This window comes from Ruegeria sp. C8 (assembly GCF_056537565.1).
The window spans coordinates 1-56,738 of record NZ_JBQFRV010000024.1 but is presented as its reverse complement, the minus strand read 5'-3'; the positions used below and the strand labels follow the sequence as shown (position 1 = coordinate 56,738).

General features: G+C 55.9%; 57 protein-coding genes (1 of these 57 running past the window's edge). 35 read left to right on the top strand and 22 right to left on the bottom strand.

The genetic code is table 11. The features are described from left to right. From ACR0KL_RS21450 to ACR0KL_RS21435, 4 genes are all read right to left on the bottom strand, one after another. Positions 1-671 carry the 5' portion of an AI-2E family transporter gene (locus ACR0KL_RS21450; RefSeq protein ID WP_480777485.1) on the bottom strand. 409 nt of this gene lie to the left of the window's left edge, so the window shows 671 of its 1,080 coding nt (coding positions 1-671); the start codon lies at positions 669-671; its stop codon lies off the left edge, out of view. 180 nt (positions 672-851) lie between these two features. Beyond that, a complete protein-coding gene (locus ACR0KL_RS21445) occupies positions 852-1,121 on the bottom strand; it encodes a potassium channel family protein (RefSeq protein ID WP_475220604.1) in 270 nt (89 codons plus the stop codon). 141 nt (positions 1,122-1,262) lie between these two features. After that, positions 1,263-2,876 (bottom strand): mechanosensitive ion channel family protein, encoded by a 1,614-nt coding sequence (locus tag ACR0KL_RS21440; protein WP_480777484.1) that lies wholly within the window; start codon positions 2,874-2,876, stop codon positions 1,263-1,265. Next, positions 2,873-4,198 carry a mechanosensitive ion channel family protein gene (locus tag ACR0KL_RS21435; protein WP_480555581.1) on the bottom strand — a complete coding sequence of 442 codons (1,326 nt, stop codon included), beginning with the start codon at positions 4,196-4,198 and terminating at the stop codon, positions 2,873-2,875. Before ACR0KL_RS21435 ends, ACR0KL_RS21440 begins: the two co-directional genes overlap by 4 nt. Positions 4,199-4,458: 260 nt before the next feature. Here ACR0KL_RS21435 and ACR0KL_RS21430 point away from each other — a divergent pair, with 260 nt between their 5' ends. Next, positions 4,459-5,082, top strand: coding sequence for a DUF1254 domain-containing protein (locus ACR0KL_RS21430; RefSeq protein ID WP_480777483.1), 624 nt, complete (start codon positions 4,459-4,461; stop codon positions 5,080-5,082). 183 nt (positions 5,083-5,265) lie between these two features. On the opposite strand, the gene ACR0KL_RS21425 is transcribed toward ACR0KL_RS21430, so the two are convergent. Further along, positions 5,266-6,177: a LysR family transcriptional regulator gene (locus ACR0KL_RS21425; protein ID WP_170680866.1), complete on the bottom strand. Its 912-nt coding sequence runs from the start codon at positions 6,175-6,177 to the stop codon at positions 5,266-5,268. 113 nt (positions 6,178-6,290) lie between these two features. Between ACR0KL_RS21425 and ACR0KL_RS21420 the strand changes: the two genes are divergently transcribed. Both ACR0KL_RS21420 and ACR0KL_RS21415 read left to right on the top strand, forming a co-directional pair. Next, positions 6,291-7,226, top strand: a complete 936-nt coding sequence (locus ACR0KL_RS21420) for a VOC family protein (RefSeq protein WP_170680868.1) — start codon at positions 6,291-6,293, stop codon at positions 7,224-7,226. A gap of 14 nt (positions 7,227-7,240) precedes the next feature. Then, positions 7,241-7,861: an alpha/beta hydrolase gene (locus ACR0KL_RS21415; protein WP_480777482.1), complete on the top strand. Its 621-nt coding sequence runs from the start codon at positions 7,241-7,243 to the stop codon at positions 7,859-7,861. Here ACR0KL_RS21415 and ACR0KL_RS21410 read toward each other — a convergent pair. Next, positions 7,823-8,797 carry a LysR family transcriptional regulator gene (locus ACR0KL_RS21410; protein WP_170680872.1) on the bottom strand — a complete coding sequence of 325 codons (975 nt, stop codon included), beginning with the start codon at positions 8,795-8,797 and terminating at the stop codon, positions 7,823-7,825. The genes ACR0KL_RS21415 and ACR0KL_RS21410 overlap by 39 nt on opposite strands. Positions 8,798-8,910: 113 nt before the next feature. Here ACR0KL_RS21410 and ACR0KL_RS21405 point away from each other — a divergent pair, with 113 nt between their 5' ends. From ACR0KL_RS21405 to ACR0KL_RS21365, 9 genes are all read left to right on the top strand, one after another. Further along, positions 8,911-9,672, top strand: a complete 762-nt coding sequence (locus ACR0KL_RS21405) for a pirin family protein (RefSeq protein ID WP_170377175.1) — start codon at positions 8,911-8,913, stop codon at positions 9,670-9,672. Next, positions 9,669-9,923, top strand: a complete 255-nt coding sequence (locus tag ACR0KL_RS21400; RefSeq protein WP_068333920.1) for a DUF1427 family protein — start codon at positions 9,669-9,671, stop codon at positions 9,921-9,923. The genes ACR0KL_RS21405 and ACR0KL_RS21400 overlap by 4 nt, the downstream gene beginning before the upstream one ends. Positions 9,924-9,953: 30 nt before the next feature. Beyond that, positions 9,954-10,658 (top strand): hydrolase, encoded by a 705-nt coding sequence (locus ACR0KL_RS21395; RefSeq protein ID WP_170680874.1) that lies wholly within the window; start codon positions 9,954-9,956, stop codon positions 10,656-10,658. Between the two features lie 132 nt (positions 10,659-10,790). Further along, entirely contained in the window at positions 10,791-12,524 is a 1,734-nt protein-coding gene (locus ACR0KL_RS21390; RefSeq protein ID WP_480777481.1) for an amidohydrolase, read from the top strand. Positions 12,525-12,548: 24 nt separating this feature from the next. Next, positions 12,549-12,857: a GNAT family N-acetyltransferase gene (locus ACR0KL_RS21385; protein WP_170473324.1), complete on the top strand. Its 309-nt coding sequence runs from the start codon at positions 12,549-12,551 to the stop codon at positions 12,855-12,857. Continuing rightward, complete coding sequence (locus ACR0KL_RS21380) at positions 12,841-14,451, top strand: MFS transporter (protein WP_170680878.1); 1,611 nt, start codon at positions 12,841-12,843, stop codon at positions 14,449-14,451. The genes ACR0KL_RS21385 and ACR0KL_RS21380 overlap by 17 nt, the downstream gene beginning before the upstream one ends. A 14-nt stretch (positions 14,452-14,465) precedes the next feature. After that, positions 14,466-15,350 (top strand): efflux RND transporter periplasmic adaptor subunit, encoded by an 885-nt coding sequence (locus ACR0KL_RS21375; RefSeq protein ID WP_480555577.1) that lies wholly within the window; start codon positions 14,466-14,468, stop codon positions 15,348-15,350. A gap of 55 nt (positions 15,351-15,405) precedes the next feature. Continuing rightward, positions 15,406-15,858: a (2Fe-2S)-binding protein gene (locus tag ACR0KL_RS21370; protein WP_170556318.1), complete on the top strand. Its 453-nt coding sequence runs from the start codon at positions 15,406-15,408 to the stop codon at positions 15,856-15,858. A 1-nt stretch (position 15,859) separates the two neighbouring features. Continuing rightward, positions 15,860-18,040 carry a xanthine dehydrogenase family protein molybdopterin-binding subunit gene (locus ACR0KL_RS21365; protein ID WP_480777480.1) on the top strand — a complete coding sequence of 727 codons (2,181 nt, stop codon included), beginning with the start codon at positions 15,860-15,862 and terminating at the stop codon, positions 18,038-18,040. Between the two features lie 7 nt (positions 18,041-18,047). On the opposite strand, the gene ACR0KL_RS21360 is transcribed toward ACR0KL_RS21365, so the two are convergent. From ACR0KL_RS21360 to ACR0KL_RS21315, 10 genes are read right to left on the bottom strand one after another with little or no spacing between them, the layout of a single operon-like run. Continuing rightward, on the bottom strand, positions 18,048-18,869 hold the full coding sequence (locus tag ACR0KL_RS21360) for a 3-oxoadipate:acetyl-CoA acetyltransferase (RefSeq protein WP_170680883.1): 822 nt from the start codon (positions 18,867-18,869) through the stop codon (positions 18,048-18,050). Between the two features lies 1 nt (position 18,870). Then, positions 18,871-19,755 (bottom strand): intradiol ring-cleavage dioxygenase, encoded by an 885-nt coding sequence (locus ACR0KL_RS21355; RefSeq protein WP_170556315.1) that lies wholly within the window; start codon positions 19,753-19,755, stop codon positions 18,871-18,873. A gap of 39 nt (positions 19,756-19,794) precedes the next feature. Then, positions 19,795-21,552, bottom strand: a complete 1,758-nt coding sequence (locus ACR0KL_RS21350) for an FAD-dependent oxidoreductase (protein ID WP_170680884.1) — start codon at positions 21,550-21,552, stop codon at positions 19,795-19,797. Positions 21,553-21,580: 28 nt separating this feature from the next. Next, a complete protein-coding gene (locus tag ACR0KL_RS21345) occupies positions 21,581-22,162 on the bottom strand; it encodes a VOC family protein (RefSeq protein WP_480777479.1) in 582 nt (193 codons plus the stop codon). Positions 22,163-22,165: 3 nt separating this feature from the next. After that, the gene (locus tag ACR0KL_RS21340) at positions 22,166-23,233 is read right to left on the bottom strand and encodes a branched-chain amino acid ABC transporter permease (RefSeq protein ID WP_480555573.1); all 1,068 of its coding nucleotides are present in this window, start codon (positions 23,231-23,233) and stop codon (positions 22,166-22,168) included. Next, positions 23,233-24,096: a branched-chain amino acid ABC transporter permease gene (locus ACR0KL_RS21335; RefSeq protein WP_170680886.1), complete on the bottom strand. Its 864-nt coding sequence runs from the start codon at positions 24,094-24,096 to the stop codon at positions 23,233-23,235. Before ACR0KL_RS21335 ends, ACR0KL_RS21340 begins: the two co-directional genes overlap by 1 nt. Next, the gene (locus ACR0KL_RS21330; RefSeq protein ID WP_170680887.1) at positions 24,093-24,803 is read right to left on the bottom strand and encodes a branched-chain amino acid ABC transporter ATP-binding protein; all 711 of its coding nucleotides are present in this window, start codon (positions 24,801-24,803) and stop codon (positions 24,093-24,095) included. The genes ACR0KL_RS21335 and ACR0KL_RS21330 overlap by 4 nt, the downstream gene beginning before the upstream one ends. Then, entirely contained in the window at positions 24,803-25,522 is a 720-nt protein-coding gene (locus tag ACR0KL_RS21325; RefSeq protein WP_170680888.1) for an ABC transporter ATP-binding protein, read from the bottom strand. Before ACR0KL_RS21325 ends, ACR0KL_RS21330 begins: the two co-directional genes overlap by 1 nt. 49 nt (positions 25,523-25,571) lie before the next feature. Continuing rightward, a complete protein-coding gene (locus ACR0KL_RS21320; RefSeq protein ID WP_480777478.1) occupies positions 25,572-26,846 on the bottom strand; it encodes an ABC transporter substrate-binding protein in 1,275 nt (424 codons plus the stop codon). 25 nt (positions 26,847-26,871) lie between these two features. Then, entirely contained in the window at positions 26,872-27,933 is a 1,062-nt protein-coding gene (locus ACR0KL_RS21315) for a maleylacetate reductase (protein ID WP_170680890.1), read from the bottom strand. A 105-nt stretch (positions 27,934-28,038) separates the two neighbouring features. Between ACR0KL_RS21315 and ACR0KL_RS21310 the strand changes: the two genes are divergently transcribed. Then, positions 28,039-28,968 carry a LysR family transcriptional regulator gene (locus ACR0KL_RS21310; protein WP_170680891.1) on the top strand — a complete coding sequence of 310 codons (930 nt, stop codon included), beginning with the start codon at positions 28,039-28,041 and terminating at the stop codon, positions 28,966-28,968. A gap of 1,498 nt (positions 28,969-30,466) precedes the next feature. On the opposite strand, the gene ACR0KL_RS21305 is transcribed toward ACR0KL_RS21310, so the two are convergent. Continuing rightward, complete coding sequence (locus tag ACR0KL_RS21305; protein WP_170680892.1) at positions 30,467-31,318, bottom strand: helix-turn-helix domain-containing protein; 852 nt, start codon at positions 31,316-31,318, stop codon at positions 30,467-30,469. A gap of 64 nt (positions 31,319-31,382) precedes the next feature. Here ACR0KL_RS21305 and ACR0KL_RS21300 point away from each other — a divergent pair, with 64 nt between their 5' ends. Next, on the top strand, positions 31,383-32,984 hold the full coding sequence (locus ACR0KL_RS21300; protein ID WP_480777477.1) for an ABC transporter substrate-binding protein: 1,602 nt from the start codon (positions 31,383-31,385) through the stop codon (positions 32,982-32,984). A gap of 83 nt (positions 32,985-33,067) precedes the next feature. Then, positions 33,068-34,543, top strand: coding sequence for a M81 family metallopeptidase (locus ACR0KL_RS21295; RefSeq protein WP_480777476.1), 1,476 nt, complete (start codon positions 33,068-33,070; stop codon positions 34,541-34,543). A 364-nt stretch (positions 34,544-34,907) separates the two neighbouring features. On the opposite strand, the gene ACR0KL_RS21290 is transcribed toward ACR0KL_RS21295, so the two are convergent. Beyond that, on the bottom strand, positions 34,908-35,582 hold the full coding sequence (locus ACR0KL_RS21290; protein WP_170680896.1) for a GntR family transcriptional regulator: 675 nt from the start codon (positions 35,580-35,582) through the stop codon (positions 34,908-34,910). Between the two features lie 124 nt (positions 35,583-35,706). Between ACR0KL_RS21290 and ACR0KL_RS21285 the strand changes: the two genes are divergently transcribed. The 11 genes from ACR0KL_RS21285 to ACR0KL_RS21235 all read left to right on the top strand — a co-directional run bounded on the left by ACR0KL_RS21285 (position 35,707) and on the right by ACR0KL_RS21235 (position 44,691). After that, complete coding sequence (locus ACR0KL_RS21285) at positions 35,707-36,213, top strand: TRAP transporter small permease (protein ID WP_170680898.1); 507 nt, start codon at positions 35,707-35,709, stop codon at positions 36,211-36,213. 3 nt (positions 36,214-36,216) lie between these two features. Beyond that, the gene (locus ACR0KL_RS21280) at positions 36,217-37,503 is read left to right on the top strand and encodes a TRAP transporter large permease (RefSeq protein WP_170644261.1); all 1,287 of its coding nucleotides are present in this window, start codon (positions 36,217-36,219) and stop codon (positions 37,501-37,503) included. Between the two features lie 19 nt (positions 37,504-37,522). Continuing rightward, a complete protein-coding gene (locus ACR0KL_RS21275) occupies positions 37,523-38,533 on the top strand; it encodes a DctP family TRAP transporter solute-binding subunit (RefSeq protein ID WP_480555568.1) in 1,011 nt (336 codons plus the stop codon). 21 nt (positions 38,534-38,554) lie between these two features. Further along, positions 38,555-39,523, top strand: coding sequence for a C-terminal binding protein (locus ACR0KL_RS21270; protein ID WP_170680900.1), 969 nt, complete (start codon positions 38,555-38,557; stop codon positions 39,521-39,523). Then, positions 39,517-40,176: a bifunctional 4-hydroxy-2-oxoglutarate aldolase/2-dehydro-3-deoxy-phosphogluconate aldolase gene (locus ACR0KL_RS21265; RefSeq protein ID WP_480777475.1), complete on the top strand. Its 660-nt coding sequence runs from the start codon at positions 39,517-39,519 to the stop codon at positions 40,174-40,176. Before ACR0KL_RS21270 ends, ACR0KL_RS21265 begins: the two co-directional genes overlap by 7 nt. Further along, entirely contained in the window at positions 40,173-40,823 is a 651-nt protein-coding gene (locus tag ACR0KL_RS21260; protein ID WP_170680904.1) for an RraA family protein, read from the top strand. Before ACR0KL_RS21265 ends, ACR0KL_RS21260 begins: the two co-directional genes overlap by 4 nt. Positions 40,824-40,893: 70 nt before the next feature. Next, positions 40,894-42,084 (top strand): L-dopachrome tautomerase-related protein, encoded by a 1,191-nt coding sequence (locus tag ACR0KL_RS21255; protein WP_480777474.1) that lies wholly within the window; start codon positions 40,894-40,896, stop codon positions 42,082-42,084. Between the two features lie 62 nt (positions 42,085-42,146). Next, positions 42,147-43,064: a sugar kinase gene (locus ACR0KL_RS21250; protein ID WP_170680908.1), complete on the top strand. Its 918-nt coding sequence runs from the start codon at positions 42,147-42,149 to the stop codon at positions 43,062-43,064. A gap of 3 nt (positions 43,065-43,067) precedes the next feature. Next, positions 43,068-43,772 (top strand): SDR family oxidoreductase, encoded by a 705-nt coding sequence (locus ACR0KL_RS21245; RefSeq protein ID WP_170680910.1) that lies wholly within the window; start codon positions 43,068-43,070, stop codon positions 43,770-43,772. Between the two features lie 12 nt (positions 43,773-43,784). Beyond that, positions 43,785-44,312 (top strand): 2,4'-dihydroxyacetophenone dioxygenase family protein, encoded by a 528-nt coding sequence (locus ACR0KL_RS21240; RefSeq protein WP_170680912.1) that lies wholly within the window; start codon positions 43,785-43,787, stop codon positions 44,310-44,312. Then, on the top strand, positions 44,290-44,691 hold the full coding sequence (locus ACR0KL_RS21235) for a methylglyoxal synthase (RefSeq protein ID WP_170680914.1): 402 nt from the start codon (positions 44,290-44,292) through the stop codon (positions 44,689-44,691). Before ACR0KL_RS21240 ends, ACR0KL_RS21235 begins: the two co-directional genes overlap by 23 nt. 191 nt (positions 44,692-44,882) lie before the next feature. Here ACR0KL_RS21235 and ACR0KL_RS21230 read toward each other — a convergent pair whose 3' ends face one another. Next, positions 44,883-45,830 (bottom strand): LysR family transcriptional regulator, encoded by a 948-nt coding sequence (locus ACR0KL_RS21230; RefSeq protein ID WP_170680916.1) that lies wholly within the window; start codon positions 45,828-45,830, stop codon positions 44,883-44,885. A gap of 237 nt (positions 45,831-46,067) precedes the next feature. Between ACR0KL_RS21230 and ACR0KL_RS21225 the strand changes: the two genes are divergently transcribed. After that, the gene (locus ACR0KL_RS21225; RefSeq protein WP_170680918.1) at positions 46,068-46,808 is read left to right on the top strand and encodes an SDR family oxidoreductase; all 741 of its coding nucleotides are present in this window, start codon (positions 46,068-46,070) and stop codon (positions 46,806-46,808) included. A gap of 489 nt (positions 46,809-47,297) precedes the next feature. On the opposite strand, the gene ACR0KL_RS21220 is transcribed toward ACR0KL_RS21225, so the two are convergent. Further along, complete coding sequence (locus tag ACR0KL_RS21220; protein WP_170474859.1) at positions 47,298-47,516, bottom strand: hypothetical protein; 219 nt, start codon at positions 47,514-47,516, stop codon at positions 47,298-47,300. Positions 47,517-47,727: 211 nt separating this feature from the next. Between ACR0KL_RS21220 and ACR0KL_RS21215 the strand changes: the two genes are divergently transcribed. From ACR0KL_RS21215 to ACR0KL_RS21205, 3 genes are read left to right on the top strand one after another with little or no spacing between them, the layout of a single operon-like run. Continuing rightward, a complete protein-coding gene (locus tag ACR0KL_RS21215; RefSeq protein WP_170637777.1) occupies positions 47,728-48,228 on the top strand; it encodes a Dps family protein in 501 nt (166 codons plus the stop codon). Positions 48,229-48,279: 51 nt separating this feature from the next. After that, the gene (locus ACR0KL_RS21210) at positions 48,280-48,564 is read left to right on the top strand and encodes a sll1863 family stress response protein (protein ID WP_480777473.1); all 285 of its coding nucleotides are present in this window, start codon (positions 48,280-48,282) and stop codon (positions 48,562-48,564) included. Between the two features lie 32 nt (positions 48,565-48,596). Then, positions 48,597-49,871 (top strand): DUF2254 domain-containing protein, encoded by a 1,275-nt coding sequence (locus ACR0KL_RS21205; RefSeq protein ID WP_480555561.1) that lies wholly within the window; start codon positions 48,597-48,599, stop codon positions 49,869-49,871. 113 nt (positions 49,872-49,984) lie between these two features. Here the strand turns inward: ACR0KL_RS21205 and ACR0KL_RS21200 are convergent, their stop codons facing one another. Together ACR0KL_RS21200 and ACR0KL_RS21195 are read right to left on the bottom strand one after the other, a co-directional pair. Continuing rightward, positions 49,985-50,341 carry an IS66 family transposase gene (locus tag ACR0KL_RS21200; RefSeq protein WP_170680926.1) on the bottom strand — a complete coding sequence of 119 codons (357 nt, stop codon included), beginning with the start codon at positions 50,339-50,341 and terminating at the stop codon, positions 49,985-49,987. Between the two features lie 27 nt (positions 50,342-50,368). After that, positions 50,369-50,971: an XRE family transcriptional regulator gene (locus ACR0KL_RS21195; RefSeq protein WP_170637784.1), complete on the bottom strand. Its 603-nt coding sequence runs from the start codon at positions 50,969-50,971 to the stop codon at positions 50,369-50,371. A gap of 132 nt (positions 50,972-51,103) precedes the next feature. On the opposite strand from ACR0KL_RS21195, the gene glyA reads away from it, so the two are divergent. From glyA to ACR0KL_RS21170, 5 genes are all read left to right on the top strand, one after another. Then, the gene (glyA, locus tag ACR0KL_RS21190) at positions 51,104-52,372 is read left to right on the top strand and encodes a serine hydroxymethyltransferase (protein WP_170680928.1); all 1,269 of its coding nucleotides are present in this window, start codon (positions 51,104-51,106) and stop codon (positions 52,370-52,372) included. Between the two features lie 11 nt (positions 52,373-52,383). After that, positions 52,384-53,766 carry a dihydrolipoyl dehydrogenase gene (gene lpdA, locus ACR0KL_RS21185; RefSeq protein WP_480777472.1) on the top strand — a complete coding sequence of 461 codons (1,383 nt, stop codon included), beginning with the start codon at positions 52,384-52,386 and terminating at the stop codon, positions 53,764-53,766. A gap of 14 nt (positions 53,767-53,780) precedes the next feature. Beyond that, positions 53,781-54,725 (top strand): lipoyl synthase, encoded by a 945-nt coding sequence (lipA, locus tag ACR0KL_RS21180; RefSeq protein ID WP_170556289.1) that lies wholly within the window; start codon positions 53,781-53,783, stop codon positions 54,723-54,725. 24 nt (positions 54,726-54,749) lie between these two features. Further along, positions 54,750-56,123 (top strand): alanine/glycine:cation symporter family protein, encoded by a 1,374-nt coding sequence (locus ACR0KL_RS21175; RefSeq protein WP_170680932.1) that lies wholly within the window; start codon positions 54,750-54,752, stop codon positions 56,121-56,123. Positions 56,124-56,201: 78 nt separating this feature from the next. After that, positions 56,202-56,624 carry a universal stress protein gene (locus ACR0KL_RS21170; protein ID WP_170680934.1) on the top strand — a complete coding sequence of 141 codons (423 nt, stop codon included), beginning with the start codon at positions 56,202-56,204 and terminating at the stop codon, positions 56,622-56,624. Positions 56,625-56,738 lie beyond the last annotated feature (114 nt).

Sequence of the window (56,738 nt, the reverse complement as noted above, 5' to 3'; positions counted from 1 at the left end):
TGAATGGCGGCAACGCCAATTACACCCTTCGTCACATTTCGGATTGTTGCGCCAGCCAAAGTAACGAATTCACCACCACGCGGTGCAAATACACGGTTGGCAAAGCGCTGAAGGCCTTGAACCATACTTGGCCCGGGACTGAACAGAGCACCCATTATCAATACCGACAGGGCGAGTCCAAGAAGACCAATTCCGATCCCCAACACCTTTCCAAAAAGGGACTTGGTGATCTCAAGAATTTGGGTGCCATACTTTGCAAGCGCACCGTCCAGATTCCGCTCGAACATGCCCCAGACATCAGCAATTTTCCCGCCGACTACCGGAAGTTCCTTGATACCTTCTGGCGCTGGGGGAATTTTTATTTCGCCTTTGTCGGCTTGTTCCGCAAATTCGGACCCTAGTTCTGCAGCACCGGAAACCGCAGTTGCGACTGGCCCGAGGGTCAGAACAAGGCCCAACAAAACCAAGATCGTCGCTGCAAGCTTCTTTCGCCCTCCCAATTTGGATTGCATCCAATCAAACACCGGATAGAGCGCCACGCAAAGGATGGTTGCCCAGATGACCACGCTTGCGAGCGGGGCCACCATGACCAATGCGCTATAGAGAAATAGTCCGAGAAACAGCAGTCGTATCGCTAGATCGACAATCTTCGCGTCCTGAGTTTTTTCCATTCCATCCCCCTGGGTTTGTTTTCTGAGTATTATACTCAAAAAACGTTATATGTATATTTTTTTGAGATTGGGGTGATGACCTATCGATTTGAAGACAAAAGTGAATCCGCAACACGGTTTGAAATGCGCAGACAATCTCATGCCTGCGCACAAACTCGATTGGACGAAACCAGGTGCAGTTTATTCGTCTGTTTTCTTGTCGTCTTGGGATAAGATCGTATCAGCCACGGTGGTCGCAGCAGTCACAAAAACGCCCAGCCCTACAATGATGTAAAACATTGTGAAGATTTTCCCCACTGCGGTTTCAGGTGAAAAATCACCAAACCCTACGGTCGAAATTGTAACGACAGAAAAGTAGATTGAGTCGAGCCAACTCCAACCTTCTACAAAGTGGTAAAAGACCGAGGCCCATAAAATCATTCCGACCGTGAAGGCCAAAAGGCCTTTCACTCTGCCATCCTTAAAGGCGGTTCGTATCCCTCTGGTGATTCTGGTAAGCGCGTTCATTGGACTACCTTAGCAACTAACACATAATTACATAGCAGTTTTAGAATTTATTATGAATCGCGTATCGCCGTTTGGCTAACGACCCTATTCAACTTCATGAGCAAGCCTGCCGTTCCATTCTTCTGTCGAAACTTTGGGTTCAGGCGGATCTGCTATGTAGGACGGTGTCATGATCTGCGTTCCATTTTCATTGAACACTTCGACTATGTTCTCGCGAAGATCGGACAAGATTTTGGGTAAGCTCGATCCACGCGACGTATAAGCATTGATCTCATAATTGATCGCGTAGTCAGCCAGTTGCGTCCAAAGGACAAAGGGCTCCGGCGACTTTTTCAAGCCTTGAGTTCGAAGAGCTGCCTCCACAAGCATAGCTTTGATTTTCTTCGGAGGCTCCTCGTATCCGATCCCGACTGAGGTGTGAACCAGCAGTCCTCGCCCATCCACTTTGCGTGAGTAATTCACAACCTCGGAATTTAACAATTGCGAGTTTGGAATACTAATCATCTCGTTTTTTATCGACTTGATGAGTGTTTCCATCAGCTTAATTTCGGTGACGTCTCCTATCTTGTCGCCAACCTGAATGCGATCGCCAATGTTTGTACTGCGTCTATAGATAACAAACAGGCCCGCCATCATATTTGAAACAACAGTGTTTGACCCGAGCGAAACCATGATACCTGCGAGAATGGTCAGACCCTGAAAAGCTCGTGAATCAGACCCTGGAATGTAAGGGTAAGCGAATACGAGCGCGATCACGATGATCAATGCCCTGACCAGCATTTTCGTAGGTGCAATCCAATGGTCTTCAAAGTCCTTGATCTTGAAAGCACCATTCTCGAGGTTTTCAAAGAATAGATCGATGCCACGAATGGCCATTCTTGTAACAGCGGCAATGATGGCGAGCATGATCAGGTTTGGAATGTAGCTCATGATTGCCAAGACAACGCTGATGAGCGGCTCACTGACGTACTTCAAAAGGATTTGAGCAATACCCTGTGTTTCGGCGAAAGAAAGCAGGACCAGAGAAAGATAGTAGTAGAAGAAGAACAGAAAAAGGACCCACATCAAGATGTGAATTGAATAGACGATGATCGAGGCGATAGCCCTGCTCCTTAAAATGGACTTGGTGGCTTCCTCGACGCCTTCTGCCCTCTTCTCCAAGATTTTTCGGATGTATTTCAATAGCTTTTTACGTTTTGCAAAAAACCCATACGAAGCCAAAGCAAAGATTACCGTCCAAGCAAATGCCGCCATGGCACTGCCCACTCTGCCCTCATTGGACCGACCTTCTCGGTATTGGAGGATTGCCGCCTCGATCGCTTCGGATTGAAGCCCCGCAAGAACCTCAATTGCCATTTGTTCGTGTTCAGCATCCGCTTGCGTGGTGATCGTAACCATTTGTCCATCCGCGCGGATTAATTTTCCGAACTCGGCATCCGAAATCTGCATCTGGACCGTGTTTCGTTGAGACGCATCTGCGACCTGAGCAATTCGTTCCTCAATTTTTGCCGCCCTTTCAATGGCAGGCAACGCGCTCGATCCTCGAACCACGAACAACTCCGCGCCGTCGATTACGACAGGAGCAATGAACTCGGGATCGTCTCTTTCTCCGGGTGTAACGAGTGCATCCTCGGACTGGGCAAACGCGACATTGCACAAGAGAAGAAATGATACGAACCAAACTGAAAAAGCTCTCATGAGTTTGCTCCTTCCACAGGTATAAAGTGAACATCCCGTTGTGGGAAAGGGATCGAAATACCTTCTTCGTCAAACCGCTCTTTTGCCTGGCCCGTTAGGTCCCAATAGACTGTCCAATAGTCGTCTGATTTGGACCACGGTCGGCAAAAGATATTGACCGAGTTGTCTCCCAACTCGCCAACAAAGACTTCTGGCTCCGGCGTCTTCAGACACAGCGCATGTTGGGCGACCAAATCTTTCAGAACGTCAATTGCTTGGGCTGCGTTGTCCGAATAGGCAATCCCAAAGACCAGATCGACCCGACGTTCTTCAGATGCGCTCACGTTGGTGATCACATCCCCCCAAATCTTGCTGTTTGGCACCACGATGATCTGGTTATCGAACGTTCTGATCTTGGTCGAAACAACGGACATCTCGTCCACAAAACCTGATGAGCCCCCGACCTGAATATAGTCGCCGGTATCGAACGGCTTGAGAACCATGATCATCAGACCGCTTGCAAGATTGCCCAGAGTTTCCTGCAAAGCGAAACCGAGAATAAAAGACAAACCGCCAAGCACCGCAAACAGCGGCGTGACATTCACTCCGAAGAGAGCCAATACGATGAGTATGCCAAGCACAAAAACAACCCAGTAAACCGTTGTGGCTATGAAGCGCTTCAGCATCCTGGAAATCGTTGGAATTTTGCCCAGACCGCGTTCGGTGATCCGTCGCATCATTCTTGCGACAAACATCATGGCCCAGACAGCGAACAAAACGCCCAGGGCAGCCATCAGTACGCCAACGCCGCCATCCCAAGAAAACAGCCAAGCCCAGGCGTTCTGAAAAAGTGTTTGAAGATCGGTTGTCTTAAGAGCGCCAGCTTTCAAGGCAAGAATATAGTCGGTGTGAGGCTCTAGTTCTTCCGCCTTTGCTCCCTTCAAAGTCCAGGCTTCAAGCACCAGTCGGTAGTTGTTCAGAAAATCTGATCCAGATGCACTTAAGGAAGACAATTGGGACCGTAAGCTGGCCTCTTGCTCTCCGTTTGCTGACCGAAGCTGCAGGTTGATTTGTGCGACGTCTTCGAGTTGCGATCGCACGTAACCCTGCCAACTACCTGCGACGTCAGATAACTCTTCAGCCGTTAACGGGACGAGTAGGATTTCCAAGTCATCTGCAGGGATTGTTTTTTCAACCACCTCTTCCAACAAGTTGTTGTTTTCCAGCACAACAACTTCCTGCTCTGGTTCAGTGACTTGAGCGACAACAGGAAACCCATTCGACGACATCGCAACGCACCAAAACAATAACCAGACCAGTCCAACTCTGCGCAGTCGTTTCATCTTATCGTCCCCTACTCCTATAGCGCTTGAGGAGAGCATAGGAGGACCCATCAAATCTAGACTTATGTTTATTTTTGCATGTTTAAGTGCTGGCAACAGTTATGCTAGGTGCGCCTCGCGGTAGAAAATGGCGATCACTCCAATGATCCGACTATACTGCATTGCGAGTATAGCAAATTAGTTTCTGCAGCCCTTATTCGATAGACCAAAAAAGGGAACGGGCTTCATCAGATTTGGATACTTTTGGAAAGATCTCCTCCATGATGCGCTTGAAGTATATCGCAATTGCAAAGGCACTTGCGCTCGGCCTAGCTGCATCGACAACCGCCCAATCAAGTGAGTTCGATTTAGCAAATGCCACCACTGCCGAGCGGATGACCTATCATCGAGCTGTCGACCCAGCCGTTTGGGCAAGGCCACTGATGAATTTCAAGCTTTATCGTGATGCACTTGCCAATGCAGGGGGCGGTCCCAATGACATTGGGTATAATTCAAAAGTCCAGGATTGGCGTTTCCAGTCGGCAGTACCTAACAACATAACGCCCTACTTCCACAGCTATTGGACCATAAAAGACGGCACGATCGTTATTGAAATGCCTGCGTCCGAAGAGGGTATTGGAATCTTCGGCACAATTTTGGATACATGGCAACGCCCTCTGGACGACGTCGGTTCCAACGGTCGGGACCGCGACGCAGGAGCAAAGAACATGCTGGTGCCGCCGGGATACACCGTTCCACTGCTTCCGAACGCTCTGGTCTATGAACAGGACACAAACTTCAGCTTTGTCGTGCTTCGTCCGATCCTTTCCGGCGGCGCCACCGAAGAAAACCTTGCGAAAGTCTTGGCGCTGACCAAAAAAAATCAAGGTTTACCCTTTGTCTGAAGCAGGCGGTGAGGTGTCGACACAGTATGTCGACGTTTACGCGGTGAACTTGGAAATGACGCCTGTCATGGATGGCGGCATATACGGCCATAAGCACCCCCCCATTTCATGCTCCCGTAAACAGTGTCGTTCAATCTGACTTACCCTACGGAGGACCAGCGCCGATTTGCAGCCCAAATGGCTTTAAACTTGTGTTTCCAGGTTCGGGTGGTCTTGCACAAATTTTTCAAAGTACTCGGCAAATGTTCCGACGATCGGTGGGAGTTGTTCGTATGGGGGGTAGTACAGCGTTAACCATAAAGACGTGATAGACCAGTTTGGCATCACCTGGACGACTTGCCCGCTAGCCAATCCCTTGTCAGTAATGAAATCCGGCAGAACACATATGCCCTCTCCTGCGACCGCAAGAGCGTAGAGAAAGTCTCCATTGTTGGAGATTATATTTCCGCCTGCTTGAACTGAAACGTTGCTACCTGCATGCGAGAAATCCCAAGTTTCCGAGCGGCCTTGCGCGCTGTAAGACATCAGAAAGTCTGGATTCAGATCGCGCGGATGATCAGGCCGGGGTATGTGTTCAAACAGAGATGGCGCAGCAATCATATGCCGCGGAACTTCGCAGAGTTTGCGCCAAATTGTCGATTTGTCGGTCGGCGGACCTGACACACGTACAGCGAGGTCGCAGTTTTCCTCGATCACATCGAGCAGTGTATCGGTGAAGTTGATCTCGACTGAAATATTCGGATAGGCGAGACGAAACCCCGAGATCACTTGCGGCAGCAACGTGACGCCTAGTGATACAGGCGCGGTTAGACGCAGATGGCCCTTGTCAGGTTGATTGGCCCGTTGAAGATTTCGTGTGACCTTTTCAAACCCCTCCAATAGCGGTCTGTACTGCGCAAGGACAGTTGCTCCAACGCTGGTTAGTGAAACTTGCCTAGTCGTGCGCACCAGAAGCTGTGTGCCAAGGTCTCTCTCAAGCTGCGCTATTATGCGTGTGGCCGATGCCGGCGCGATGCCCAGTTCGCGCGCGGCCAAAGAAAAGCTTTTCAGGTCTGATACGGCGCGCAGAACGCGGATGGGCTTAAGCTCAATCATCTCAGTTTAATAATTCCGTTTTCGACAATAATAAAGCCACATAGTTGTCTATTCACTTTAATAATTGATGCGCCATCTTTGATGCAAGTTGAACACTCGCCCAGGAGCGGAACATGATCAAAGATATCAAAGGGCTGCACCACGTCACTTCGATGGCTGCAGATGCCAGCACCAACAACGCTTTCTTCACCAACACCCTTGGCATGCGCCGAGTGAAAAAGACGGTCAATTTCGATGCGCCTGAGGTGTATCACCTCTATTACGGGGACGAGGTTGGAACACCGGGCTCGGTCATGACCTATTTTCCTTTTGGTCAGATGCCAAAGGGACGCAGAGGGGCCGGTGAGGTAGGTGTGACCGAGTTTGCCATTCCTACAGGCGGTGTCGAATTCTGGAAACAACGTCTTGCATCTGAGGGCGTGATTGGGCTGGCCGATGGCACGGTCTTCGGAGAAAAGCGTCTGTCTTTTGACGGCCCCGACGGCGATAGCCTTGCATTGGTCGAGTCTGATGCGCGAGGCCGGACAGCTTGGACTCAGGGCGGTGTTCCTGATGAGGCCGCGATTCTTGGGTTCCGGGGCGCTCGGTTCTCTCTGAAGGATGTTGATGCGACGGGTGAACTGCTGACCTTCATGGGATACCAGAAAGCCGAAACGGAAGGTGACGTCACTCGCTATGTGATCGAAGGGGGCAACGCTGCGGATACGATTGATCTGCAGCAGCTACCGTCAGACACCCCGACCGCTGGTCAGGGCGCTGGGTCCGTTCATCATATCGCTTTTGCCGTCGAGGACCGCGCCGCGCAACTGCGTGTTCGGCAGGCTTTGCTGGATACAGGCTATCAGGTCACGCCGGTTATCGACCGAGACTATTTCTGGGCGATCTATTTCCGCACGCCGGGTGGTGTGCTGTTTGAAATCGCTACGAACGAGCCCGGTTTTGACCGCGATGAAGACACGGCCCATCTGGGTGAGGCGCTTAAGTTGCCTACCCGCTACGAGCCACATCGCAGCAAGATCGAAAGTCTCCTGCCCCCACTTGCATCATGATTTCAGAGGTTGAAATGTCCAAAGATCTCTATCAAGCGCTTGTGCATGCGCCACAACCCGCCCGTCCGCTTGTCTTTGCCTTTCATGGCACCGGAGGGGATGAGCATCAGCTTGTTGAACTGGCCGGCAATCTTGTCGCTGGCGCCGGGATAGTATCACCACGTGGCGATGTCTCTGAGATGGGGGCCGCGCGGTTCTTCCGCCGCACTGCCGAGGGCGTATACGACATGGAAGACCTTGCCCGTGCGACGGACAAGATGATTGCCTTCATCGAAGCCCATCGCGCATCGCATCCCGGTCATCCGGTCTATGGCTTCGGCTATTCGAACGGAGCAAACATCCTGGCGGCGGTCTTTCTCAAACGCCCGGACCTGTTCGAGCGGGTTGGCCTTTTGCATCCGATGGTCACGTGGGAGCCGAACGCGCATCCTCAGCTGGTGGGGCGGAAGGTTCTGGTGACCGCCGGACGACGCGATCCAATCACGCCATGGCCAATGACGGAACGCTTTATCAGTTGGCTCTCTGATCATGGTGCCGAGGTCACTTCGGACGTCCATGAAGGCGGACACGAGCTGCGAAACTCTGAACTGACGGCTTTAGCCTCCCACTTCAACGGGAATGTCGGCCCCGGGTGAAGGTTCACGCATTGCATTCAACGTAGACAACACGGCGGCTTCTTTGCGCGCCCAGGACATGAACTCATGAATATGCTCTTCAAGTTCCCGGCCCGGGTGGCAACATATGAAATAGCTGAACCCGGTTTCCACCACCGGGCCGAACGGGCAAACAAGCCGACCGTCCGAAAGCGCGGAATAGACCAGCAGCGACCCGCAGAGCGCGACACCCGCGCCTGCGATCGCAGCGTCCACAATCTGGCCACCCGGAGGTCTTTCGAACCGCATGGCTTTCGAAGGATCAACCGCATTCGGAAGCCCGGCGTGTTGGCTCCAAAGAACCCAACTGGGAACCGACCCGTCCAGCATCGGCGTTGTATCGTACAGAACATGCGCGGCCTTGATGTCGACAGGGGACTTTATGTCGAACGCGTCGAGCACACCTGGGCTGGCGACCACCAGCATCAACTCCCGGTGAAGCAACTCCGTATAACGGTCCTCTGGCGGTTCGCTGGTGTATCGAATTTCGATATCGGCGGTCGCGTGGGTTTTGTGGTCCGAAGGGTTTTCAGACTCAATGTGGACCTGAACGTCGGGGTGGTCCTTGGTGAACTTGTGCAGCCTTGGCAAAAGCCACTTGCTGATTAACGCATTGCTGGAACTGATGCGCAGTTTGGGCGTCTTCTTGGGTCGGACCTCATCGACGACCTGACGGATCTGCAAGAACGCTTCGCTGATCGTTGGCTGCAAGCGCTGCCCTTCCGGTGTCAGATGAATCGCACGGGTCTTTCGCACGAACAAAGCCACCCCAAGGTCGGCCTCCAGCGCCTTGATCTGCTGGCTAACCGCACCCGGCGTCACCGAGAGCTCATAGGCCGCTTCCTTGATCGAGCCGCGCCGCGCCGCGGCCTCAAAGGCGCGCAAACTTAGCAAGGAAGGCAATCGGGACAGCGGCATGGCAATTCAGAAAAACAGTTTAGCCTAACTAATGCATACCCGCAGAACTTCTGCGTTGTCGAGTTCAAACTACGCCCCACATCGAAGAACAACAGAACTTGGAACTGAGAGAAATGATCAAGATTCACGAAAAAGCATCGCGGGGACGCACGCAAAACGGATGGCTGGATAGCTATCACACGTTTTCGTTCGGCCAGTTCCAAGACCCGACGCGCATGGGGTTCGCCAATCTGCGCGTGATCAACGAAGACGGCCTGATCCCAGGTGGTGGTTTTGCGGCGCATGATCATGCGGATATGGATATCATTACACTGGTTCTGGATGGGCAACTGCGCCACGAGGATGATCAGGGCAATGTCGCCAGTATAAGCGCAGGAGAAGTGCAGGGAATGTCGGCAGGCACTGGCGTGCGTCATTCCGAATACAACGGGTCCACGTCGGAGCCCGCAAAATTCCTGCAAATCTGGCTGATCCCGGATCAGGTAGGTGGTCAACCTGCATACACACAAGCCTCGGTTCCGAACGAAGGGGATGTCCTGCTCGCTGGACCCGCCACATTGCACCCTTTGATCCCGTTGAGATCAAGGGCGCGACTGACGCTTCGTCGGTTCACCGAAGGACAAGAACTTGCGCTTTCTGCAAATGGCGAAAGTGACCGCTTCGTTCATCTGCTGGATGGCCTTGCCTATGCCGAGCACGAACGTCTGAGCGCGGGTGACGGAGTACAAGTTCCGCGATCCGAACAGGTCACTATGCAATTGCACACTGACGGGGCTGCGCTGGTTTTCGATATGCCAAGCCCCGTGGCAAGGAAAGAACCTAAAATCCTCAAAATCAGATCAATCGAACCAGAATTGCAAGGAGACCCGACGTGACTTGGCAACCATATCTCATATCGCTCGCAGCGGGCCTCGGGATTGGGGTCATCTATGGCCTGATCGCAGTCCGCAGTCCCGCCCCGCCAATCATCGCGCTTTTGGGCCTCTTGGGTATGCTCGCCGGAGAAGCTGCAGTGCAATGGATCCGAGGTCATTCCGACGCTGTGTCACAGGCCCTGCATCTGAAATCCTTCGCCGTCACGCAGGCTGAAGAGACGAGCCAACCAACCAAACCCAAAACCCTTTAGCCCCATCTAACCTCAACAAAGGAATGAAAAATGTCCAAACTTGAAGTCCTTACACCTGAGAACAGCCAGATCATCTTCATCGATCATCAGCCGCAGATGGCGTTCGGCGTGCAGTCGATTGATCGTCAGACGCTGAAGAACAACACCGTTGCCTTGGCCAAAGCCGCCAAGATCTTTGACATGCCCACTATCATCACCACGGTCGAAACGGACAGTTTTTCCGGGCACACCTATCCTGAACTTCTGGATGTAAACCCACAGGCGCCTTTGCTGGAACGCACGTCCATGAACTCCTGGGACGATCAGAAAGTCCGGGATGCACTGGCACGAGGAGCTGCGGAAGGTCGCAAGAAAATCGTTGTCTCGGGTCTTTGGACCGAGGTCTGCAATATCACCTTTGCGCTGAGCTGCATGGCCGATACGGACTACGAAATTTACATGGTTGCGGACGCGTCGGGCGGTACGTCGATTGATGCCCACAAATACGCGATGGACCGGATGGTTCAGGCCGGAGTCGTCCCGGTGACCTGGCAGCAGGTTCTGCTGGAATGGCAGCGAGATTGGGCGCGCCGCGATACCTACGATGCTGTCATGGACTTGGTGCGTGAACACTCCGGCGCCTACGGCATGGGCGTCGATTACGCATACACGATGGTCCACAAGGCGCCATCGCGCACCCTCCATACTGGACCAACGCTGGAAGCGGTGCCCGCCGGTAAAGTCGCCGCAGAATAGTCTGTCGCGCAAAGCCCGCTCGGTCCCTTCATCCCTCCCCATGAAACCGAGCGGGAGAATTTCCAAACCTCTCTCAATCTGTGCCCCAGCAGTAGGCACCGACAACTCCCGCTTTGCCAAAGGATGCGCACCATGGCCGCCCCAGACACGATACTCTTCAACGGCAAGATCACGACAATGGATCCCGACAGGCCCGAAGCAGCGGCCGTGGCAATTTCAGGGGATCAGATCACCGCCGTTGGAACGGACAAGGACATGCTTGGGCTTGCGGAACCCGAAACCGAAACCATTGATCTGGGCGGCCAGCGTGTAATTCCCGGCCTGATCGACAGCCATACGCACATCATCCGACAAGGCAACAACTTCGCCATGGAGCTGCGCTGGGACCACGTTCCGTCGCTTGCCGACGGTCTGCGCATGCTGAAGGCTCAGGCAGAGCGTACTCCTGCCGGGCAATGGATCCGCGTGGTTGGTGGTTGGTCTGTTGATCAATTCGCCGAAAAGCGGTTGCCGACGATTGATGAGATCAATGCGGTCGCGCCAGATGTGCCTGTCTACGTGTTGCACCTCTATGATCGGGCGTGGCTGAACAAAGCCGCCCTGCGTGCAATCGGCATCGACAAACACTTTTACGAGCCCTTTGTCTCAGGACGTCTGGAGCGGGACGATCAGGGCAACCCGACTGGTCTCGCGATGGCGCGCCCCAACGCGCAACCGCTTTACGCGTTGTTGGATATGGCCCCCAAGCTGGATTTCGAACAGCAGGTCACCTCGACCAAGCACTATTTCAAGGCGCTGAATGGTCTTGGATTGACCTCGGCTTTGGATTGCGCGGGTGGGTTCCTGAACTATCCAGATGACTACGGCGTCTTCACCGAGTTGAACAAACGCGGCGAGCAAACCGTGCGCATCGGCTATCAGCTTTTTGCGCAGCGTCCGATGTTTGAGCTGGACGATTTCAAACGCTGGAATGACATCGTCAAGCCAGACGAAGGAAACGACTACCTGAAATGCGTGGGCGCGGGCGAGATGCTGGTCGCGTCTGCCTATGATTTCGAAGATTTCAGCTACCCACGCCCCGATCTGCCCAAGCGGATGGAGGGGGACCTCAGGCCGGTACTCGAGTTTCTGTTCGAAAACCGCTGGCCGATCCGTTTCCATTGTACTTACGAGGAAAGCGCCCACCGGTTGCTGAGCCTTATTGAGGAGGTCGGTCGTGACAAAGGGTTGGAAGAGCTGAACTGGATTTTCGATCACGGTGAGACGATCTCAGAATCTACAATGGAGTGGGTTGCCCGTCTGGGCGGCGGTATCAGCTATCAAAACCGCATCGCCTTTCAAACCACAGCCTATCGCGACCGTTACGGCGAAGATGCCCTGCGCGAGGTCATGCCGGTCAAGAAGATGATGGCCTCGGGTGTGCCTCTGGCTGCTGGCACGGATGCGACGCGGGTGTCGTCCTATAATCCGTGGTTGGCCATTCACTGGGCCGTTTCTGGCAAAGGTCGTGGCGGAGACGTCATCTGGAGTGCAGCGAACCGCTTGGATCGGCACGACGCGCTGCGTCATTGGACCGCCGCCGGGGCTTGGTTCAGCCGGGAAGCGGGTAAGAAAGGTCAGATCAAAGCGGGGCAATGGGCGGATATCGCCGTGCTCGACCGGGATTATTTCTCGATCGCCGAGGATGAGATCACCGAAATCGAGGCCGACCTGACACTGACGGGCGGCAAGATCGTGCATGCCAAGGCTCGATTTGCGGCGCATGCGCCTGCCCCTCTGCCGGAGCTTCCCGATTGGTCACCCGTTCCAATTTTCGGTGCACCCGGCGCTTCGACGCAAAGCCAAGGCAGCCTTGCCGCTGAATAGAGGCAAGACCTCAGGAGATTTCCCATGTTGGACGATCAAAAGCTAAAAATCACTTACAGCGAAAGCGATACAAAAGCACGATACGGCGCTTCGGTGTCCGGGATCGTGAGCGAGGCGGAACTAACGCTGTCAAAAGTCACGCCCAGCCTCGTTATCGCCGACCACACGTTTGTCCCGGAAGAGTTGCGTGGTCGCGGCTTGGCGCGGACCTTGGCCGCGCAGCTTGTGGCGGACGCGCGCGAAAAAGGTCTTCGCATCGTGCCGCTTTGCCCGTTTGTGCGGTCCTATGCTGAAAGAAACCGCGAGGAGTTGGCTGATGTCATCCAGTGGTAGCATCGCGAAACCTGCACCTGCGGCATCAAACTCGGCTTGGGCCCCGTTCAAACATCGGACGTTCGCGCTTCTTTGGGTTGCGACCCTGATCTCTAACGTCGGCACGTGGATGCATGACGTTGGCGCAGGGTGGCTGATGACGACGCTCAATTCATCTCCAGCAGTTGTCTCGTTGGTGCAGGCGGCAACAACCCTGCCAGTGTTCATCTTCGCTTTATACGCTGGTACGCTGGCGGACCGGTTGGACAAACGTAAGCTGTTGATCACAGTGAACGTGGTGCTTCTGGTACTGGTTTCGGTGCTAACCGTGCTGGTTCAGCTTGAACTGGTAACACCGACGCTCCTGATCCTGTTCACGTTGGCCATCGGAACTGGCACGGCTTTCATGGCTCCGGCCTGGCAAGCGATCGTGCCAACTTTGGTGCCGCGTGACGCGTTGCAGCCAGCCATTGCCTTGAATTCAATGGGCATCAACATCAGCCGCGCGATCGGCCCTGCTTTGGCGGGCGTTTTGATTGCATCGGTCAGTTTGGCAGCCCCCTTTGCAGTCAACGCGGTCAGCTATCTCGTGATCATTGGCGCTCTGTTGTTTTGGAAGCACGACGTCGGCGTTTCGAAGACATCTCAGCCTATGTTCAACGCGATGATGACCGGCATGCGTCACGTCGCACATAACAGCCCGCTCAAGGCCACGTTGATCCGATCCTTTGCCTTCTTCATCTTTGCATCTGCCTATTGGGCTCTGCTGCCGCTGGTCGTCCGGACGATCGAAGGGGGCGGGGCGACGCTGTATGGTTTGTTGCTGACTTTGATCGGTGCCGGGGCTGTCGCGGGTGCTTTGACACTTCCGCAGTTCCGAGCGAAGCTTGATGCAAGCACGACGGCTGCAGGCGGCACCATCGGCACTGCCGTTGCCATGGCAATTCTTGCAACGGCGACAACCCCTCCGTTGGCTTATATCGCCGCATTGTTGGGTGGCTTTAGCTGGATTGCCGTTCTCACCACGTTCAATGTGTCGGCGCAGACCGCGCTGCCCAACTGGGTCAGGGCCCGAGGATTGTCTGTGAATCTGATGGTTTTCTTCGGATCCATGGCGTTTGGATCAGCATTCTGGGGTCAGGTGGCCACGGCAACATCTGTTTCGATCACCTTGCTGATCGCAGCAAGCGGATTGATCGTCGGCTTGCTTCTTACGCGCAAGTTTCAGCTTGGTCAGGGCGAAGATCTGGACCTGACGCCCTCTATGCATTGGCCGGCGCCGCAAGTTGCCCTTGAAGAGCACGGCTTGGCATCCCGCGGTCCTGTCATGGTCGAAGTTGAGTATCGCATCCGACCCGAGGACGAAGCTGCATTCCTGTCCGCGATTCAAGAATGGTCGGGCGAGCGCTGGCGCGACGGAGCCTATGACTGGCGCGTTTTCCAAAGTGCAGAAGAGCCCGAGCTATGGGTCGAAGCCTTCATGGTTTCATCTTGGGAAGAACATCTGGCTCAGCACGAGCGTGTATCACACCAGGATCAGGACCTTCAACGGGCTGTCGCAGCCTTTGATACCCGTGAAAGCGGGCCGGTCGTTCGCCATCTGATCGCACCATGATGAGAGTGTTTGTGATGCTATCGATTTTGGTCACCCAAAGGCCCATTCTTTCGGCCACAGTCTTTGCGGCTCTGTTCTGGGCCCATGCGCCTGAGCAGGCATCTGCGAGTGGAGCGGAGTTTGAAGGCCGTATCGAAGCAGTCGAGCGGTCGGACGTCTATAGCCGGGCGGAGGGCATTGTCGAAGAAGTTCTCGTTGAGCAAGGTGACTATGTAGAAGCGGGGGCGCCATTGCTGCAGCTTCGAAACGATCTGGAGAAACTGGCGGTCGATGCCGCTAGTGCAGAGTTGGCCAAAGCCGAGGCTCTCTTGCTTCAAGCCCGAGATAAGCTGGACCGCGCAGCCCAACTCTCGACGCGCGGCGCGGCAACAGAGGTCGCCTTGTTGGACGCCGAAACAAATCTGGCTTTGGCTGAGGCCGAAAGGGCCTTGGCGGAAACCGAGTTGGAGATCGCGCAAACGAACTACGACGACACGCTCATACGTGCACCGATCTCAGGACATGTTGAAGACCCGCGCGTTGGACCAGGCTCGCTGGTCGAGTTCAATTCCGGCGATCCGCCCCTGTTTCAACTCGTAAATCTGAACCGCTTGCGCGTTGTGTTCGAGCTTCCCTATGCCCAATGGGTTTCGGGGTTGAACACGACCAACACGCGCTCAGAGGAGCTATCAAACTCCGTCCGGTTCCATGTTGAAACGGAGATCGGTCAGGTTCTGTCAGATGCAAATCGGCTCACTGGATCGGCGGTCTGGTTCGATGAAAACAGCGGAAAGATACGTGTCTGGGCAGATCTGGAAAACCCCGACCAAACGTTGCGACCGGGAATGAAAGTTCGTGTCACGCCAATGGTCTACCCAGTCACCGACGCCGACCAAGACCACTCCATGGTCAGGCCGTGAAGAAATCCACCCCACAAGATCCTATCAACATCAGGCATCACAAGGACTGTTCCAAATGATCAAATTCGAATTGAACGGCCGACCCGTAGAGGTTGATAACCCCCCTGACGAAATGTTGCTGCTGGTCCTTCGAGATACGCTCAAACTCAAGGGTACGAAATACGGCTGCGGTGCTGCCATGTGTGGGGCCTGCACGGTGCATGTGGATGGTGTGGCGAGCTTCGCGTGTCAGATGTCAGTTAGCGACGTGGAGGATGCGCAAGTCACGACAATCGAAGGATTGTCCGAAGACGGTTCGCATCCTGTTCAGAGGGCCTGGATCGAAGAGCAGGTCGCACAATGCGGCTATTGCCAGTCGGGTCAGATCATGCGCGCGGCGGCACTTCTGGCGGACAATCCATCCCCGACGCGCGAAGAAATCGTCGATGAGATGAGTTCGAACTTGTGTCGATGCGGAACCTACAACCGCATTTTCAAAGCAATCGAACGCGCAGCCAAGGAGGTTTGAGATGACCATAGACATGAACCGCCGAGGGTTTCTACAAGGCGCTGCTGGACTGACATTTTTCATCGGTGCGGGTGGCATCTCATCCGTCCGGGCTGAGGCAGCAATCGGCACACTGGATGTCAATCACTGGTTGACGATCCGGGCTGATGGAAGCATCCGGATCGTCTTCCCCTCGACCGAAATGGGGCAAAGCAGCTACTCCACGCTACCGCAAATCCTTGCTGAAGAACTTGATGCAGCTTGGGAAGACGTTGAGATCGAACAGCTAAACGCTGATGATCGACGCTTTGGAAATCAGCTGTTTGGCGGTGTTCTATATACGGCTGGCAGCACCGGAACGCAGTTCTATTTTGACCCGATGCGCAAGGCGGGCGCGCAGGCGCGCGACGTTTTGCTGCAAATCGCAGCACGTGAATGGGCTGTGGACAAAGCCAGCCTTAGGACCGAACCCAGTATTGTATTGGGCCCCGATGGCCAACAGGCCGGGTATGGTGAACTGGCGGCGTTCGGTACACGGGATGTGACGGTACCAGACGCTGAGACTGTGCCGCTGAAAGACCCATCCGCGTTTCGGATCATCGGGCAAGATCTGCCGCGTCGCGACGTTCCGGCCAAAAGCACAGGTCAGGCCGAATATGCGATTGATGTGGAAGTTCCCAATATGGCCTATGCGGTTGTCCTACGCGCACCAGTCGAGGACGAGATAGCGCTTTCCATCAACGACGTTGCCGCACGCGAAGTACCGGGTGTCATAGACGTCGTGACCGTACCGGACGGTGTCGCCGTCGTCGCGGAAAGCCTGTGGTCTGCCTTGGGGGCACGGGGTTTGCTTGAGGTCGAATGGTCCACCACCTCACCCTTCCGAACCTCAAACAGCGAAGAGACTCTGGCTGAATACGCCGCCGCTGTCAGCGCTCCTGACGCGTCGGGTGCGACCTGGGCCGAGAAAGGCGACGCCCCTGCAGCCATTGGCAACGCTGACCGTCAGTATTCGCAGCTTTATCTGTCGGACTACGCATACCACGCTCAGATTGAGCCGATGGCGGCTGTCGCCGATGTCGATGCGGACGGGCAAGGTGCCGAGGTTTGGGCAGGCACGCAAACACAGTCATGGACTGCGCGCACCGTGTCCGAGGTGCTAAGTATCCCCGTCGAAAACGTTCGACTGAACATGATGACAATGGGCGGAGGATTTGGTCGACGCACGGCCTTGATGCAGAACTATGTGCGTGATGCGGTTCTGTGCTCTAAGGCCGTTGGACGCCCTGTCAAAGTGATTTGGCCGCGTGAAGACGACGTGAAGCAGGGGACCTTCCGCCCGGCTGCAGCCCAAAAGCTTGAGGCGGGTCTGACGGCGGACGGAAAACTCGACGGGTGGTATCACAAGGTCGCGACACCAACGGTGATCGGGTTTTTCAATCCCATGCGTTGGGACGCGGTAAACCCGAACGATGTGATCTCGATGCGCGGTGCCGAGAGCAAGTTCTATGGGATTGAGGATTTCCGCGCCGATCATCTGATCATGGACCGGCACGCCCGCCTTGCGCCCTATCGCGGTATTGGTGCGTCCTATACGGCCTTTGCGGCGGAGTGTTTCATGGACGAACTCGCAGAACAAGCCGGGCGGGATCCATTGGAGTTCCGGCTAGATCTTGTTTCCGAAAACCCGCGCGGGCGGCACCTGCTTGAGAAGGTGGCCGAGATGTCTGATTGGCACAATCGGGGTAGTCGAAACTTAGGACTCTCTTTTGCAGGCTACAGCTCGTCCATGGCCGCAGGTGTGGCGGAAGTTGAAGTCGACCCCGATAGCGGAGAGATCCAGATCAACAACTTCTGGGCCGCGATAGATGCGGGCCTGATCGTCACGCCGGACAACGCACTCAATCAGATCGAAGGTGGCATCGTGTTCGGCATCTCGATGGCTCTTTCCGAAAAGATCGACATCGAAAACGGCGAAGTGGTGCAGAGCAATTTCTGGGACTATGAGATCACACGCGCGTCGCAGATGCCGGATATCGAGATCTACATCGCAGAGGTCGATGCGCCGCCTGTTGGTGTTGGCGAGGTTGGCACTCCGATGGTGCCCGCGGCCATTGCCAACGCGTTCTATGCCGCTCAAGGCAAGCGCTTGCGCCACATGCCGTTTACTCCGGAACGTGTGGCGACTGCATTGGACAGCTAATTCCGGTTCATAGCCCGAGTATCTCACGCGCCTGGACGGCTGTCGCAACCGGGCGGTTGTATTGGGCACAGATCTCTGCAGTCCGCGTTACAAGCGCTGCGTTTGAGGGTGCCAACGTATTGCGATCCAGGCGTACGTTGTCTTCGAGGCCGGTTCGCGCGTGGCCACCGGAGGAAATGGCCCAGTGGTTCAGAACCTCCTGCTGCGCACCAATGCCTGCAGCGCACCACGGCGCACCAGGAAACAGTCGTTCAACGGTCTTCACGTAGAAATCGAATACGTCCCGATCTGCGGGCATCGCGTTTTTGACACCCATGACAAATTGCACATAAGGCGTGTCTTTGATTTGCCCTTTTTTGTGCATCTCGGCCGCCTTCAGGATGTGGCTCAGATCGAAGGCTTCGATCTCTGGTTTGACGTCATAAGTCGCCATTTCCGCCGCGAGCCAGTCGACAAGATCAGGTGGATTTTCGTAGACGCGCGTGGGGAAATTGTTCGACCCCACGGACAACGACGCCATATCCGGCCGCAACGGCAACATGCCGCCCCGCGTCTTGCCCGCCCCCGATCGCCCTCCAGTCGAAAACTGGATGATCATGCCAGGGCAGTGTTTCTCGAGCCCCTCTTTCAACCTTGCGAACTTTTCCGGGTCGCTCGAAGGCGTCTCGTCATCATTTCGAACATGGGCATGGCAGATGGATGCCCCCACCTCAAAAGCGGCCTGTGTGCTTTCGACTTGTTCCTCGACTGTTATGGGCACAGCCGGGTTGTTGGCCTTGGTTGGTAACGATCCGGTTATTGCAACACAGATGATGCAGGGTTCAGACATTTCACGCCTCTTTCGGTGCGAGGACAAAGTCGAATTCGACATCCCAATAGGGACCTTCAAAGCCAACTTCCGCAGATCGCGCCGGATCATCGACGCGATTGAATTCGGCGATCAGGCTTTCTTTGACGCCAAATACAGCATCCGAGTTGATATATTGGTCATCGGGATCAAAGATATGCGTGGTCAGGTCGTCGTATCCGTCTTTTGAAACGATGTAGTGTAGATGCGCCGGTCGGTACGGGTGTCGACCAAGACGCTTCAACAGATCGCCAACTGGCCCATCATCTGGGATTGGATAGTTCTTTGGCCGCACCGCACGGAACCAATAGGTCCCATCGGCTCCGGTTGTGAAGACGCCACGCAGGTTGAAATCAGGTTGAATACCTTTCTGTTGCACATCGTAAAACCCATCGTCATTGGCTTGCCAGACATCAATCTTGACGCCTTCCAACGGGTTGCCTTCCACATCCGTGACACGACCCCGTACCACCATGTCCTCGCCTTTTTGATCCAGACAGATGTTGTGCCCCATCTCGTATTCCGGGGCACCTCCCACATGGAACGGCCCCAGCACAGTGTTCTCTGAGGCCCCGGTGGGACGACGAGAGTTCACGGCATCCACCAGCATCGACACGCCGAGAACATCGGACAGAAGAATGTACTCCTGCCGCCAATCATCGCACATGTGTCCGACCTTGGTCAGGAACATGATTGCCTCGAACCATTCCTGCTGCGTTGGTTCGATTTCCTTCACGGCTTCGTGGAGTTTTCTGGTGATGACCTCCATCACATGCTTCAGCCGTTCGCTTTCTGCGTTTTTATTGCGTGCCGTGACGACCTCGGCCGAGTTTTCCTCGGTAAAGTATCCCATCTCATGCGAGTCCATTTTGGCCTCCTGACTTGTGTAAGTTTGCTCCAGATTGGCTCATCGCGAAAGGACTGTGGTCAGCGCGCGACGCAGTTCGGCTTCGGCGTCAGCAGCCATATCGGCTGAGCGCCACGCCACGTGTTGATCAGGACGGACCAACAAACAGCCCGTATCCGAAATCTCCGACGCGCGAGCCCAATCCCCGGTGTGGTCAACATAAGTCTGGCGCGGGCCGATGACGTGACAGCGAATGGGCATGCCCAGTTCTTTCGAGATGGTCTCGGCCGCCGTTACCCAAGCCTCTCCACCAATCCCGGTCAGAACGGTGAATTCTCCGCGACCGCATAAATCCAGAGTTGAATGTTTGCTCCCTGTATCATGATCAAACACCCAGACATGTGGAATACGCGCGCCGGGCCAAGTCGTGGGCTGGTAGTGCAGCTCCGCATCCTGATCAAAACCGGGATTGGGTTGACCATCCGTTTCAATCGCACAGGAGTCGTAGCGCTGGTTCATTTCAACGCCATGCGCATCGAACTCATATTTCTTAAAGGCAATCGCCTCGCGAATGGCCTGCCTTTGTGCCGCAGCTTCTGGCGTTGATCCTGTGCGAGCCTCTAGATTGCTTTGCATGACCTCTGGGTCGACGCCTTCGGCCATTCCCAGCGATTCAAAGATGGGACCGAATTCACCGATGGATTGATTGGCCCGTGTGACGATCTGCTTTGCTACTGGCGCGCGTTCTTCGCTGTAGCTGTCCAGCAGGCTCTCTCCGGCATGGCCTTTCAGGACAGCAGCCAGTTTCCAGGCGAGGTTGAAGCTGTCCTGTATCGACGTGTTCGACCCCAGCCCGTTTGACGGTGGGTGTCGGTGTGCCGCGTCACCCATTATGAACACGCGATCCTTTTGCATATGGGTCGCGTACATATTGTTGACGGTCCAGGTGTTGGCGCTGATCAGTTCGATCTCAAGCTCGGGGTCGCCAACCAATTGCCGTGCAACCTGAGTGGCCATGGCCTCGTCCACCTCGGGGGCGGGTTGGTTGATGTCATAGCCCCAAACGATGAGCCATTCGTTCCATGGGCGGACCATGCGGACTAGACCCATGCCAATGCCACCGACATTCGCACCCGGTTGCATCACCCAATAGAGGACCGATGGCCGATGCGCCACGTATCTGCTGAGATCGGCCCGGAACAGGATATTCATCGATCCGCCGACGCCCATCTGACCTTCGAAAGGCAGACCGGCATGTTCGGCAACCAGAGAATTGCCCCCGTCCGCGCCGACCAGATATTTCGACCGGATCGTGATTTCTTCGCCCGACAAACGATCTAGGCATGTGGTCGTCACTCCGTCAGCGTCTTGCTCATGACGTAAGTATTCAGTGCTCATGCGCGCTTGAGTCCCACGGCGACATGCGGTGCCGAAAAGGATCGGCTCCATGAATGTCTGCGGAAGGTCGTTCATCATGGTCGGGCTGGACAGCAGGTGCTCGGCTTTAGAAAGCGGATGATTGCCCCAGCTTTTCATCCGTCCGATTTCCTCACCGGCGAGGCTTTCGCAGAACACGTTTTCACCCATCAGATCCTGATGCGCGGCGTGCATATAGGCTTCGGCCTCGACCTCATGACCAAGGTCGCGCAGCACCTCCATCGTGCGCTGATTGGTGATATGTGCCCGCGGCGTATTGGCCAGCCAGCGATAGCGGTTGATGACCATGTTCTCGACGCCATAGCTCGACAGCAAAGCCGCCGTTGCGGAACCCGCTGGTCCGGTCCCGATGATCAGGACATCCGTTGTGATGGTGGCCATAAGCTCTCTCCCTTGTTCTTTGAATTTCTCAGGACCGCGGATCCCTGAGGCGGCCGTCATATTCGGCCTCATAGGCTTTGCCGTCCGGGTAGCTGACCAGTTCCAGCTGCATGCCCCAGGGGGCGAGGAAATAGACCCAGGTTTCGCCAGCGCTTGGCCCGTCGGTCATGGTTGTCGGGTTGCCCAGGACCTCAATGCCCTTATCCTGCAAATAGCTGACGGCACCTTCCATATCGGTGGTATAAAACGCGATATGATGCCCGCCGATATCTGAGTTTCGCGGCAGTTTCGTATCCTGATCCGGCGCGGTATATTCGAAGATCTCGAAATTTGCGCCATTGCCGCAGCGTACCAGCCGCATCGTCGGGATCTCGGCCTTGGCGTCCACGTTTAGATGGTCCGCCATCCAAGTGCTGTCACCGCCCGAGAACGGTCCCAACGGGTAGAACACATTGCAACCGATGACGTCCTGAAAGAAGGTGACGGCCTCATCGACACTCGGGACTGTAAATCCCACGTGGTCTGTGCCCGTCATTCCCGGCAGGGAACTGCCAGCAAATGCGCCCGTTCCAAATGCTGTGACTACGACCGTCAATGCGAGAGTTTTCATGGATTAATCCTCCTTGTTCGACTGCGCGCCAATCACCAGACGACGGCGCACGGGGAATATTTGAAGTCCGGTTTTCTCAGAGATCAGCCCCCAGATGCCGCGCGGTGCGAAGAGCATGACGGCGACCCCGATCAGCCCGAGCACCATGAGATACCAGGAACCGTAGTCAGCGAGCAGGCTTTGCAAGATGAAGAAGATCAGCACGCCCAGAATCGGGCCTTCGATGGTGCCGATGCCTCCGATCACGACGATGAAAATCACGTAAGCCGTCCAGTCGGTGACCGAGAACGCCGCATCCGGTGAAATCCGCAGTTTCTGAACGTAAATCAGAGCGCCCGTTAGTCCCGTTCCAGCGGCTGAGACCAGGTAGACCAGCCATTTCATCCGCACTGCATCGACGCCGACGGATTTCGCTGCTTCGACATTGTCTCGTACAGCAGCAAGCGCCAGCCCGCGCTTTGTTCTGAGCAGCCAGTAGATGCCCGCAATCGTTGCGATCACCAGCGCCAAGGCCAGCCAGTAGGTCAGGATATCGCGCGCTGCTGCTCCGCGAACGTCAAAGGTGGTCTGGATCCATTCGGTTGCCCACATCTCACGTGTTGCGGTGCGCGGCAAAGAGGTTCCAGTGCCGCCGCCGAGCACTTTCCATTGGGCCACCAGTAGGCGCATGACCTCGGCGATGACCCATGTTCCGATGGCGAAATAGGCCCCTTGCAGGCGGAAGGCGAAGAAGGCTGTGGGAATGGCGACAATCAGGGCCGCAACGCCGCCCAGCAGGATCGCCGAAACCGGGTCCATACCCCAAAGGATGACACCGCCGAACATGGCGTAGGCGCCCATGCCCACGAAGGCTTGCTGGCCGACGGACACAAGGCCGCCATACCCGGCTAGCAGGTTCCAGAACTGAGCCAGTACAAGCATGGTGAAGATGAAGAACAGGTCTTGAATCAACCCTCTGCTGGCAAATGTCGGCAGAAGGATGAACAGGATGATTAGAGCGATACAGACGGCTCCGGCACTGTAAGACGCGCGGGTCTGCGTTTGGACGCGGTACATCGAAGTATCAGTCATCAGTCCACCGCCCTTGGAAACAGGCCTCTGGGTTTGATCAGAAGCACGATGAGAAACGCCAGGTGGCCAGCCAGGATTTGCCATTCGGGGTTGATTGCTGCGCCGACAGTCTGAGCGACGCCGATGATGATGCCCCCGATCAGCGTGCCCCACAGGCTGCCGAGGCCACCAATGATCACGGCCTCAAAAGCGTAGATCAGGCGCGCTGGGCCGATATTCGGGTCAAAGTTCGCCCGCATTCCGAGATAGAGCGCTGCCAAGGTCACCACGAGCATTGCGATGGCTGTCGCAGTGGCGAAGATACGTTCTGGCCGGATACCCATCAGACCCGCTGTCACTGCATCATCCGAGGTCGCGCGGAACGCCCGGCCCAGCTCCGTGCGGTAGAAAAGCTGGTTCAGCCCAACGATGACAAGGATTGCCGAGGCAAAGGTCAGCAGCGGCAGAACGCCGAGGTTCAGCCCGCCCATTTGAACGGAAGCCGTAGCAATCTCACCCGCAGGCAAACGTTGGCTATCGGCTGAGAACCCTTCGAGCAGAGCATTCTGCAAGACGACCGACAGACCGAATGTCACAAGCAAGGGCGGCAGGATATCAGGCCCCAGCACGCGATTCAGCACATGTCTCTGCAAAGCCCAACCCACGCCGAACATGATCGGTGCGGCAATGATTGCCGCCAAAAACGGAGAGAGACCAAGCAGCGAGACCAGCAGCAGGATCAGATAGGCGGCAAAGACGATGAGATCGCCATGGGCCAGATTGACCAAACGCATGATCCCGAACACAAGGCTAAGTCCTGCAGCGAACAGCGCATAGAGACCGCCTAAAAGAACGCCCTGAATGATGGTGTCGATCCAGATCATGCGGCGGCTCCTCCGAAATAGGCGTCGTGAATGGCTTCACGGCTGAGCGTCTCGGCGGTGCCTTCCAGCGTGACGCGGCCCTCCATCATGCAATAGACGCGGTCTGCGACTTTCATCGCTTGACCAATGTCCTGCTCCACCACGATCAGGCTGGCGCCAGCCTTCTGAATGCGGGGGACGGCATCGTAGATGTCCTTGATGACCACGGGTGCCAGCCCGAGGCTGATCTCGTCACAAAGCAGAACGCGCGGGTTGCTCATGAGGGCGCGGCCAATAGCGACCATCTGCTGTTGTCCACCGGACAGGGCGGTGCCGGGATGGTTCCGGCGCTCTTTCAGGATCGGGAACAGGTCGTAGATCGTTTGCAACGACCAATGGCCTGAAACCTTGCGGCCATAGGTGCCGATCAGCAAGTTTTCCTCGACGCTTAGGGAAGGAAACAGCCGGCGCCCCTCGGGCACCATGGCCACGCCGCGCGCCATGATCTCATCTGCAGCCAAGCCCCCAATGGGTTGGCCGTCAAAGCGCACTTGATCCGACCCGTTGGTCAGAACGCCCGAGATCGAGCGCATGAGGGTCGATTTCCCGGCCCCGTTTGCCCCGATGATGGCGACGGTTTCACCTTCGTCCAGATGGATATCCACGCCAAACAGGGCTTGGAAATCTCCGTAGTGAGCGGTCAGCGCGTGGGTCTCTAACAGGCTCATCAGACTTCGATCCCCAGATAGATTTCTTTGACTTCTCTGCTGTTCATGATCTCGTCCGGATCACCGAGGCCGATGACCTTGCCGAAATCCAGAACCAGCAGCCGTTCGACGACCGATGTGAGAGCATGCAGGACATGTTCGATCCAGATGATCGTCACGCCGCTGCTGTGCAGTCCCTTAATCGTGTTGATCAGCGCTGTGCATTCTGCGTCGGTCAGCCCTCCGGCGATTTCGTCCAGCAGCAACAGCTTTGGATTGGTTGCCATCGCGCGGGCCAACTCCAACCGCTTGCGTTGCAACAGCCGCAATCCACCGGCCGTGTCATTGGCCACATCCAACAACTCCGTTTGCTCTAGAATGCGGGCGCAGTCCTGTTCGACCTCATGTTCGGATTTGCTCTGCCCATGCGTCGCGGCCACAAGCAGGTTTTCGAACACCGTCAGATGATCAAACGGCTGAGGGATCTGGAACGAGCGCCCAATACCCGACAAGCAGCGCTGCATCGGCGGCACGCGCGTCACGTCAGCCCCGTCGAAATGGATAGATCCCGCGTCAGAGGTCAGATTGCCCGTTATCAGATTGAACAGCGTCGACTTTCCGGCACCATTCGGACCAATGATCCCAAGGGCCTGCCCCTGCGCGACATCAAAACTGACATCGTCAGTGACGGTGAGCGCGCCGAAGCTTTTTGAGACGTTTTTGAGCGAAAGAATGGTCATACCGGAGTTCCTGCCCCGGACAGGGTCCGAGGCGCTGGTTTCATTGCGATCAGGAGATTTCTTCCATCACACCCGCAGTCGGAATTTCGGGTGCTGAAGAGTTGTCGACGATCACGAGGTCGTAGCTGCCATTGTCGAGCAGCCTCCACTGCCCTCCGACCAAGGGCGTTTTCGCAACGTTCTGCGCAGCGAAGGGTGGCAAGCCCGCACCATCAAAGGCGATCCGGCCAACAATGGAATCCAACTGCGTGGCAGCGATGGCCTCAGCCACTGCATCCCCGTCACCTGCGTCATCAACACGTCCCATGACGTTAGCGGCCATTTCAAACAGTGCGTGCACAAAGCCGATGGGCTGGGTCCATTGGCGGCTGGTGGCGGCCATGTAACCCTGAGCCAATTCAGCCGAGCTTGCGCCGGTCAACGACGATGAGAACGGATGCGTCGGTGACCACCACACCTCGGAACTCAGGTTGTTGCCTGCGTTGCCCAAGGCTTCGACGGCTTGCGGGAACAAGATGGCCTTGCCGATGCTCGCCGCCTTAGGGGTGAAACCTTGCTGCTTTGCCTGACTCCAGAAGGTAGTGAAGTCAGGCGGGATCGGTACGCCGGTTACAATTTCAACATTCGCCTGACGAAACGCATTGATCTGCGCCGAGAAATCGTCGGTCAGGTTCTGGTACCGTCCGGGATCTGTCAGGCTATATCCCAACTCGGATAGAACCGGCGGGAAGCCCACATTCGGGTCGCCCCAAGCATTGCCATCACCGTCATTCGGGAACAATGCACCGACCTGCTTGTTGGTCTCCAATTGGCCCCACATCGCCGTAAAGACTGAGATAACGTCCTCAAGGCCCCAGAAGAAGTGATGGGCGTAGTAGAACGGCTCCCAGCTGGCTGGATCGCCGGGATTGCCCTGTTGGCCGATGAACCACGGCTGCCATGGCGCAACAGTGGAAATACACGGCACTTCCTCAGCCTCACAGGTCGAGGCAACCGGGTTGGTCGTTTCGGGTGTTGAAGCGACCAGCATGAGGTCGATCTCATCATCCACGATCAACTCGCCCGCCACGTCTGCTGCCCGGTTCGGGTTCGACTGGCTGTCCTTGACGATGACTTCGAAATTCGCACCGGCCTCAGATGCGGCGAAATTGTCGAGAATAAACTTGTCGGCCTCAGAAAAGGCGGCCAGAGGACCTGATTGCGGGCTGACATAGCCCAGCTTGATCTTGGCGCCCTGAGCGATAGCGGGCGCAGCGAGCGTGCCGGCGGCTAGGCCGAGGCCGGTTGCAGCGCTGGATTGCAGCAATTTGCGTCGTGTGATCATGTGTCCCTCCCTTGACACGGTGAAGTCAAACGCTGGGGGCATTACCCGCCCACGCGTTTTGAAGAAGCGCCCGCAGCCCATCAGCAGTGACCGGCCGCGGGTTCCAATACGGGTTCTTGAGTGCGATTCCGGTGGCACGATCCAGATCGGCCTCAGACAGGCCAAAGTCTCTAAGAGCCATTGGTGCGCCCATGGATTTGGAAAAATCCCAAAGCGCCTGGCCGGGCTCAGAACCGCCGAGAATTTCTGACACGGGTGCCAGCAGCTCCGGCACACCCGCCGTGTTGTAGGCTATGGCATGGGGCAGAACGATCGCGTGGGTTTCCGCGTGCGGCAGATTGAAGGACCCGCCCAGCGTATGGCAAAGCTTGTGATGCAACGCCATTCCGACCAGACCAAGAACTGTGCCGCAGGCCCATGCACCACGCTGCGTTTCTTCTCTGGCTTTCAGGTCGTCGGGGCTTACGACAACGGTCGGCAGACCTTCCGCAAACGCCCTAAGGCCGTCGATCGCCAATTCCGTGGTCTGATCCGTGCGATCCTTGGCATAAAGCGCCTCGGCAGCATGAGCCATTGCGTTCAAGGCGCTGGTCACGGTCATTGCGGACGGCAATGACGCCACAAGTTCGGGATCGTACAGGATGACGCGGGGCAGAACCTTTGGGTCTGTAAGGGTGGTTTTGATGCCATCCTCAGTCTGACCCAAGATCGGGGTGGCCTCGCTGCCGGCATATGTGGTCGGGATGGCGATTTGTGGCAAAGAGGTCCGAAGGGCAATCGCCTTGCCTAAGCCAATCGTCGAACCTCCACCGATAGAGACAATGCTATCGGCCTTGACTGACAAAGCGTGTTCAACCGCTTCTTCGGTCACGCCGACCGGAGTGTGCATTGTTGCCCGAGTGAACACGCCTGCAGCACGATCCCCAACGGTTGTCGCAAGCTCCATTGCCATATCAACTTGCTGAGGCGTCGACAGGATCAGCGCTTTGTTCGATCCCAGCTCCGCCAACTCCGCGCAGATGTTGTTGCGCAAACCTGTGCCGAATCGGACTTTCTGGCCATTGATGCTGGTGGTGCTGAGAGCCATTGGGCGCGTTCCTGACGAGCGATAGATTGCGGGTCTGAGGGGAACGCTAGCAGGCAAAGACAGCCCTCTTGATCGAATTACCGACCATCAATATAACTTTGGGTTATGAAGCTTGATCCCAGACATCTCGAGATTCTCGCGGCTATTGTCGAGGCCGGAGGGTTGACCGAAGGCGCTGCTTTACTTGGGAAATCTCAACCCAGTGTCTCCAGAAGCGTCTCTCTCTTGGAGGACAGGGTGGGAGAGCCCCTATTCCTGCCGACCCGAAGACCTTTGCAACCCACTGAGCTTGGTCTTGCGCTTGCTCAGGAAGGTCAAAGAATCCTAAGCGCGGGTCGCCATGCAAGCCGCGTTGTGGACGAACACCGTCAGGGCATTGCCGGTGCAGTGCGGGTTGCGGGCACGCCGATCTTCATGGACGGTGTCATCTCGAACGTGATTGCAGAGTTTCAGGCCGATTACCCCAATATTCGGATCGACCAATCCTATGGATACCCCACTGAACTTTTGTCGCAGTTGTCCGCGGAAACTCTGGACTTGGCCATTCTTCCTATGCGCCCGGCAGACGTGTCGGATGAGTACGAGTTTCGTCAAATCCTGCCTGGTCGAAACGTCATTGCGTGCCGTGTTGGGCACCCATTGGCGCGCAAAAAAGAGGTGAAGCTGGAAGATATCACCGAGTTTTCCTGGATCGCGCCACCTGCAAACAGCCCGCTGTTTCGTGACTTGAGAAACACGCTGGACGGTATCGGTATGCGAGACCTCAAAATCAGTTTCACAGGCGGGTCCTTGAGTGCGGTTGTGAACGTTCTGACGGGTTCAGACTCCCTAACCGTTTTGCCTTTTTCGGTGGTCTTCATGATGCAAAGACAAAAAACTTTGGCAGCACTTCCGATAAAAATCGGTGATCCCGACCGGCACTTGGGATGCGTTACGCTCAGCGCTAGAAGCATGCCGGCTTCGTCGGAGCGCGTTCTTGAGTTCATAAAGCAGAAGTTCGAAATGCTTGATCGCTTGATTTGTAGCGCGGGATGATCTCTCTGACCGGTCTAGCCTGAAACAAACCGAGAGCTCTCGTGGGTTTATGAAACCCGCACGAAGTTTTAGACGCTTGTTGTTCAGTGCTTGCTTTCTCAGGGATCCTATTGTGTTTAGTCGACCTCTGTATGTTTTTAGGTCAGAGTTGTTTGACGTTTGGCTCAGAGTGATTGACGAGAATTACCAATTTGGTGAGGTTTTGGAGTTCTATTGAGGCAGTAGTCGGTAACGCTCTACAGTTCTTGTTGAACGTCGGAAGAATTTGACCTTTGCTTCATAGACTAACCCAACACCACCTGGTCATACTCCCGTAGACAGTTTCGTTTGATCTGACTGACCTTCCTGAAAACGAGAGCTGATTTGCGGCCCAAATGGTTTCAAACTTGTGTTTCCAGGTTCGGGAAGTCCTGCACAACTTTTTCAAAGTACTCGACAGACGTCCCGGTGATCGGTGGGACTTGTTCGAATGGAGGTAGTAAAGCGTCAGCCAAAACAACTTGATAGACCAGCTTGACATCACCTGCTCGACTTACCCGCTAGCCAATCCATTTTCAGCAATGAAATCCGGTAGAACACTTATGCTGTCTCCCGCAACGTCAAGAGCGGAGAGGAAGTCTCCATTGTTGGAGATTATCTTTTGGCTAGCTTGAACTGAAACGTTGCGACCTGCATGAGAGAAATCGCAAGTTTTTGAGTGGCCTTGAGCACTTTATGACATCAGCAAGTCTGGGTTCAGATCGCGCGGATGATCAGACCTGGAAATGGGATGTGTCGCAAAATTTTGGGACAGCTGGAATTAGCGGTTTACTGGGCAAACCTATCTTGTGATCTCGGCAAATAGCCGAAAGCCAGCCGCTGTGGAGCTAGAGAATTGCAGCTTCCGGATCGAGTTGGATATCTTAATACCGTCCAGAGTACGCGAGGCGGATCAGAACGTGCACATGTGCCGTGCGCGTCGCTTGACTAAGCGATGATCCTGCTCGATCAGGATGTTCAAGTAATTGGACTTAACTGTTTGGATTTTGGCTGAGCAACCAAACCGACTAAGGATTTTTTCACTTCTCTAATGCCTGCCGCAGAGGCTCCACTCTTGTCGATCACGGTCGTGTCTGGAATTCCATTTTAAGACTGCGCTTTGGCAAAGAACCTTGCTTTCGCTGGACGGTTCTTCTGCTTAGACAGCATGAAATCAAGGGTATTTCCCGCTTCACCGGCGGTCCTATGGATGTAGATCGATTCGCCGCGAACACTGCGATCATCGGCGAATACTTAGCAACTCACCTGTTGAAAGTGCCGTTATCCATCCGCACGCCGCGTTCAGCCACGTTCTCTTCGAGGTCACGATAGGACACCGTATACCGCAGATAGCATTACACGGCGTGCAAAAAAGGTAAGATCAGACATGTTTCCCGATCTCGCTATTGAGACGTGATCCACCCCCACCAGCAGAAACAAATGGGCACTGACCCTAATACGCAGGTACCCTGCGGTTCTTCTACTTAGTAATAGTCTTCGCACCAGAGTCTGTGGGTGCACCGAGAAGGTGTTGCCGAATCCTCATATCCAGTTTGGTGCTTTTTAAATCGACGATACCGCTTTTCGAAAACAGCTCTCGAACAGAGCGATAGTTTTCAGCTCTTTTCCAGACAACAGGCGAAGAGGTCGGCGTCCGACCGGACAACGAAGCGAGATAAGACATCGTGCCGAACAATAGCTTTGACTTGTCGCGATGGGGTTTGTTCAGAATGTACAGGCTGAGAGGCGCGTCTGGACCGCGTTCTGAATCGACAACAAAAACCTGCCCCGCGCGGAAGGCGGCTTTGCCATCACATCTTGTCCAGCGGCGCGTCGATGACTTTCCTTCGCTTAAGGCTTCGATGACACGGCTGTAAACCGTCCCGTTCCGCTCATCCAAAAAGGCAACGTTGACAATGGCTTTGGTTGGATCGTTCGGTGCGCGAAAGAACACTTGATAAGATCCGAGAAATGGCCGCAGCCGTTGAAGATCACCTGGGAACACATCGATCAGGGGGTCTCGTCGCCGATCCGCCTCGGTTTTGGCGAGTTGGGTGGTGTGGCGCCGCAGTTCTGCATGATCTCCCAGCAAGATATGCTCGCCCACATCGAAGAACCGGCTAATGCGGCGCAAGTTATTTGGCGAGGGCATGCTGCGGCCATTGAGGTACTTCGCGAATTGCTGATGGTTGATGCCAATCTCTCTGCAAACAGCCGCCACTGACGGGTAATCCGCACAAAGGTGACGGAGGTTTACAGCTAAATTCTGGTGCATCGGTGGTTCGGCATTTGGTCGCATAAACTCGCTAAAGAAAGCATAATGTGGCGTCATTGTTAAGCTCAAATTGGTGCGTGATCTTGAGGGCAACAGAAGAATGCTCAGGGAAGGTCAAGCAATGGATAAATTTCAATACGTGCGGCAGATGGAACAGCGTCTGCAATTGCGTCAGGTGGATCGTCGTCAGTTCATGCGCGGTGTTTTGGCAACCGGCATGACCGTCGGTGCCGTAACGCTTTTGGCGGATCGCGCTATTGCGGCCACGCCCAAAAAGGGCGGCAGCATGATTGCCGGGATTGGTCATGGCGGGACGACCGAGCAACTCAATCCGGGGCAGATATCAGCGGGTTTCCTGATTCCGTTGAGCCTGGGCATGAACGGTTTCCTGACTGCGATCGACGCGGACAGCAACGTGCAGCCGTCACTTGCAAAATCATGGGAGGCCTCGCCGGACGCGTCGGTTTGGACCTTCGAGATGCGCGACGGGGTCGAGTTCCACAATGGTCGTACAGTGACAGTTGAGGACTTGATTGCCTCGATCAATTTTCACCGCGGAGAAGGGTCAACCTCGACTGGGGCGCCGCTGTTGGCCGGTGTGAAGGAACTGCGTGCGGACGGGCCAAACAACATCGTTTTCGAGCTTGAGGGCGGTAACGCAGATTTCCCGGCTATCCTCAGCGACTACCGCTTTGCCATTCTGCCGGCAGAGGGTGACAGCATTGACTGGCAATCCGGTATCGGTTGCGGAGCCTATCAGTTGAAGGATTTCCAGCCAGGGATTTCGGCGGATTTGGCCCGTCACGGGAACCACTGGAAACCTGATGTCGCGCATGTGGACGAATGGAAACTTTTGGTGCTGCTGGATACGACCGCACGGATGGCGGCGCTGTCTGCGGGGTCGGTCGACATTGCCGATAAGGTTGATCCCAAGACGGCCAAATTTGTCTCACGTGATCCAAATGTAACGCTGCATTCGGTAGCCGGTACGCAGCACTACTCCTTCCCGATGCTGACCAACGCCGCGCCGTTTGGCGACAACAATGTGCGTCAGGCGATCAAATGGGGCATCGACCGGCAAGAGCTGGTCGACAAGATTCTGCTGGGTTACGGCGAGGTCGGCAATGATCATCCAATCGGGTCCGGTCAGAAGTATTTCAATGCTGAGCTTGAACAAAAGACATTCGATCCGGACAAGGCAAAATACTATTTGAAACAGGCTGGTCTGGAGTCGCTGGATGTCGAACTCTCGTCTTCTGACGCTGCATTTCCCGGCGCGGTGGACGCAGCGACGCTGATTTCTAACTCGGCCGCGAAATGCGGGATCAACGTTTCTGTCAAACGAGAGCCCAATGATGGCTATTGGTCCGAGGTCTGGACGAAGAAACCTTGGTGCGCCAGCTATTGGGCCGGACGACCGGTCGAGGATCTTATGTTCTCATTGGCGTTCCAATCCGGTGTCGCTTGGAACGAATCTCTCTGGTCGCATGAGAAATTCGACAAGATTCTGGTTGAGGCTCGGGCTGAACTGGACACTGAAAAACGTCGCCAGATGTATGGCGAGATGCAGGATATTGTCGCCAATCAGGGCGGTGTCGCGATCCCGATGTTTGCTTCATATGTCTTTGCCACGCGCCCAAGCGTCGGCACGCCCGAAAAATTCGGCTCGAACCTGGATTTGGACGGAAGCAGCTTTATGGAGCGTTGGTGGAAAGCCGAATAACTCTGGTGAAATGTGATCGCATCGCCAAAGATCAGAGGATGGCTCACGCAGCCGTCCTTTGACGTGTTGGGAACAGGGAATTTATGAAGCTTTTCATTGCGACACTGTCGACAGAAACGAACACGTTTTGCACGATGCCGACTGCGATGTCGGGTTTTGAGGACTACTTCCTGCGGCATGGTACGGCGACACAAGAGCCTCCAAACCTTATGACGGAGGCGCTTCATCTGTGGCGCGATAGGGCCGAAACTCTGGGCTGGCAGGTTGTCGAAAGCCTGACCGCCATAGCCGAACCCGCCGGTCTGACCACGCGCAGCTGTTATGACGAACTGAGCGGCGAGATTTTGTCTGATCTGGCGGAGTGTGGCGGTGCAGATGTCATCCTGCTGCAACTGCACGGCGCGATGGTGGCCGAGCATATAGAGGATTGCGAGGGCGATATTCTGACCCGCGTTCGCAAACTGTGCCCAAACGCAACGATCGGCGTTTCGCTGGACCTGCATTCTCATCTGACAAAGAAGATGCTGAACGCCAGCGATCTGATCGTGCATTTCAGAGAATACCCGCATGACGATGCAACAGCATGCGCGGCCGAACTGTTTGATCTGGCAAAGCGGGCACATGCGGGTGAGATCGCGCCCAAGATGGCGTTTTTTGATACCCGTATGATGAACCTTTATCTGACCAAGGCTGGGGCGATGAAGGATTTTGTGGCCGAGATGGCCGCAGCTCAAGCCAGACCCGGCCTGTTGTCGGTTTCATTGAGTCACGGTTTTCCTTGGGCAGATGTCGAAGATGTCGGCGCGCGGATGCTGGTTATAGCAGATGGCCAAGCACAACTAGCCGCGCAACTGGCCGAGGAGTTGGGGCGGCGCTTCTTTGAGTTGCGAAACGAAGTAACCACGCGGTATCTACCGATCTCCGAGGCGCTGGATCACATTGGTACACGGTTCGGTCTATACGTTCTGGCGGACATGGGTGACAATTCAGGCGGAGGAGCGCCGGGCGACGCCACCCATTTGCTGAAAGGCATGCTGGCGCGTGGAATGACGCATTTTGCCAGTGGTCTGTTCTGGGATCCCGGAGTAGTGCGTATTTGTCAGGATGCGGGCATTGGAAGCAGATTGAAGCTTCGGCTTGGCGGAAAAACCGGTGTGGTTTCAGGGGATCCGATCGACCTGATTGCAAGAGTTATGAATATCGAGACGGGCCTGGGTCAGCATCTCGGCACTGGTCTTGAACCAATGGGCACCGTGGTCTGGCTCCGCCTGGATGGAGAAATCGACCTGCTGGTCAACGATCTGCGTGTTCAGGTTTACCATCCTGAAGCCTTCGAGCAGATCGGCATCCGGCTGGCCGAGAAATCGGTGGTGGCGGTGAAATCGCTGTTCCATTTCTACGGCCCGTTCAGCCAAATTTCGGACCACATCCTGCAGGTTGCCAGCCCCGGCGGAACACAGCCTGCGTTCCACGACCTCGCGCTTACCAAACGAAAACTGCCGTTCTGGCCCTCGGTTGCGCAGCCATTCTTAGATGAAAGCCTTGTGGACGCCGGATAGCGATTTCAACCAATAGGTCTAGCGGTCCGAACCCAATCGCAAACATACACAGCATCCGGTGCTATGGCGTGGGATTGGAGCCACGCCGGATAAAACCCGTTTCGAACTATTCATGTCCTTTCCCCTCGCACCGCCTGTTCGGCTTGCTGAATCAAGCTTTGGCCGATTAGGTGTCAACCTCTGCGGGGCGTGATCTCCGTGATGCCAACACGCGAGGTCGAGCTTAAGGTTAGAGGATATCTGACGCTATTCATCCGGCCAGAATGCTCCGTGCTTTAGAACGAGAACCAACTGGCCAAATGGACCCGGCATCGCCTAGGTTCTCGCGTGGTTGGGCACCCAAGGTTAGACGTTTCATCGCACGCTATCCTGAACCTGTTCCGTCGGGCTGCGTTGCATCGCTCCAATAAGATCCTTCTTTCCTGTCTATATGGAGTTTCAGCACATCCAAGGCTTGTGGAACGTCACCATCCCGGACGCACTGAAGCAACTCAATGTGCTCCCGATAGGATTTAGCCATGTGATCAGGGTGATGACCCAACCGGCTGCGCAACGCCGCCATTTTCAATGCAATCGTTTGATAGGCGTCATTCAGAAACCGATTGTCTGCGCAGTCGAAGAGGCATTGGTGAAATAGAGTATCCAGGTAAAGGTATTCTGCATCATCCGCGGCCTCACGGGCCGCTGTCATCCGATCAACGCATTTTTCAAGCGCGGCATGAAGCGCCTGTGGGTTCGCCTGCATGGCCAAGGTCAAAGCGGTTGTTTCAAGGCACACACGTGCATCGCAAAGTTTTGCGAGTTCCTCGGGCTCCAGATTGAACACGAATGAGCCTCTTTGAGGTTCAACGACCAACAGACCTTCCATCTCAAGCCGGTTGATTGCCTCGCGCACAGGGGTGCGGCTGACCTCAAGATTCTTGGCGATTCGAGCCTCAGACAGTTGCTCACCCAGTTCGAACTCGCCTTTGATAATCCGCTCGCGCAGGTTTTCGGTCACCAATTCCGTCAATGATTTCGGTCTGTTGAATGGGCTCATGTCACTCTCCTCAGTGCGACAGTAGCAGGCCTGTGTCTGGCATACAATGTGTTAGTGTTGACATATTAGCATACTGTATGCCAGTTTTGATTCTCACGAGGAGACGGCATTGGGAGGGGCGTCTTTGCAAACTCTGGAAACATGGATTGTTGCGTTGAACCGGGCGCTGGTGGCTTTGGCGCTGGCTACGGTTTTTGCAATCGTCTTCGCCAATGTGGTGGGGCGGTACGGTTTTGGTACCTCCCTTGCCTGGGTTGAAGAGGTCGCCAGACACCTGATGATCCTCGGCGCGTTTTGCGGTGCCGGTCTTGCCTTGCGCGAAGGTCGCTTGGTCGCGATTACGACAATTCCGGATTTGCTGCCCGACGCTCTGGCCCGCCTGCTGCGCTGGGGCATCGTCTTCGTCATGTTTGCCTTTATGGCGACGATGCTGTGGTTGGGCGTTAAATTCGTTGAATTCGGCTGGAACAAGGAAACCATGTCCACCGGGATTTCGCGCGGCATTCCCTATCTCGCTATCCCGATCGGGTGCGCATTGTTCCTGATCCAGTTGGCCTTTTTCGCAAAACGTTTCGTAAGCCAAGAGTTTGAACACGGTCCCAACGCCAAGGGCGATGAGGCAGAGGTCTGAGCCGTGGCAAAAACCCTGATCATCCTGTTCTTCGCGACGCTGTTTCTGGGTGTTCCCGTAGCCTTCACGATGGGGATCGCCGGCCTGTCGGCGATCTTTATCGACGGTTCGTTGAACCCACTGGTCGCAACCCAACGCATGTTCGCCGGGATCGACAGTTTCCCGCTGATGGCGGTGCCTTTCTTTATTCTCGCGTCCGAGCTGATGACGGCCTGCGGGCTAACAAATGCATTGCTGCGCTTTGCCAACGCTCTGGTTGGACATGTGCGAGGCGGGCTGGGGCATGTGAACATCCTTGTGTCGATGCTGTTCGCGGGGATCAGCGGCTCTGCCCTGGCGGATGCTGCAGGGCCTTCTGCCATCGTCATGCGGATGATGCGTGAGGCCGGGTATGAGAAGAATTACGCCGGTGCCCTGTCCGCTGCCACGGCCACCATCGGCCCGATCATCCCGCCGTCCATTCTGGCTGTAATTTTTGCGATTTCGACCAATGGAGTTACAGTCGCCGGACTGTTTTTGGCTGGAATTGTGCCTGGGGTTATGCTGGGCGTTGCGCTGGCCATCGCGAACCATATCGTGTCCACTCGTAACGGCTACCGCGGGCGTGAACATCGCGCCACCATGGTTGAGTTGCGCAGTGCAACCCTGGCGGCCATTCCGGCCCTGATCATGCCAGCAATCATTCTGGGCGGTATCCTTTTCGGTGTGTTCACACCCACCGAGGCGGGCGCGGTGGCCTCAGCCTACGCTCTGTTCCTTGGTTTCATCCTGCGCGCCTTCACGGTCCGCGCTCTGTACGCCGCTTTTGTGCGGGCTGCGGTGGTGACGTCCTCGGTCTTCCTGATCGTGGCGATGGCGTCGATCTTTGCCTGGCTACTGACTTACCTGCAAATTCCACAGGAATTGGCCAAGCTGATCACCCAGATCACCGACAACCGTCTGGGCATTCTGTTCATTCTGGCGGCTTTTGCCCTGATCTGCGGCTTCTTTATCGACACGCTGCCCGCGCTGATCATCCTGACTCCGATCCTAGGTCCCATTGCCTATTCCGCGGGGATCGACCCGCTGCAATTCGGGATGATGTTGGTGCTGAACCTGACTATCGGGATGATCACCCCTCCGGTTGGTCCGGTGCTGTTCGTGATCGCCACGGTCGGACAATTGAAGATCGAACGCCTGTCAAAAGCGGTTCTGCCGCTGCTGCTGGCTGAACTCGTAGTGCTTCTTCTGGTCATTCTTGTGCCAGGCGTCAGCACCTTCATCCCCAACTTCTTTGGATTTGCGAACTGACATGAAAGGGAGGAACCTCATGAAAACCATGTCGAAACTGATGACGGCAACAGCTGTTGTTGCAATGACCGCCGCCAGTGCGGCCTCGGCTAAAGAGCTGAAATACGCACATTTTCAAGCCGCTGACCTGAGCTCGCCCAAACACGCTGCCGCGCTGGCGTTTGAGGCCTGCGTCGAGGGCAAAACCTCGGGTTCGATTGATGTTCAGATCTTCCCTGCATCTCAGCTGGGAGGCGGGTCCGAGATCATGGAAGGGCTGCAGCTGGGCACCGTTCAGATGGCGGCGATCCATGACGGCCCGATCTCGGCTGTCTATAAACCCTTCTCGGTTTTGGCGATGCCCTATCTGTTCGACGATCAGGCGATGGCCTGGGCGGTGATGGACGGTGAATTCGGTGACGCGCTGGCTGAAGACATGCGGGCGAAAACCGGCATCCGCAGCTTTGGCGTGGCCGACAACGGGGTGCGCAATTTTACCAACAACGTGAAGCCCGTGGCCGAACCTGCCGATATGGAAGGCCTGAAAATGCGCGTAATGACCGCGCCGGTCTGGGTGACTCTGGTCGAAAGCCTCGGCGCATCGGCGACTCCCGTTCCGTGGCCGGAACTTCCCGGTGCACTGCAGCAGGGCGTTGTGGACGGTCAGGAAAACGGCGTGACGAATATCGTCAACGCGTCGCTCTACCAGCACCAGAAATACGTCTCGCTGGATGGCCATGTGTTCAGCTGGCACGCCTATCTGATGTCGGACATGTTCTTCGAAAGCCTGACGGATGACGAGAAGAAAGCCGTCGAACAATGCGTCGAGATCTCGAAAACGATCCACCGTGGCATGACCGCCGCGCAGGACGCGAATGCGACCGCGATCCTGTCGGAAAAAGGCATGGAAGTGGTCCCTGTCAGCCCCGTGCAGAAGGCTCTGTTCCGCGAAGCCGCGCAGCCTGCGGTGCGTGAATACATCGTGGGTGAGATCGGCGAGGAGTGGCCCGACCGCCTCGACGCCGCCGTCGAAGCCTATAAGGCCCAATAACCCATGCCGAGAGACCGCCACATGACCCGCCAAACCATCGCTATTCTTGAACCCGGCTATGCCGCCTATGACGCCGAGGCTTCGGTGTTGGCTGAGCAGGATGTTCAGATCGCGCCGGTTGCGCCGGAAACCGAGGCGGTCCCGGCCCTGCAGGCGTTGGATCCGGTCGCCATCCTTGTGCGGGAACGCATTGTGGATGCGGCCGTGATCGATGCCTGCCCGAACCTGAAAGTCGTCGTCCGCTATGGGGTGGGCGTCGACAATATCGACCTGAACTACGCGCAATCGCGCGGCATCTATGTTGCGAATGTGCCAGACTATGGTGCGGAAACCGAAGTCAGCGAACATGCGCTGGCGTTGTATTTGGCCGTGCAGCGGCGCATTCCGTCCCGAGATGCCGAAGTGCGGCAGGGTCAATGGGGAGTAGGGCAGGCGGCGTTGATCCCCAGCCGCGAAAACGCCACCCTTGGCCTGATTGGCTGCGGAAAGATCGGCCTGCAAGCTGCACGGAAGTTCCGGGCCCTGGGGTTCGCTTCGGTTCTAGTTTTTGACCCCTACCTTAGCGACGACGCAGCCCAAGCGGCGGATGTGCAAAAGGTGGATTTGATCGACCTCTGCAAGGCGTCCGACGTCATCAGTCTGCATGCTCCTCTCACCCCCGAAACACGGCATATTCTGAACGCCGAGCGTATCGCGCAGATGAAGCCAACCTCAATCGTGATCAACGTGTCGCGCGGCGGTTTGGTGGACGAAGTCGCATTGGCTCAGGCCCTGCATCAAGGTCGCATTTTCGGGGCTGGTATTGACGTGTTCGAACAGGAACCCGTCGACCCGACCAACCCCCTTTTACATAGCCCCAACACGATCGTGTCGGATCATGCTGCCTGGTACTCTGAACGATCGGTTGCGGTGCTGCAGCGATGTGCTGCGCGTGAAGTCGCGAGAGTTCTTGGGGACGAGCAACCCGATCACTGGGTGAACAAATGGTAGATTTCGTTAGCACTTTGCGATCGGCGCAAATTGTCCCGGTGATCCGCCATAGCGACCCCGAGATCGCTTTGACGGCCTGTGACCTGCTGGCCGAGGCCGGAAACCGCGCATTGGAGATTACCACTACGGTTCCGGATGCCGCAGCTCTGATCGCTGAGCTGCGTCAACGCTATCCTGCAATTTACACCGGTGCCGGAACGGTTCTTGACGCTGATCAGGCTGACGCAGTGTTGGCCGCTGGTGCCGAATTTGTTGTTTCTCCGTGCTGGAGCGATGCTGCTGCGCGCGAAGCCGGTGCCGCGAAAGTGCCCTATCTGCCCGGAGCAATGACACCGGGCGAGGTTCACCATCATGCGGAAAACGGTGCTGCGGTGATCAAGATTTTTCCGGCCGATGCTGCCGGAGGGCCCGGCTTCCTGAAGGCCGTCAAATCCGTGTTTCCCAATCTCGCCCTGATGCCGACTGGCGGCGTGTCTCCTGACACTGCGCAAACCTATCTGAACGCCGGTGCGCTTTGCGTCGGCATGGGTGGAAATCTGCTGCCCGCCCAGGCGCTCGAGGCCGGTCACATCGACTTGGCTCGCGCACAAATCAACGCGTCTCTCACAGCCGCATCTTTTCAATCTTCCCAACGTAAGAGGATACTCTCATGAACACCCAAGAACTCGTTGCCGGGTTTCGCGACGTGGCCACCGCATCAGTCGCGGATGCCGTGGACAAGGTGTCCGGCAAGACCGGATTTCTGCCCGCCTCGATCAAACCGCGCATCAATGAAAGGAAGATCGTCGGTCCAGCCGTAACAATTCTGGAAGGACCAACTGACGAATTCCTGCCGCCGCAACACGCGCTGGACGCCATCGACGAATCCGAGGCCGGTTCGGTCATCGTGATCTCGACCAATGGCACTACCGATGTGGCGCTGTGGGGTGGTCTGATGACCGCCGGAGCCGTTGCCAACAAACACGAAGGTGCCGTTCTGGACGGTGGTGTGCGTGATCTGGTCGAGATCAAGCGTGACTATGACTTCCCGGTCTATTCCCGCTGCGTTAACCCGGGCACCACTCTGGGCCGCGTTCGTACGCTGGCTTCCAATGTAGAAGTCGACATGGGCGGTGTGATTGTACACCCCGGCGACATCATCGTTGCAGATATCGACGGTGCGGTTGTGGTCCCTCGTGAACACGCCGAAGCGATCTTGGACATGGCACGCGAGATTGATGAGCGCGAAGCCGAACAGGCGCGTCTGATCATTGAAAGCGGCTCGCTGCGCGAAGGTCTGGCGAAATACGGCCGTATCTAAAACAACAATCCGTCCCGCAGGTTGCTCGCAACAACCTGCGGGACACCAGATCTCAGCAAGGGAGGAATACATGCTGAAACGAATGCTCAACACGGTGGCCCTTACCGCCGTTCTGGCTACCCCGGCGCTCGCGAACGGGCTCGAGGTGGTCGCGGAATGGAACACTCTGCCCTATGCCGTCAAGGATGAGGCGACAAAATCCGCTTGGGAAGGGAGCGAGATCTACGGCAAAGCACTGGTTCAGGGCGCCAAAGTCGACAGCCAAGGCAACATCTATGTGTCCACCGCACGCTGGGGCGGGGCCGAGGTCCCCTCAACCGTTTCCAAGCTGGTCAAAAACGGAGACATTTGGGAACTCGAGGCGTTTCCGTCTGAAGAAATGAACAGCATGTCGAACCCCGATGGCCTGAAAGCCGTTCTGGGTTTTGAGATCGACCGCAATGACGTGATGTGGATCCTGGATCAGGGCCACGTGGCAGGCCCTCCGTTCGAGGAGGGCGACGCGAAGCTCGTGCTGTGGGATCTGAAAGAGAACAAGGAAATTCAGCGCTATGTCTTCACGGCAGAAGAAGCGGACCGTCAGTGTTCTTTCCTGAACGATCTGGCCGTCGATAACGACACCGGCTTTGCCTATATCGCGGACAGTGGCATCTTCTGTGACCCGCTGCATGGCGGCCTGATCGTATATGACAGCAACACCAACTCAGTGCGTCGTATTCTGGACCAGCATCGGTTTACCAATGATGAGCAGAATTTCTTCTTCAACATTGACGACCGTCCGGTGCTGAAGAATGGCGGCATGCGCACCGGTGCCGACGGTATCGCGTTGTCTGGCGACAAGGAAACGCTCTACTGGACCAACCTGACTGGCAATCATCTCTATAGCCTTCCGACCGAAGTCCTGCGGGACTTCGAGACCAATGAAACAGTCATCGAAAACGCCGTTGAGGTTGCCGCAGTGCTGCCTTCGAACACCGATGGGATGACAGCGGACAATGCAGGCAACATCTATATGACCGCCCTGTCACTGGACGGCATCATGAAATTCGATGAATCCACGCGCGAGGTCAGCCGTTTCGTCCACCACCCGGAAATGAACTGGCCCGACACGCTGGCTTGGGGTCCGGATGGTGAGATGTATGTGGTCTCGAACCACCTGCATCTCTGGGTCGATGGTGACATGAACTTTGAAGACCCTGAAATCCCAAACTTCCGCATCTGGAAGATTCCGGGTGTCGGCCAAAGCTATACGACCGAATAACCCTCCCAAACTCCTTGGTCAGCCCACCGGGGCTGGCCCTTTTTTGCAAAGATGAGATGATCATGACCCCCGATATTCTGTGCCTTGGCGAACCGATGCTGGAGTTCAACCAACAGCCTGACGGGAACTATCTGCCCGGACATGGCGGTGACACCTCGAACTGCGCAATCGCCGCCGCGCGACAGGGTGCGTCCGTCGGCTATGTGACGCATATCGGCGCCGATACGTTCGGCAATTCCTTCATTGATCTGTGGAAGGTCGAGGGGATCGACACCTCGACCGTGCGTCAGGTCGCGGATGCTCATACCGGGGTCTATTTTGTGACGCATGGCGCGAACGGGCATGAGTTTAGCTATTTCCGCGCAGGCTCGGCCAGTAGCCGGATGGAGCCAGATGATCTGCCAGTGGCGGCGTTGCAATCGGTGAAGATACTGCACGTATCGGGAATCAGTCAGGCGATTTCGGATGTTGCCGCCGATACCGTGTTTCGGGCCATTCAGATTGTAAAGGACGGTGGAGGCCTCGTGTCCTACGACACCAATCTGCGTCTGAAGCTCTGGCCGATCGAACGCGCCCGCGCTGTGACGCACGCGGCCATGTCAAAATGCGATATTGCCCTTCCTGGTCTGGATGATGCCGAGCAACTGACAGGCTTGTCCGATCCCGATGACATCGCAGATTCTTACCTGAACCTCGGTGCAAAAATTGTCGCCCTGACGCTGGGGGCCGAAGGGACCCTGGTTGCAACACCAGACAAGCGCGAACGTGTCAAAGGCCGCCGGGTCGAAGCGGTGGATGCCACGGCCGCAGGCGACACATTTGACGGTGCTTTCCTGTCTCGTATTGTTGCGGGCGACGACCCATTTCAGGCCGCACGCTATGCCAACGCCGCTGCTGCGCTTTCGACCCAAGGGTACGGTGCGGTTGCCCCGATGCCTCGTAGAGATGCGGTCGAGGCGTTTCTTGCGGAAGGAGACTGATCCATGAAACACGCCGTTGTCATTGGCGGCACCCGCGGCATAGGCGCCGGTATCGCAGGGGAACTTCGCCGTAAGGGATGGCGCATCACCGCGACCGGTGTTGGAGCTGAAGAGGTTTCGGAATATGCTGCGCAGCACCCTGACGACGTCTGTGCGCAGTTGGATGTGCGGGATACTCAGGCCGTAACCGCGTTCTTCGGTGGGATCGAGAAACTCGACGGGCTGGTCAATTGCGCGGGTATTCTGGCACGTGGCGCGGAGTATGAGATCGACGTTTTTGAGACAGTGATCGATATCAACCTGACCGGTACCATGCGCTGCTGTCTGGCCGCGCAACCCGTGTTGGTCGCATCGGGCGGGGCGATCGTGAACACCGCGTCGATGCTCAGTTACTTTGGTGGGCCACTTGTTCCTGCTTATTCTGCCAGCAAAGGCGGCGTGGCGCAGTTGACTAAGGCTTTGGCCGGGAAATGGGCTGAAGATGGCGTGCGCGTCAATGCAGTTGCACCCGGATGGATCGAAACCGAAATGACCGAGGCCCTGCGCGCCGATCCGGCCCGCAACCAGCCTATTCTGGGTCGGACACCGCTGGACCGTTGGGGCAAACCATCCGAGGTTGGCGCACTGGCTGCTTGGCTACTGTCGGATGAGGCTGCTTTTGTGACCGGCGCTGTCTATCCTGTGGACGGCGGCTATTCTGCAATGTGAGGAGGGCAACTGATGCCAGTACAAGGAAACGACGACGATCCCAGGATGCCTTATCAACTGCCCTTCCCCAAGGATGCGCAGGAGGAGATCGTCATCCCTGAAGCCGTCGCCAAAGACGAGAGGGTCTGGGTGCCGCAAACCGAAAACGTCTCGTTCCGACCGCTCTGCTTGAACCGGTCTCAGGGGTACTGGATGAACCTGTTGCGCGTGCGGAAATCCGGGGTTCTGTCCAGGCATCGGCATCCGCAGCCCGTTCATGGTTTTGTTCTGAAAGGCCGCTGGCATTACCTGGAACATGACTGGGTCGCGGAGGAAGGCGGTTATGTATTTGAACCGCCGGGCGAAACCCACACTCTGATTGTACCCGATGATGTCGACGAAATGATCACCTATTTCCAGGTCAACGGCGTGATGCTTTATGTTGACCCATGGGGCAAAACCATGGGGTATGAGGACGTCTTCACTAAAATCGAGATGTGCCGTAAGCACTATGAGGAAGTCGGATTAGGGGCGGACTATGTCGAGCAATTCATCAGGTAGACCGCTGAAACTGGCCCTGGTTGCCCATGACGCCAAGAAAGATCTGATGGTCGAATGGGCCCAGTCCCATGCTGACATCCTAAGTCAGGCGGAATTGTTCGCCACCGGAACCACCGGTGGCCGCCTCAGGGCCGCGTTGCCTGAGCTTAATGTCACCGCGTTGCATAGTGGACCACTAGGCGGCGACCAGCAACTTGGGGCAATGATCTGCGAAGGCCGGCTGGACGGTTTGTTCTTTTTTATCGACCCAATGTCGCCGATGCCGCACGACGTGGATGTCAAAGCCCTGAGCCGTCTAGCGATTGTTTATGATCTACCCTTCGCAAGCAGCCCAAGCACAGCGGATTTCGTTCTGAAAGGGCTGACCGGACCAAAGTAGCTTTAAGGCTTTGGATGATGCTACGTTCAGTCCGACCCGTAAGGTCAGGATGTATTGATTTTCGTTGCGCTGCAGGATTCACGGCTTGGAATTCCAAGCGGTGGCACTAGCGGTTTTTTCTGACTGAGCGTCGAGCAGATGGCGTAGCGTCCCCCTTTTTCTCTAGCGTTAGCGCGGCAGGCCACAGTCATCTATTGGTTATGAATACTGACCCCAGGAAGCTCTTTTCCCAGATCGAGCTCCGTCGAACGGCTCATTTCAGTGAATGAGTCTACAACGAAGCGCCCCAAGGGTTCATGTGCAGTTTTCTGGGTCCAAACCATTTCGCTTTCCCATTTCGGCAAATCCAATGGCGTGGGAAAGACGTCACACCCAGCGCGCCGCGCAACCGGAGTCAACGACGTTGGCACAGTTGCAATCAAGTCGGATTGAGCGACGATATCGGGTAGCAGAGCAAATTGAGCGCAGGTCAAAACCACTTGCCGAGCTTTTCCAAGCTTCTTTAGTGCCTTATCTACAAAGCCGATTTTGTCATTGTTCAGTGTCATCAATGCATGACGAGCCTCTAGGAACGACTCAAGTGTCAAACCATCTCGGGTCAAAGGGTGATCGCGGCGGGCGATACATACAAAACTATCCGGCATAATCGTCCGTCGATGAAACCGCGCAGGAAGATGTCCAAATGTACCAATGGCCAACGTCACTGTTTCGGCATCCAATTGATCAATCAGAGTCATCTTGTTCATCGGTACGAAGATCAGGCTAAGATTTGGTGCGTGTTTTGAAAAGTAAGTGACCATCGCGGGAGCCAAACGCAGAATTGCCAAGTCCGAAGCCGCAACGGTGATTTGGCCTTGGGCATGTTTGGGATCAAACTCGGTTTGCTCCAGCATTTCTGAAACGATCGTCAGCGCGCCTTGCACTTTTGGCGCCAATTCTTCCGCGCGGCTGGTTGGTACCATTCCGCCCGGCCCCCTTTGAAAGAGTGGATCTTCAAACCTGGCGCGAAGCCGGTTCAGCGCGTTACTCATGGAGGGTTGGGCAAGGCCTATAGACGCCCCAGCGCGGCCGACATGTCGTTCTCGGTACATCGCGTCGAAGGCTTTGAGGAGGTTGAGGTCGAGAGATTTAATATTCATTTTGTGAATTTATCGCATTCTATTTATCTATTTCAACAACTTCGTTCTGCGCACTAGATATCCGACCAGAAACAACAAACGCTCAGATTGCGGCGGGTTGAAAGCTCCAAGGGGCACGATGGTTGCCTGGAGCACCTAACACCGGAGTTGGGCCTGGAAGAGTGTTCCTCAACCAGCGGAACCAACCCACAGCTGCGATCCGGTGCAAATGCAACTGAAGGGAAAAGGAGTGGAACTGTGACAAACGTTTTTGAAGCCGCGCTTAAAGGCAAACATGTCGTCATCGTTGGCGGCGGTAGCGGTATGGGCAAGGCAACAGCTGAACTTGCAGCCAGTTTGGGCGCCAAGGTTACAATCTCAAGCCGCAACAAAGAGAAACTGACGGCCGTTGCGTCTGAAATTGAAGGCGACATTTCGGTCGCTTCCGTTGACACCACTGACGAAGCAGCTGTCAAAGCATGGGCTGCCAGCCTCGGCGAGGTCGATCATCTCGTCATCTCGGCATCCAGCGCTGCGCACGGCGCGTTTGCTGAACTGCCGACTGACGACCTGCGCGGCATGATTGAGGCCAAATTCATTGGCCCCTACGTGACCGCTCGCGAGGTTCTGCCGTATCTGGCCGACGGCGCATCAATCACGCTGTTTTCCGGCGTGCTGAGCCGCCGCCCATCGGCCGGCGCGACCGGTCTAGGTGCGGTGAACGCGGCTGTTGAGGCTTTGACCATGGGGCTCGCGCAAGAACTGGCGGGTAAGTCCCGCGTCAACTGCATCAGCCCCGGGATGGTTGCGACCGAAGCCTATGCAGGCATGCCAGAAGAGGCACGTGAAGGCATGTACGCACAGGTTGGTGGATCGCTCCCTGTTGGCCGCGTCGGCAGGGCCAGCGAAATCGCTCAAGCTGTCATCATGGCAATGACCAACGGTTTCCTGACAGGTTCTGTGCTGGATATCGATGGCGGGCATCTGATCAAAGCCTGACAGTCTTTGCGGGGGTGCTGGCTGCCCCCCTCTTCCTGTTCGGCTCTTGCGGAGCTTCACATGTCAAGTTCCCCGTGTTTCGATTCAATTGATTTGCGCGAGCCGGTCATCTCTACCAGAAAGCCCGCCACTATGGACGATCTTGCCGATCAGCTTGGGGCTGTTGACAATTCGTCCGGCGCACCCGGTGAACGCGGCACTTTTTGATACCTCCGAGGCTTGGATTGGATCTGCAGCAGCCCCCCATGTTCAGTTGGCCGATCTACCCGAGCCGGGCTTTGACAAAACTGGTCGTACGCGCCTTTCGGTATGGCGAGGCGTCATCACCATCTGAAAAAAGATGCGGTTGATAACGCGGCCAACTCTCAGATGTTGGGGCGCCTCATACCCTTTCACCGATGAATAGATGCTGACGTAGAGGATCGTTTGATCGCTCATGCCATGTTGGTCCACCACTGGCGTCACTGGATTGCTCTGTGGGTTTTCCTGTCACTCGTCCACAACACGAAACTCGCCGGAAGGCGCGTCAGTAGGTGGCTCTGCGAACTCGTTGGAAATCAGACCGCGACGGATGAGTTCTCGAATGGCGGCCGCTCTGGAAGGCAATCTGTTCTCGAACCGCCAATCATCGATGGCTTTAAGCTCTTCGAGGTCGAGCATCAGTTGCAGTTTTTCCGTGCGCTTTGGTGGTCGATTTTGATCAGACACTGGCATGACCTCAGTAGCTTACGTCAGTTACTCCAAGCATGTATGGCATTGGGCCTGCGTGTCTACAGCAATGTTGGCAAGTTGGGCTGGATACCCAGGATCATGAAACGCCGCATGATGCGTTGGATACATATAATAAGTATCTGATTTTGTTTGAAAAATATCTTTTTGTTATTAGGTTCTACTCCACAAGTAACGAAACGGAGTGAAAATGATACAGCAAGTTTTGAAGTCTGAAGTTCAGGCAGAAACCAACGACACAGGTATCGACAAAAACGCCTGGATCGCCAACGCGGTGACGGAAGTGCTGGCCGATACCATGGTTCTGATGGTGAAAACGCAAGGCACACATTGGAACGTCGTGGGCCCACTCTTCCTGCCGATCCATGAACTGACAGAGCGTCAGTATCGCGACCTGTTTGAAGCTGCGGATGATTTGGCCGAGCGTGTGCGCGCTCTGGGTCAGGTGGCCCCGATCTCGTTCACGGACATGGTTAGCCAAGCCAAGTTGACCGAAGAAGAAACAGTCAAAAACGCAGAGGGTATGATCAACCAGTTGGTTGCGGACCACGAAGCGATTGCCCGGAACCTGCGTGAGACTGCCGCGACCGCTGCCCGTTATGGCGATGGGGCTACAGAGGATTTGATGAACGCTAGGATGGCGAAGCATGAGGAAGCGGTCTGGATGCTCAAGGCAATTGTTGCGGCCTAAATGGCAGCTCCCATTGATATGAACCAAAGTTTGAGACGAAAGGAAAATTTGATGACACGCGTTGGGTACGAGAAAAAGGCGCAGCTGCAACTGGATAGCTGGAATGCTCAAATTGATGTTCTCGAAGCCAAGCTGAAACTGGCCGAAGCGGACGCCAAACTCGAGCTCGAGGAGCAGCTCAGTAAGCTCTACAAGGCAAGGTCTGACGCAGAGGCTCAACTGAATGACTTGAAGTCGACCAGCGACGAGGCCTGGGAAGACGTCAAAGAGGGCTACGAGACTGCATGGGGCGATATGCGGAGTGCTTTGAACGAAGCGGCCGACCGGTTCGCGTAAAGCTGGGTTCGTGAACAAAGCTCGTGTCGTGAATGGGGACCGGAATGCAAACACCTAGAGAATTAGTGAGGTACTTTCGCGGGTTCCTAACCATCCCTGCCGCCATTAGTCTTTCAGGGCTTTTGGTGGCTGGGATTGTCTTCAAAACGGAGCAAGCGCTCGTGAGTTGGGGTTGGTCCGCTTCCGATTGGCTGAGCGTTTCTAATCGTACTGCGAGCGATGTACTAAGCGCAATCTCAGCAGCATCCATGTCCGCGTTGGTCATGGTCTATTCCATTGTTTTGCTGGTCTACACCTTGGCAGCTGGATCTATTGGGCCCAGGCTCTTGCAGCGCTTTGGCGAAGACAGGGTAAATCAGGTTGCAGTGGGCTCACTTGGAGCGACGTTTTTGTACAGCTTGATGATCTTGTGGCTGATACGCGATGACACATCCGTCAATTCGGCCGTTGCGATTGGAATAGTCTATTCAATCATTTCAGTTCTTTTGCTGCTGCTCTTCGTTCATACAGTATCGACGCGCGTAACCATTGATCAGGAGGCGGCGCGGATTTCTGAAGCCTTGGATCGCCAAGTGAGCACCGCAATCGAAAACCGTGCAGATATTCCATCTTCAGAGGCAGTCCCTGAGGAGGGAGACAAGCGCCAAGTCTCGGCTTCGGGCACTGGATATGTGAACTCGATCAATACCGAAGGTCTGGTGGGTGCCGCCAAGGAAGCAGGAGCCGTCGTCGTTTTTGATGTGCAGCCAGGTGACTTCATGGTTCCAACGGACACTCTGGCCAATGTTTATGGTGACAGTGACGAGAGCCTCGATGATCTTGTGCAAGCGGCAGCTCCGTTGATCCCCGCGCGAGATCCTACCGGAGATATCCGCTTTTCTGTCCATCTCCTAGTGGAAATTGCACTTCGGGCGTTGTCGCCGGGTGTCAACGACACGTTTACCGCAATAGTCTGCATCGACCGTCTATCGGCATCTCTGGCCCGTGCGTGGTCGTCCAAGCTCTGTACGGGTGTGTATCGGGATGACGACGGAAACGTAAGGGTGATTTATCCGTCCATCACAGCAGAGTCACTGTTCCACGACTCGATGCCAGCCCTAAGACGCGCTGCCCGGGGTAATGGCCTCGTAACGGCCGCCCTTATTCGAGCTTTGGGGCGCATCGCGGAGGCAGCTCCAGAAGAAGATTTGCGAGCTGTTGTAGATGAGCTATCTGCGGTCAGAGATGAGACCCGAGAAAGCGATATGCTAAAGCGCGATATTGATAAGTTTTGCGGCCAAGTGGAAACCGCACTTGAACGAATCTAGCTAGCTGTCCTGAACTCAAGTCAAAGTATCTCAGCCCTACGAAGACAGGTCACTGAGGTGCCAGTTATCCGTCCGAACAAAGCTTGGACTATAAAATGTGAACTTGTCACACGTCAGCGGGATAGTTCCAGGGCATCAGGCTGGCGATGTTTGCCTGTTTGTGACCGCTTGCAATAGCGATCAGCATTCGGGCGAGCTAGGCGGTCCAAGCCATTGAGTTTGTAGGTTTCGTTCATTGAGGCGAGGAATGCACAATTTTGAACCCCGGTCTCGTGTCTTGCGAACAACGCGTTTGTCCTGATCAGGGCTCTTAAACGGATTGTCCATTTGACGCTGTTGAAATCCAGTTTCAATAAATCATCGTGGAGGAAGACGATCAGTCCGTCCAAGTGTTTGGGAGTTTGGCTCAGAGCCCCACCGACGGGAAACTTGGCGGAGGCGCGGGCGCGTTGTTTGTGCGGCCGCGACATACGCGTCCAACCGACTGTGCGCTCAGATCACTCTAGCGAAACCCACAAGACTTTTGCGTCTTCTTTGCTGGTTGAAATGCAGCCGTGACCCATGCCGCTGTCGTAGTACAGGGAATCCCCAGCCTTCATGGTCAACGGGCGGTAGTGTTCTGAAATAAAGGTTAGCTCACCGCTGATCACATACATAAATTCTTCACCCGAATGTCTGATCCAGTTCTCGAACTCGGACACATCACGGGCTTTGATCGTCGCGATGTAAGGCAGCATTCGCTTGCTGGTCAGTTCAGGGCAGAGCAACTCGTGCAGATATGTCGGGGTGTCCTTCATCTCGCCCTGGCCTTTTGGAGTGTAGTCGCGGCGGCCCGAAATGCCACTTTGGCCCGATTGCAGAAACAGCTGCGGGGTGCTCATTTCCAGCGCTTGAGTCAGCCTGCGAACAATATCGAAGCTGGGTCGCGTCTGGTTGTTTTCGATCTTGGAAAGTGTCGAGCGACCGATTCCCGCCGCCCGTCCGGCTTCCTCCAACGTCCACCCTTTTGCACGGCGCGCATCCCGGATTGAGCGCCCCAAAGCAGCGCCTTCGTCCTGTTCTTCCGGCCCGACGGCGTCGTTCAGGCTGTCATCGACCATAGAAATCTCCCTGATTTTCCGCAGGTTACCGATTTCCCCATCCTTACACAACTTCACAAGTACGAGATATATGTTGCCTAGAGTATCCTATTTCCACTATAGGAAAAAAAATTTCGTACTTGGGATTCGAGTATGATGGAGGGAACCTTGTTTACAAAATCGCTCAAAGATGCAGATCCGGTTATTGCTGCTTCGATTGCACGTGAAGGCAAGCGCCAAGCAGAACAGATCGAGCTTATCGCGTCCGAGAATATCGTCTCGCAGGCTGTGATCAACGCGCAGGGTTCTGTGCTCACGAACAAGTACGCTGAGGGCTATCCCGGTCGCCGCTACTACGGCGGTTGCGAATATGTGGATGAGGTTGAGGTTGAAGCGATCGAACGATTGAAGAGGTTGTTCGGCTGCGAGTTCGCCAACGTTCAGCCACACTCTGGCGCGCAGGCAAACGGAGCGGTGAAGCTTGCGCTGCTCAGCCCCGGTGACACGATCCTTGGCATGTCGCTTGATGCCGGTGGTCACCTGACGCACGGTGCCAAGCCTGCTCAGTCGGGCAAGTGGTTTCACCCGGTTCAATATGGCCTGACGGACGAGGGGCTGATCGACTATGATCAAGTCGAAGCGCTGGCCAAGGCTGAAAAGCCAAAGCTGATTATCGCTGGCGCTTCGGCCTATTCGCAAAAGATCGATTTCGCTCGGTTCCGTGCGATCGCGGATGAGGTCGGTGCATGGCTGCTGGCCGATATGGCGCATATCGCGGGTCTGGTTGCGACCGGGCTGCACCCCTCGCCAATTGGTCATGCGCATGTGGTCACCTCGACGACCCACAAGACCCTGCGCGGTCCGCGCGGCGGGATCATTCTGACGAATGACGAGGCGTTGGCGAAAAAGATCAATTCTGCTGTGTTCCCCGGACTTCAGGGCGGCCCCTTGATGCACGTGATCGCAGGTAAGGCCGTCGCCTTTGGCGAAGCGTTGAAGCCAGAGTTCAAGGGGTACATGCAGCGTGTCGTCGACAGCGCCAATGCTTTGGCAAACGTCATGATGGCGCGTGGTTGTGACATCGTTTCGGGCGGCACAGAAAACCACCTTATGCTGGTCGACCTGCGGCCGCTTGGCGTTACCGGCAAAGATGCAGAAGCCGCGCTGGAACGCGCCGGGTTTACTTGCAACAAGAACAGCGTCCCTGGTGATCCAGAAAAGCCGACGATCACGAGCGGTATCCGGCTAGGAACGGCCGCTGGATGTAGCCGTGGTTTTGGGCCTGATGAGTTCACTCAGATCGGCCATTTGATTGGCGACGTTCTCGATGCGCTGCGTGAGTCTCCTGAAGGCGATGCAACCGTCGAAGCCGAGACCCGCGCAAAAGTCCGCGCTCTCTGCGCCAACTATCCAATCTACTGAAAGAACACCCAATGAGCATTTACGATCTCATCGTCATCGGGGGCGGCCCCGGCGGTTATGTTGCTGCGATCCGCGCGGCTCAACTGGGTATGAAAGTGGCTTGCGTGGAAGGGCGTGGGGCGCTGGGCGGAACCTGTTTGAATGTGGGGTGCATCCCCTCCAAAGCGTTGCTGACCTCCTCGGCCAAATATGCCGAGCTTGCACATCTCTCCTCCCATGGCATTGCGGTTGAGGGGGCCAGCATCGACGTGCCGTCAATGATGGGGCGCAAGGACAAGATTGTTGGCGATCTTACCAAGGGCATCGGTTTTCTATTCAAGAAGAACGGCGTTGAGCTGATCGAAGGCTGGGCCCGTATCCCGGCGGACGGGCAGGTGGAGGTTGGCGACGATATCTATGAGGCCAAGAATATCCTGATCGCCACGGGGTCTGAGCCGACGCCGCTGAACGGTATCGAGATCGATGAGCAGGATGTTCTCAGCTCAACCGGTGCCTTGGCGCTGGACACGGTGCCTGATCATCTGGTTGTCGTCGGGGCAGGGGTGATCGGGCTAGAGCTGGGTCAGGTTTGGGCACGTCTTGGGGCCAATGTCACAGTGGTTGAGTATCTGGACCGCGTTCTGCCCGGTATTGACGGTGAGATTGCGAAACTGGCGCAGCGCGCACTCAGCAAACGCGGCCTGAAGTTCCAGTTGGGACGCGCGCTGAAGGCCATTGAAAAGTCCGAAACCGGATTGACGCTTACTCTGGACCGGGTCGGCAAAGACAAGGAAGAGGTGATCGAAGCCGACAAGGTTCTGATCGCCGTCGGACGCCGGCCCGTCACGCGCGGGTTGGGGCTGGAAGAATTGGAGATAGCTCTTGACCCGCGCGGCTTTGTTCAAGTTGACAACAGCTTCCGCACATCGGTTCCCGGCATCTATGCGATCGGGGACTGCGTCCCCGGACCGATGCTGGCCCATAAGGCCGAGGAAGATGGCATTGCCTGCGTTGAGATGTTGGCGGGGCAGGGCGGCCATGTCGATTACAACACCGTGCCGGGTGTCGTTTACACGGACCCTGAGGTTGCCTCGGTCGGTATGACTGAAGAGGCACTGAAAGAAGCCAGTAAAGAATACCTGGTCGGCAAATTCGCTTTCATGGCCAACTCGCGCGCGCGATCGACCGGAGAAACCGACGGCGCGGTCAAGGTTTTGGCTGACCCGAACGGCAAAATTTTGGGCGCGCATATTTGCGGTGCGCATGGCGGTGATCTGATCGCGGAACTCGTTCTGGCGATGACCAAAGGTGCTACCGTCGCCGAGGTCGCCTCCACCTGTCATGCACATCCAGCTATGGGCGAGGCGGTCAAAGAAGCCTGCCTCGACGCTCTGGGCCGCGCGATCCACGCGTAAGAAGGAGCCGCCAGATGACCATCCAGCTTCGCCCCCGCCACCCCGAAAAAGCCAAGAAGGCAGATAGTGTCATTCCCCGCAAGCCCAAGTGGATTCGCAAGAAAAAGGGCGACAGCACCGAGTATTATGAAACCCGCCGCTTGATGCGCGAGCATAACCTGGCGACGGTTTGCGAAGAGGCCGCCTGTCCCAATATCGGCGAGTGCTGGTCCAAGCGCCACGCCACCATGATGATCATGGGCGAGGTTTGCACGCGTGGCTGTTCCTTCTGCAACGTGGCCACCGGTCGACCGGATGCATTGGATGTGTTCGAACCGGGCCGTGTCGCGGCGGCCGTCAAAAAGCTGGGGCTTCGTCATGTGGTTATCACATCGGTTGACCGCGACGATTTGGAAGACGGTGGCGCCGAACATATCGCGCAGACCATCCGAGCGGTGCGGCACCAAAACCCTGAAACTACCGTCGAAGTTCTAACTCCGGACTTCTTGGGAAAAGGGACTTCTGCAGATCTGGTATTTGAAGCAGCGCCGGACGTTTTCAACCACAATCTGGAAACTGTGCCGCATCTTTATCCAACGGTTCGTCCCGGCGCGCGATATTATACGTCTTTGCGCCTGTTGGATGATGCCAAGCGCGCAAACCCTGAGATCTTCACCAAATCCGGCCTGATGGTCGGCCTTGGCGAAAGCCTCAGTGACGTCCGCCAAGTGATGGATGATCTGCGCGCCGCAAATGTCGATTTCCTGACAGTCGGGCAATACCTGCAACCGACCCCGAAACATCACCCGATCGACCGGTTCTGGTCACCGGAAGAGTTCGCCCAGCTGGAGCAGATCGCGCGCTCCAAGGGCTTTCTACACGTGTCGGCCACTCCGCTGACCCGTTCGTCGTTCCACGCGGACGAAGACTTTGCCGCCCTCAAGCAAGCTCGCCAACGAGCGATTGCTGCCGGGGCATAACCAGACGCACTAGGGAGGAATACCATGGAAGCGTTAAATTCAATCGTAGGAGCCATCAATGGCGTCGTGTGGGGGCCGCTGATGCTGGTCCTCATCCTTGGCGTTGGCTTCTTCCTGCAGGTCGGGCTGAAATTCATGCCGATCCTGCGCATTGGCACGGGCTTCAGCCTGTTGTTCAAAGGCCGGGAAGGTCAGGGCGAAGGGCAGATCAGCCCATTCAACGCGCTGATGACCTCGCTGTCGGCGACCATCGGTACAGGTAACATCGCTGGTGTGGCCACTGCTGTCTTCCTGGGCGGTCCAGGCGCCTTGTTCTGGATGTGGATGACCGCCCTGGTGGGCATGGCCACCAAATATGCCGAAGCTGTCTGCGCGGTGAAATATCGCGAAAAAGACGAGCTGGGGAACTATGTTGGCGGCCCGATGTACTACATCAAGAACGGTCTCGGCGCAAAATGGGCGTGGCTGGGTGTAGCATTCGCCCTGTTCGGCGCGGTTGCCGCCTTCGGCATCGGCAACGGCGTACAGGCAAACGGTGTGGCACAGGTTCTTGAAGCGAACTTTGGTCTGAACACCTCGGTCACTGGCGTTGTTCTGATGGTTCTGACTGCAGCTGTCATCCTGGGCGGTATCACTCGCATTGGTGCGGTTGCCGGTAAGCTGGTTCCGTTTATGGCCGTTGCTTATATCATCGCGGGCCTGCTGGTTCTGCTGATCAACATCGGCAACATTGGACATGCGCTGTCGCTCGTCTTCACCTACGCGTTCACTCCGTCCGCCGCAGAAGGTGGTTTCGCGGGTGCAGCCGTTTGGGCCGCCATCCGCTTTGGTGTGGCGCGTGGTGTGTTCTCGAACGAAGCCGGGCTGGGTTCCGCCCCGATTGCGCACGCTGCTGCCGAGACCAAAGGTCCGGTAAACCAGGGCCTGATCGCGATGCTGGGTACGTTCATCGACACCATCATCGTCTGCTCGATCACCGGTCTGGCGATCATCGCGTCGGGTGCTTGGACATCGGGTGAATCCGGTGCGGCGCTGACCAGCCACGCGTTCGAACTGTCGCTGCCGGGTATCGGTGGGTATCTGATCGCCATCGCTCTGTCGATCTTCGCCTTCACCACTATCCTTGGCTGGTCCTTCTATGGTGAGAAATGCGTTGAGTTCCTGCTGGGTGTGAAATCCCTGATGCCCTACCGCGTCCTGTGGATCGTCATGATCTACTTCGGCGCAACTGCAGATCTGGGCTTTATCTGGCTGCTGGCAGACACGTTGAACGCCATGATGGCTATCCCGAACCTGATTGCCCTGGCCCTGTTGAGTCCGATCGTCTTCAAACTGACGAAAGAGTTCTTTGCCTCGGGCGGCCAGTCCGAAGAGCCGGAGGCAAAACCTGCCGAATAAGTTCGGCCCGACCAAAACGGGGGGCCAATCTGGCCCCCCGCCTTTGAAACAGAATTCCATATCTCGAGGAGAGACGTGATGGCCACGAAAATCCTGCTGCCCATTGATCATACCGACGACCGTTCCTGGAAACTGGCTCTGCCGATCGCTTTGGAACAGGCGAAATTCTACGGTGCCGAACTGCATGCAGTTGCCGTCATCCCCGAGATTATCCAACTTCCGAACCTGCCCGCGAACTATGGCGCCGGAGCAAAGGATCACGTCCGCAACGCCGTTCAGGCCATTCTGGACCACGGCGATGCCTCCGATGTGGCGATCCATATCGAAGAAGGCAGCGTTTACCGTGAAATCCTGAAACTCGCCTACAAAGAGGGCTTTGATCTGATTGTCATGGCCTCCACCAAGGGCGATTTCCCGAACTATGAGATTGGCCCGAACCTCGCCCGGGTGGTGCGGAATGCGCACTGCACAGTGACGGTCGTTCGCGACCAATCCCGCTGATTGAAAGGTTAGAAAAATGACTTCACCGAAGCGCACTCCTCTTTACGATTTGCACGTCGAGCTTGGCGGCAAGATGGTTGATTTTGCGGGCTGGGAGATGCCTGTTCAGTATCC

Coding starts and splice junctions, on each gene's coding strand:
- ACR0KL_RS21440 (WP_480777484.1), bottom strand. CDS start 2,876: ATGAGAGCTTTTTCAGTTTGGTTCGTATCATTTCTTCTCTTGTGCAAT.
- ACR0KL_RS21435 (WP_480555581.1), bottom strand. CDS start 4,198: ATGAAACGACTGCGCAGAGTTGGACTGGTCTGGTTATTGTTTTGGTGC.
- ACR0KL_RS21430 (WP_480777483.1), top strand. CDS start 4,459: ATGATGCGCTTGAAGTATATCGCAATTGCAAAGGCACTTGCGCTCGGC.
- ACR0KL_RS21425 (WP_170680866.1), bottom strand. CDS start 6,177: ATGATTGAGCTTAAGCCCATCCGCGTTCTGCGCGCCGTATCAGACCTG.
- ACR0KL_RS21420 (WP_170680868.1), top strand. CDS start 6,291: ATGATCAAAGATATCAAAGGGCTGCACCACGTCACTTCGATGGCTGCA.
- ACR0KL_RS21415 (WP_480777482.1), top strand. CDS start 7,241: ATGTCCAAAGATCTCTATCAAGCGCTTGTGCATGCGCCACAACCCGCC.
- ACR0KL_RS21410 (WP_170680872.1), bottom strand. CDS start 8,797: ATGCCGCTGTCCCGATTGCCTTCCTTGCTAAGTTTGCGCGCCTTTGAG.
- ACR0KL_RS21405 (WP_170377175.1), top strand. CDS start 8,911: ATGATCAAGATTCACGAAAAAGCATCGCGGGGACGCACGCAAAACGGA.
- ACR0KL_RS21395 (WP_170680874.1), top strand. CDS start 9,954: ATGTCCAAACTTGAAGTCCTTACACCTGAGAACAGCCAGATCATCTTC.
- ACR0KL_RS21390 (WP_480777481.1), top strand. CDS start 10,791: ATGGCCGCCCCAGACACGATACTCTTCAACGGCAAGATCACGACAATG.
- ACR0KL_RS21385 (WP_170473324.1), top strand. CDS start 12,549: ATGTTGGACGATCAAAAGCTAAAAATCACTTACAGCGAAAGCGATACA.
- ACR0KL_RS21380 (WP_170680878.1), top strand. CDS start 12,841: ATGTCATCCAGTGGTAGCATCGCGAAACCTGCACCTGCGGCATCAAAC.
- ACR0KL_RS21375 (WP_480555577.1), top strand. CDS start 14,466: ATGCTATCGATTTTGGTCACCCAAAGGCCCATTCTTTCGGCCACAGTC.
- ACR0KL_RS21370 (WP_170556318.1), top strand. CDS start 15,406: ATGATCAAATTCGAATTGAACGGCCGACCCGTAGAGGTTGATAACCCC.
- ACR0KL_RS21365 (WP_480777480.1), top strand. CDS start 15,860: ATGACCATAGACATGAACCGCCGAGGGTTTCTACAAGGCGCTGCTGGA.
- ACR0KL_RS21360 (WP_170680883.1), bottom strand. CDS start 18,869: ATGTCTGAACCCTGCATCATCTGTGTTGCAATAACCGGATCGTTACCA.
- ACR0KL_RS21355 (WP_170556315.1), bottom strand. CDS start 19,755: ATGGACTCGCATGAGATGGGATACTTTACCGAGGAAAACTCGGCCGAG.
- ACR0KL_RS21350 (WP_170680884.1), bottom strand. CDS start 21,552: ATGGCCACCATCACAACGGATGTCCTGATCATCGGGACCGGACCAGCG.
- ACR0KL_RS21345 (WP_480777479.1), bottom strand. CDS start 22,162: ATGAAAACTCTCGCATTGACGGTCGTAGTCACAGCATTTGGAACGGGC.
- ACR0KL_RS21340 (WP_480555573.1), bottom strand. CDS start 23,233: ATGACTGATACTTCGATGTACCGCGTCCAAACGCAGACCCGCGCGTCT.
- ACR0KL_RS21335 (WP_170680886.1), bottom strand. CDS start 24,096: ATGATCTGGATCGACACCATCATTCAGGGCGTTCTTTTAGGCGGTCTC.
- ACR0KL_RS21330 (WP_170680887.1), bottom strand. CDS start 24,803: ATGAGCCTGTTAGAGACCCACGCGCTGACCGCTCACTACGGAGATTTC.
- ACR0KL_RS21325 (WP_170680888.1), bottom strand. CDS start 25,522: ATGACCATTCTTTCGCTCAAAAACGTCTCAAAAAGCTTCGGCGCGCTC.
- ACR0KL_RS21320 (WP_480777478.1), bottom strand. CDS start 26,846: ATGATCACACGACGCAAATTGCTGCAATCCAGCGCTGCAACCGGCCTC.
- ACR0KL_RS21315 (WP_170680890.1), bottom strand. CDS start 27,933: ATGGCTCTCAGCACCACCAGCATCAATGGCCAGAAAGTCCGATTCGGC.
- ACR0KL_RS21310 (WP_170680891.1), top strand. CDS start 28,039: ATGAAGCTTGATCCCAGACATCTCGAGATTCTCGCGGCTATTGTCGAG.
- ACR0KL_RS21305 (WP_170680892.1), bottom strand. CDS start 31,318: ATGACGCCACATTATGCTTTCTTTAGCGAGTTTATGCGACCAAATGCC.
- ACR0KL_RS21300 (WP_480777477.1), top strand. CDS start 31,383: ATGGATAAATTTCAATACGTGCGGCAGATGGAACAGCGTCTGCAATTG.
- ACR0KL_RS21295 (WP_480777476.1), top strand. CDS start 33,068: ATGAAGCTTTTCATTGCGACACTGTCGACAGAAACGAACACGTTTTGC.
- ACR0KL_RS21290 (WP_170680896.1), bottom strand. CDS start 35,582: ATGAGCCCATTCAACAGACCGAAATCATTGACGGAATTGGTGACCGAA.
- ACR0KL_RS21275 (WP_480555568.1), top strand. CDS start 37,523: ATGAAAACCATGTCGAAACTGATGACGGCAACAGCTGTTGTTGCAATG.
- ACR0KL_RS21270 (WP_170680900.1), top strand. CDS start 38,555: ATGACCCGCCAAACCATCGCTATTCTTGAACCCGGCTATGCCGCCTAT.
- ACR0KL_RS21265 (WP_480777475.1), top strand. CDS start 39,517: ATGGTAGATTTCGTTAGCACTTTGCGATCGGCGCAAATTGTCCCGGTG.
- ACR0KL_RS21260 (WP_170680904.1), top strand. CDS start 40,173: ATGAACACCCAAGAACTCGTTGCCGGGTTTCGCGACGTGGCCACCGCA.
- ACR0KL_RS21255 (WP_480777474.1), top strand. CDS start 40,894: ATGCTGAAACGAATGCTCAACACGGTGGCCCTTACCGCCGTTCTGGCT.
- ACR0KL_RS21250 (WP_170680908.1), top strand. CDS start 42,147: ATGACCCCCGATATTCTGTGCCTTGGCGAACCGATGCTGGAGTTCAAC.
- ACR0KL_RS21245 (WP_170680910.1), top strand. CDS start 43,068: ATGAAACACGCCGTTGTCATTGGCGGCACCCGCGGCATAGGCGCCGGT.
- ACR0KL_RS21240 (WP_170680912.1), top strand. CDS start 43,785: ATGCCAGTACAAGGAAACGACGACGATCCCAGGATGCCTTATCAACTG.
- ACR0KL_RS21235 (WP_170680914.1), top strand. CDS start 44,290: ATGTCGAGCAATTCATCAGGTAGACCGCTGAAACTGGCCCTGGTTGCC.
- ACR0KL_RS21230 (WP_170680916.1), bottom strand. CDS start 45,830: ATGAATATTAAATCTCTCGACCTCAACCTCCTCAAAGCCTTCGACGCG.
- ACR0KL_RS21215 (WP_170637777.1), top strand. CDS start 47,728: ATGATACAGCAAGTTTTGAAGTCTGAAGTTCAGGCAGAAACCAACGAC.
- ACR0KL_RS21210 (WP_480777473.1), top strand. CDS start 48,280: ATGACACGCGTTGGGTACGAGAAAAAGGCGCAGCTGCAACTGGATAGC.
- ACR0KL_RS21205 (WP_480555561.1), top strand. CDS start 48,597: ATGGGGACCGGAATGCAAACACCTAGAGAATTAGTGAGGTACTTTCGC.
- ACR0KL_RS21200 (WP_170680926.1), bottom strand. CDS start 50,341: ATGTCGCGGCCGCACAAACAACGCGCCCGCGCCTCCGCCAAGTTTCCC.
- ACR0KL_RS21195 (WP_170637784.1), bottom strand. CDS start 50,971: ATGGTCGATGACAGCCTGAACGACGCCGTCGGGCCGGAAGAACAGGAC.
- glyA (WP_170680928.1), top strand. CDS start 51,104: ATGATGGAGGGAACCTTGTTTACAAAATCGCTCAAAGATGCAGATCCG.
- lpdA (WP_480777472.1), top strand. CDS start 52,384: ATGAGCATTTACGATCTCATCGTCATCGGGGGCGGCCCCGGCGGTTAT.
- lipA (WP_170556289.1), top strand. CDS start 53,781: ATGACCATCCAGCTTCGCCCCCGCCACCCCGAAAAAGCCAAGAAGGCA.
- ACR0KL_RS21175 (WP_170680932.1), top strand. CDS start 54,750: ATGGAAGCGTTAAATTCAATCGTAGGAGCCATCAATGGCGTCGTGTGG.
- ACR0KL_RS21170 (WP_170680934.1), top strand. CDS start 56,202: ATGGCCACGAAAATCCTGCTGCCCATTGATCATACCGACGACCGTTCC.